Raw genomic sequence first — 57,671 nt, 5'->3', positions numbered from 1 at the left:
TGGTTGACGATCGGGCCGCTGACGTGCGGGTGCCATGCCTTCGATGTGAGCCAGTCCTCTGCCCGCGGCGCGGCTGCCGTGAAGAAGAGCAGGTCGCCCTCGTAGCAGCGGTGCTGGTGCTCACGCACCATGCGCGCGTGGTTGGGCACGATTTCGATGATCTTCGACAGTGTCCGGTCGGCGAGCCCGGCGAGCGGGCTGCCCGCCCGGCGCAGCGTGGCCATCACGTCGACGCGGGTGCGCTCGTCGGTGCGGTCGAAGCCGCCCATGCGCAGCACCGCGGTGAGCGCGTCGCCCTCCTCGGGTGCGGGCCGCTCCCTCCACTGCTCGGCCGGGAACGCGTCGAACAGTGCGAGGAGTTCGACCTCCTCCCCGGTCTCCTGGAGCATGCAGGCCGCGGTGTGGGCGAGGATGCCGCCCAGGGACCAGCCGAGCAGCCGGTACGGACCATGTGCCCGCACCGTGCGGATGCGCTCGACGTAGTCGGCTGCCTGCTCCCGCAGAGTGCGCGGCAGCGGCTCGTCGCGGACCAGGCCGCGCGCCTGGATGCCGTACAGGGGCTGGTCCGGACCGAGGCGGGCGGACAGGCCCGCATAGCACCAGGAGATGCCACCGCCGGGGTGGAAGGCGAACAGTGGGGGCCGCTCGCCGTCGGTGCGCAGCGGAAGGAGGATGTCGAGGGCGTCCTCGGCCGCGCTCCCTCCGCGGCCGGCACCGCGTGGCGGCCCCGCGGCGTCGACACGGGTGGCGAGAGCGGCGGGGGTCGGTGCCTCGAACAGCGAGCCGATGGTCAGCTCGGTGCCGAACTCCTCCCGCACCCGCGCCACCAGCCGTACCGCGGTCAGCGACGTGCCGCCCAGGTCGAAGAACGCGTCGTCGGGACCGGTCCGTCCGACCTCGAGCACCTCCGCGAACAGTCGTGTCAGCGCCTCCTCGAGCGGGCCGGACGGACGTCGGGCGCCCTCACCGCCGGTGAAAACAGGGTCGGGCAGTGCGCGGCGGTCCAGCTTGCCGTGGGGACTCAACGGGAACGCGTCGAGGCCGACGACCGCCGCGGGGACCATGTGTTCCGGCAGCATCAGCGCCAGCCCGGCCCGTACGGCCGCGGGATCGGCGCCACCGGTCACGTACCCGACGAGCCGGTCCTCCCGCACCACGGCGCACGCGCCGTCCACGCCGGGCTGCCCCAGCAGCGCGGCCTCGATCTCGCCCGGCTCGATGCGCTGCCCGCGCAGCTTCACCTGGTGGTCGGTGCGGCCGAGGTACTCGACCTCGCCCTTGTCCGTCCAGCGCGCCAGGTCGCCCGTGCGATACATCCGGCCGCCCGGCGGTCCGAAGGGATCGGCGACGAACCGGGATGCCGTCAGCACGGGTCGGTTCAGATAGCTGTCGGCCAACTGCCGGCCCACCAGGTACAGCTCACCCGGGATGCCCGGCGGGCACGGCTGGAGCGCTGAGTCCAGCACGTACAGGCGGGTGTTCCACACCGGGCCGCCGATCGGCACCGGGCCGCTGCCGTCCGGGGCGCAGACGTGGTAGGTGACATCGATGGCGGCCTCCGCCGGCCCGTACAGGTTGTGCAGTTCGACGTCGGGCAGCGCCCGTGCGAAGGCGTGCACCGTCTCGGGGGACAAAGCCTCACCGCCGCAGAAGACCCGGCGCAGCCCCGTGCAGGCGGCCGTGTCGGCCTCGGCCAGGAAGACCTGGAGCATCGACGGCACGAAGTGGCAGATGGTGACGGACCGTTCGCGGATCAGGCGGGCGAGTTCGACCGGGTCCTTGTGGACGCCCGGCTCGGCGACGACGAGTGCCGCGCCCTCGCGCAGCGGCCAGAAGAACTCCCATACGGACACGTCGAACGACGACGGAGTCTTCTGGAGCACCCGGTCGTCGGCGGTCAGTGGATAGGTGTGCTGCATCCAGCGCAGCCGGTTGTCGATCGCCCCGTGCGAGACGACGACGCCCTTGGGGCGGCCCGTGGAGCCGGAGGTGTAGATGACGTAAGCGGGGTGGGCGGGCGTGAGCGGACGTGCCGGGTCGGCCGGTGGGTAGGGGGATATGTCGATTTCGTCAAGGACGACGAGTGGGGCGCCGGCGTCCTCGGGAAGGCGTCCCGCACGGTCGACCACGACGCACACCGGCGCCGCGTCCTGGATCATGGACACCAGTCGCTGTGCCGGGTAGTCCGGGTCGAGCGGCAGATACGCGGCACCCGACTTCAGCGCGGCGAGCACGGTGGCGACCAGCTCCACCGAGCGGGGCAGCGAGACCGCGACCACCGCTCCCGGCCGGGCGCCGAGGGTCTGCAGGTGCCGGGCCAGCCGGTTGGCGTGGGCGTTCAGTTCCGCGTACGTCAAGGAGCTGTCCCCGTACACCAGCGCGGTGGCCTCCGGGGTGCGCATGGCGCGCGCCTCGATGGGGCCGATGAGCGTGGTCGCGGGCAGCGCGCGTTCGGTCTGGTTGAACTCACGCAGGACCAGGGTGCGTTCGGCGGGCGTCGCTATGGCGTGAACGGCGAGCGGCTGCTGCGGGTCGGTGCCGGTGAGGCGGTCCAGCAGGTGCAGGAAGCGCTCCTGGTGGGCGGAGAGATCGGCGTCCTCGTACAGGGAGGGGTTGCCGTCGTGGTCGATGCGCAGGCCGCGGCCGTCGGCGCGGTCGTAGACGTTGACCCGCAGGTCGTCGACAGGGCCTGCGGCGAGGTTGCGCGCCCGCGCGGGCGCCCCCGCGAAGTCGACGCCGTAGTCGAAGGGCATCACGTTGACGGCCGGGCCGAACAGGGCGCGGTTCTCGCCGAGCAGTCCCAGGTCGCGGCGGATGTCCTCGTAGCGGTAACGCTGGTGGCGTCGCACGTCGCGGATGCCGAGCACGATCTGGTGCACCAGGTCGGCGAAGGTGGCGTCGGGGGAGACGGCCAGCCTGAGCGGGAGCACGTTCATCACCATGCCCGGAACGCGCAGCGCGGCCGACCCCATGCGGCCCATCATGGGCAGGCCGAGCACGATGTCCGACCTCGCGGTCGCGCGGGAGATGTAGAGGGCCTGCGCGGCGATCAGGACGTCCGGCCATGTCGCGCGGAGCGTGGCGCCCAGTTCGCGCAGACGCTCGGTGGTCTCGGGAGGCAGATGAGTCGTGCGACGACGGAACGTGCGCGAGGGCAGCGCGCCGCGGCCCGCGAGCCGGGGTGCCTCGGGCCGGTCGGCGAACGTCGTCGTCCAATGGGCGCGGTCAGCCGCGAAGGCATCGGACGAGCGGTACGCGGCATCCTCGGCAACGAGGTCGGCGAGCGTTCCGAAGGTGCGCGGGGCGGGTTCCTCGCCGCGCGCGAGCGCCGTGTAGACCTCGGCCGTGCGCCGTACGAGGAGCGAGTAGCCGAAGCCGTCGATGACGAGGTGGTGGATGCGTTGGTACCACAGCCATCGCTGCGCGCCGACCCGGAACAAGGCATGCCGGAAGAGCGGTCCGGTCGCCAGATCGCAGGGCTTGGCGAGGTCGGCGCGCATCCACGCCTCGGCCTTCCGCTCGGCGCCGTCGTCGCCGTGCAGATCGAGCACCGTCAGCGGGAGCTCGACGGTGGCGCGTATGTGCTGGCGCGGACCGTCCGGGCCGTTCTCGACGCGTACCCGCAGGACGTCGGCCTCGGCGGTGACGCGACGCAGGGCCGCGGCGAAGAGGTCCGGGTCGAGCGGCCCGTCGATGTCCAGGCATTCCGCGGTGTTCTGCACGGGACTGAGCGGATCGAGGGCCTGCGCGTACCACATGCCCGACTGGGCCGCCGTCAGCGGAAGCACGGTGGCCGGAGTGCCCGTGTCGATGGTCGTGGGGGCGGTCATGATGCCCCCAGCAACGGTGCCCAGGCCTTGATGGCCGGCTGCTCGGCGAGGTCCGCGAAGCCCGCTTCGACGCCGTGTTCGCGGCGCCATCGTTCGAGCAGTGCCATGATGCGGACCGAGTCGAGTCCGTAGTCCACGAGGTTCTCGTCGAAGGGGATGTCCACGGGGTCCTCGCCGAGACAGTCGGCGACATCGTTGCGGAGCTGCTCCAGAGTGAGAGCCACGGTGCTCAGAGCTCCTTGAAGAGCGCGTCGGTGGTGGTCACGAACGCGCAGCGGCCGGCGGCCCAGCGCAGGGCCATGTCGTGGTCGTCGCGGGAGAAGTCGGCGACGGCATCGGCGACGACGAACGCCTGGATGTCCCGCATCCACGCATCGCAGGCCGTCACCAGCACGCCGATGTGCGCGTACACACCGATGACGACCAGCTGGTCGCGGCCCGTCTCACGGAACAGCTGCGCCAGCCGGGTGCGCACGAACGCGCTGTACTTCCACTTGGTCAGGACCCTGTCGCCGCGCTGTGGCGCGACCTCGTCCGGCACGGCGAGCGCATCGGCGTCGTCGGCCACGCCGGGGCCCCAGAAGTCGAGCTGGAGCCCGCGCTCCCGGGGCGTCTGGCCGCCGCGCTGCGTCGAGTACACGACCGGTACGCCGAGGCCGCGGGCGCGCTCCAGCAGCCGGCCGGTGTTGCCCAGCATCCCCGTCAGCGGCTGCTCGCCGGACGGGAACGCACCGAGGAAGTGGTTCTGCAGGTCGTGGACGAGCAGCACGGCGCGCGCGGGGTCCGCGGTCCAGGCGACGCGGTTCTCCGGCAGTTCGTCCGCTGCCGGCAGGCGATAGGGTGCGATGGCGGGAAGTGCCATGGTAAAGAGCCTTTCAGCGCTGCTCGGTGGCGGCCGCAGCGGACCGCAGCCCCTTCTTGCTGACCTTGCCGACCCCCGTCTGCGGGAAGGCGTCGACGAACTCGACGAGATCGGGGACCTTGTAGTCGGCGATGCCGCGGTCACGGACGAACCGCTTGATGGCGGCCGGCTTCAGCTGCTCCGCACCCTCGCGGAGGATGACGTAGGCGAGGGAGCGCTCCCCGAGGTACGCGTCGGGCACCGCTACCACGGCGACGTCGTGCACGGACGGATGGGCCAGGATGATGTTCTCGACCTCCTCCGGTGCGACCTTCTCACCGCCCCGGTTGATCTGGTCCTTGGCCCTGCCCTCGACGACGAGGTGGCCCGTCGGGGTGCGGCGCACGATGTCGCCGGTGCGATAGAAGCCGTCCGGTGTGAAGGCGCGCGCGTTGTGGCCGGGGGCACGCCAGTAGCCGCGGATCGTGTAGGGGCCGCGGGTCAGCAGGTGCCCGAACGCGCCCTCGGGAACGCCGTGTCCGGCGTCGTCGACGATGCGGATCTCGTCGTCCGGGGAGATCGGGCGGCCCTGCGTGGTGACCACGGTCTCGAAGTCGTCGTCCAGCCGTGTGTAGTTGACGAGCCCCTCGGCCATGCCGAAGACCTGCATCAGCCGGCAGCCCAGGGCGGGTTCCAGACGGCGCGCCGCCTCCGCGCTGTACTTGGCGCCGCCGACGAGCACCAGGCCCAGACTCGCCAAGTCGTGATCCGTCGTCGGACCGGCCTCGGTCCACAGAAGGGCGAGCGGCGGCACCAGCCCCGTCATCGTGATCCGCTCCTGCTCGATGAGCGGCAGGGCCGTCGCCGGGTCGCGGCCGGGGGACAGTACGACAGTGCCCCCGGCATACAGCGTGCCCAGCCAACCGGGTGAACTCATCGGGAAGTTGTGGGCGGCCGGCAGGACGACGAGGAAGCGGGTGTCCGCGTCGACGCCGCAGATCTCATTGGAGCCCCGCAGCGAGTAGATGTAGTCGTCGTGGGTGCGCGGGATGAGTTTCGGCACTCCCGTCGTACCGCCCGACAGCTGGAGGAACGCCAACTCGTGCGGCTGCGGTCCGGCGGGCATGGCGACCGGGTCACAGGGCACGTCGGACAGTGCGGTGTGCTCGCCCGGGTCGCCGACGACGAAGACGTGCCGCAGGCTCGGCGTGCGCTCCCTTACCCGTGTCGCGAGCTCGCGGTGGTCGAAGCCCGCGTGACGGTCGGGGACCACGTAGGCGACGGCCTCGGCGAAGGAGCAGAAGTGGCCGATCTCCGTCTCCCGGTGCGCGGGCAGCGCGTACACGGGCAGCGCACCGATGCGGAACAGCGCGAAGACGACCTCGATGAACTCGCCGATGTTCGGCAGGTGGAGGACGACCCGGTCGCCCTTGGACATCCCGCGCGCCGCGAATCCGGCGGCCAGCCGGTCGGCGCGCTCGTCCAGTTCCCGGTAGGTCCAGGTGCGGCGCTCGGGCTCCGGGTCGACGAGGGCGATCCGGTCGGGGTGGGCGGCGGCGCGCTCGCGCAGTACGCCCCCGAAGGTCTCGCCGCGCCAGTAGCCCGCCGCGCGGTAGCGCTCGGCGAACTCCGCGGGCCAGGTGGGTGCGTCGATCCCCGGGGTGGTGGCAGTCGGAGGGTGCAGCGCGGTGGGGGTCCCCCCGGCCGGAGGCTCGGGGAGCTCCCTCGAAAGGGCGGTGGCGGTGGGGTCCCCCGTGCCGGAGGCCAGGGGAGGCCGGGCGGTCACAGCGAAGCCCCCACCGCGTCGAGGAATGTACGGAACTTGGCGCCGGTCTCCGCGGTCTCGGCCTCCGGCGACGAGGCGGCGACCACGCCGGCGCCCGCGAACAGCCGGAGCGAGCGCCCTTCGGCTTCGGCGCAGCGGATCGTCACGACCCACTCACCGTCCCCGTCCGCGTCCTGCCAGCCGACCATGCCGGTGTACGGGCCGCGGTCGAAGGGCTCCGACTCGGCGATGACGGCACGGGCCACCTCGGTCGGGGTGCCGCACACCGCCGGTGTGGGGTGCAGGGCGGATGCCAGCTCCAGGGAGGTGACGTCAGGGTCGGCGAGCTCGCCCGTGACGGTCGTCGACAGGTGCCACATCGCCGCCGTACGCATCAGAGTGGGCCGCTCGGGCACCTCCAGACAGGTGCAGAAAGGCGCGAGCGCCTCGCGTACGGCGTCGACGACGACGGCGTGCTCGTGCAGGTCCTTGGGCGACTCCAGGAGCGCCGCCGCGCGTCGGACGTCCTCGGCCAGGTCGGTGCTGCGCGGCGCCGATCCGCCCAGTGGGTTCCCGGTCAGGCGGCCACCCTTGCGGGCGACGAGCAGTTCGGGGCTGGCTCCGATGAGCGTGCGACCGGGGCCGCTGGGGACGGCGAAGGTGTATCCGACAGGGTCGCGGCGGGCCAGGCGGCTCAGCATGGCCGGCAGATCCGGCTCGTCGGGTGAGGTCAGCTCCAGCGTGCGGGCCAGGACGACCTTGGTGAACTCCCCGGACCGCATCCGCGTCACCGCATCGGCGACCGCCCGGCCGTACCGCTCCGGCGCCGGAACCTCCCGCATCCGCCAGTCGGTGCCCTCCTCCGGGGGTGGCGCGGGCAGTGCGATGAACGGGTCCTCATGCAGCGGCGGCGCCCACTGGACGGACTGGGGGGAGACCAGCGCGTGCGGGGCGTCCGGGGCGAAGGGCACGGAGCCCACGACGACCGGTGCCGGGGCGCCCGCCCGTCTCAGTTCGTTCAGTACGGCGCGCACCCGCCATGTCAACGGCCGCGCGTCATGGGCTATGTCGGCGACGGCTCCTCTGCCCAGCAGGGTGTGGTGGGGCGAGGCGAGGAACCGGTCGGTGCCCGGGCGGTAGGCGTCGAGCAGGGCGGTTGCCGCGCCGGGCGAGACCAGAGGCGTGGCTGTGGGTTCGCGCAGAGAGGCAGACATGGATGTCTCCAGCGGGGGAGGGCACGATCCGTGGTCGGCGGAGCCGCTGTGGGGCGGGCGGGTTCAGGCCCGCAGCGAGGCGCCGCCGTCGACGTACAGGTCGTGCATGGTGACGTGACGGGCGCGGTCGGACACGAGGAAGGCGACCGCCTCCGCGACGTCGGAGGGGTCGGCGATCCGGCCGAGCGGGATGCCGGTGCGGTGCGTCGAGAGGTCTCCCTCGACGACGCGGCGCGCGGCGGCTGCCGGGTCCTCGTCGTCGGCGGCGGTCCACATGGCGCGCTGCATGTCGGTCAGAGTCGAGCCGGGGGAGACCGTGTTGCAGCGGACGCCCCGTGAGGCCACTTCCAGGCCCAGGCATTTGGTGAACATCACAGCGGCGGCCTTGGAGGCGGCGTAGGCGGACAGGCCCGCGCGGGGAATACCGGCAGCGTTCGAGGCGACGGTGACGATGCTGCCGTGGCCGCGCTCGGCCATGCGGCGGGCGGCTGACCGCGAGACGTGGAAAACGCCGTTGGTGTTGACGGCGAACGTAGCCGCCCAGTCCTCGTCCGTCAGGTCCACGACGTGGGAACCCCGCAGGATTCCGGCGACATTGACTGCGATGTGGATCGCACCGAGCGCTGGCTCGGCCTCGGCTTCGGCCACGAGGGCCTCGACGGCCGCGGCGTCCGTGACATCGAGCGCGCGGGCGGTAACCTGGTCGCCGTACTTTCCGGCGAGCGCCTCCACGCCGTCGGGGTCCAGGTCGGTGGCGAGGACGCGGGCGCCGCGTTCGACGAGCGCCGTCACCACCGCCTTGCCGATGCCCCGGCCCGCGCCCGTCACGAGGGCGAGCCGTCCGGAGAGTTCAGCGTCGGCACTCACTTGACCATCGCCTTCCGGATGTCGTCGAGCACCGAGACCGCCGCCTCCACACCGCCCAGGCTCGTCCACTTGGAGCCGTCCGTCACGGTCGGCGTGCTTGTCGCGTACGGCGTTCAGCTGCTGGTAGGCAGGCTTCTCGGCCAGCTCGTCGAGGAGTTCGGCGTCCGAGCCGGTCGAAGACGGGATGCCGATGAACAGCCGGTCGTCGTCGATCTCCTCGATGTTCTTCTAGCTGATCGGCGTCGAGTGGCCTTCGCCCTTCTCGGTCTGGACGCCGGGCCGCTTGAAGCCGATGTCCTTCAGGATATCGCTGATGAACACGCCCTGCCGCATGACGGCCGTGCCGTTAGCCGGGTAGCGGGCCACGGACACGCTCGCACGGGCAGGGGAGCCGAGGTCGTTCTGCAGGGCCGCGACCTTGGTGTCGTAGGAGGTGAGGAGCTTCTGGCCTCGGTGGTACTGCCGAGGACGTCGAGATCAAGCGGGTTGGTGTCCCCACGCTGAGTGGCCAGGTTGTTGTGGAGGATGGCGTGATCACCGAGCAGAGCACCTGGGACGAACTCGTCCCCCTTGCCGGTGAGTTCGAGCGACTTCTTCCCACGCTTGCTGCTGTCGATCGTGACGAAGGTGGGAGCGGTCCGCCGCAGCTGTTGGAGCACCTGCTCGTCGGCGAGCTGCCCGACGAGGATGACGTCCGGCTCGTACTGCACGACCTTCTCGATGTCGGGGCCGGTCACCGCGCCCACCACCGCTATGTTCATTGCCTGGTCCGCGAGGTACGCGGGTGCGCCCTTCCGGCTGCGGCCCGCAGTCAGGCCCACCGGCTCGACACCGAGGGTGAGCGCCGAGTCCAGGTTCATCTCGCTGAGCGCCACCACGCGCTTCGGCGTGGCGGGGACCTCGACCGCGGCTCCGGTCGTGTCGATGACCGGGGTGGTGCTCGTGCCGCCCGCCCGCCCGCCTCGCCGGAGCCGTCGCTCGAACTCGGCGAACAGGTGACCGGCGGGGACGAGTTCGTCCCGGGTGCTCTGCTCGGTGATCACGCCATCCTCCACAACAACCTGGCCACTCAGCGTGGGGACACCAACCCGCTTGATCTCGACGTCGAGGACTGGCATGCGCTGATCGACGCGAACCTGACCGGCATGTGGCTCACATCGAGGAACGTCGTCCCTGTGATGCGGGAGCGACGAGCCGGGGCTATCGTGAACGTGTCGTCGACGATGAGCGTGTTCGCGGTACCGTGCGTCCTCGGGTACTCCTGGTAGAAGGCCGGCGTGAACTCTTTGACACTCGCGCTCGCCACCCACTGCGCGCCGTGACGTGTTCCGGGTCAACCCCTTGATCGTCGGTACGATCGATACGCCGTACGTCCTGGGGGCGATCACGGGTACGCGGGATGGCGTGACACCGCAAGAGATCCCTAGCCCAACGCGCCGCGGCGGCGGCTCGTACGGTGCCGCTCGGACGGTTCGGCACCCCCTGGGACGAGGCCAGTGCGGCAACCATCCTGGCATCCGACGACGCCTCGTTCATCACCGGCGCCCTGCTGCCCGTCGACGGGCAGCAGGCGATCCACACCATGGACGGCGCGCCGCGAACGGCGAGAGACGAAGGATCGCCCATGACGACGACTGTCCGAGCAGACCTCACGGACCTCGACCACTTCGCCAACGGGTTCCCGCATGACCTGTTCGCCCGGCTCCGCCGCGAAGCACCGGTCAGGTGGCACGAACCCACCGAGCACACTCCGAGGAGAACCGGGTTCTGGTCGGTGCACACCTACGCCGAATCGCGGACGATCCTGCTCGACCCCGCTGTGTTCTCGAGCGCCCAGGGGACAGTCCTCTTCGAACACCCGTGGGCCGGCTACATGATGAACATGATGGACAACCCACGCCACGCCCGGCTGCGCCGCCTTGTCTCCGGCGGCTTCACGCCGAGGATGGTGGATCGGCTCGAGGACGAACTCCGCCGGCGGACCGAGACGTTGATCGACGCCGCCGTCGAGATGGGGCAATGCGACCTTGTCGAGTCGATCACCCGCGAGCTCCCCTTGCAGGCGATCTGCATGCTCATGGGGATCCCGCAGCAGGATCGCCACCTCCTCTCCGAGTGGGTTCACCACGTGTTCGACGTCAAGGCCGACTCGACTGTCGACGGATCGGCTGCGGCGGCGGCGGAGAGCCTTCTGCAGTACGGCCGAAAGATCGTCGCCGAGCGGCGGCGCAACCCGCGGGACGACCTGCTGTCGGTCATCACCCATGCCCACCTCCCCGACGAAGATCCATCGCACCTCATCGAGCCGGAGATCGACGCGTTCTTCGAGCTCCTGTTCGGCGCGGGGGCGGATGCGACGCGCAGCGCGGCATCGTGGGCGTTCGTCGCGATGTCCGCCGACCCGACGATCCTGGATGCGGTTGCCGAAGACAGGAGTGTGCTCACCACACTGCCCGACGAAGCGGTCCGCACGATGAGCCCCGTCGCACACAACGTCCGCACCGCCACGCAGGACTACGAGCTGGCAGGGCACCGGATCTCCGCCGGGGACCGGGTCGTGTACTGGCTCGCCTCGGCAAACCGTGACGAGGCGATGTTCTGCGACCCCCAGCGTTTCGATGTTCGTCGCGAGCCCAATCCGCATCTCGGGTTCGCGCAGGGGCCGCACTTCTGCCTCGGCGCCAGCCTCGCCCGTCTCGAGCTTCGGGTGATCCTCGGCGAGTTCGCCGCCCGCGTCGAGCGAGTCGAGCTCACCGGTGACGTCGAGTGGACGCGCAGCAACAAGTACAACGGCATCAACAGGATCCCGGCAACGCTTGCGCCGCGGCGAACGCGGCCTGCTCCGCGACGTGGCCGCTCTGCGAGTGTCCGGGGTGTGGGTGGTGCCGGAGGTTGTCCCGCACGTGGCCGCGCGCAGTAGCGCCGCGATCGACGAATCCTGCCGATCGCGAGCCTCGGATCGCCTGGCTGCCTGTATCCACTGCCACAGCGCCCCCATGGACGGTGGCCTCGTCGAGACCGGCCCGACCATCAGCATGCGAACGTCCGGAACGACATCACGAGTTCAACCTCAGTAACCTCACACCGCAGCATCGCCCAGAGTGGGCGGAGCTGCGCCCGCATCAGGTGGAAGGGCGACGCGGCGGCGCGGCATCTGCGCAGGCCCGGGACCCGTGGCCCGTACGTGGCGGCGACGGGGACCGGCAGGGCGCTGGTCGCGATCCGCCTGGTCGACCTGGTGGGTCTGCGGCTGATGCTGGTAGTGGTTCCGACGCTGGATCTGGCTGCGCAAAGTGCTTTGGCATGGCGGGCGGACGGCCCGCGAGCACCTGGTGATCGTGTCGTCCATGGATACCGCGACCACGGCTGCGGAATTTGGGGCGGTCCACCGGTTCCTCTCGAACCAACTGTGCCTCGTGCGCAAACGGAACGTGAGCAAGAGCCGTGGCTCATCGACCAAGCGACTCGACCTCCGGTCGGAAGGCGGACTTCAGGCACCAGGCGATCAGTGGAGTTCGCTCGGGTGAAAGGGCTGCTCGGTCCAGATGGTCTTCCCGGTGGGGGTGTAGCGGACTCCCCAGCGGGTGACGAGCCGTGCGGCGATGTACAGTCCCCGGCCGCCCTCGTCGGTGTCTCGGGCGCGCTTGATGTGTGGGGCGGTGCTGGAGGGGTCGGACACCTCGCAGGTCAGTCTGTCGCTTTCGCGGATCAGGCGCAGGGTCGCACGGCCGCCGCCGTAGCGGATGGCGTTGGTGACAAGTTCGCTGACTACCAGCTCGGTGGTGAGGGCGAGTCCGGCAAGGCCCCATTTGCTGACCTGGTCGACTGCGCGCTGGCGGCTGTCGGCAACTGTCGCCGGGTCGGCCGGTATCTCCCATGACACGGTGTCTTCGTCGGGGACTCCGTGTACCCGTGCGAGCAGGAGGGTGACGTCATCGCGCAGGGCGTCCGGGGAGAAACCGGCAACCAGGCGGGACGCTGCCACGTGCACATCACCGTCAGTGGGGTGGGCTGCGGCCAATCGCTCGAGAAAGGTCGCCATTCCGCGGTCGATGTCGTTCGACGGGTGTTGAATCAGGCCGTCGGAGTAGAGCGCGAGCACGTCGCCGTCTCGTAGATCGACCTCGGCGACCTCGAATGCCAGGCCCCCGACACCCAGCAACGGGCCGGGGACGAGGGGAATGTATTCCGCCGCGCCGTCGGGCCGGACGAGTGCCGGTGGCGGATGCCCCGCACTGGCCACGGCGCAGCGCAGTGTGGTCGGGTCGACGACGGCGTAGATGCAGGAGCTGCCTGGGGCCTCGTGACCCTCTGCAAACTGGATGATGATGTCATCGAGGTGCGTGAGCAGCTCATCGGGCGCGAGATCGAGATCGGCGAGTGTGCGCACGGCCGTGCGCATCCGGCCCATGGCGGCGGCGGCACGCACACCATGGCCGACGACTTCGCCCACTACCAGCGCCACGCGGGCGGAAGACAGGGGGATGACGTCAAACCAGTCCCCGCCCAGGCCGCCTGCCGCCCCGGCCGGCCGGTAGATCCCGGCCGCCTCGCCTGCTGTCATGACGACCCGCGCCTGCGGCAGCATACTTTGCTGGAGCGCCAGCGCCATGCGATGTTCGCGCGTGTAGCGACGGGCGTTGTCTATGCTCACTGCGGCATAGGCGGCGAGCCATTGCAACAGCTGCAGATCAGCATCGGTGAAGGGGGTCTTTCGCCATACTTCGATGCTGCCCAAGAGCAGCCCGGGCTGTTCAAGAGCTTCGCGTCTTCTTTCTGTGACCAGGGGGGTACACAGCAACGACACTTCTTCGTCGTCCCCGTCCATCGGGATGAGGGCCCTCTCCATGTCGGGGTTGTGGTCGTAGAGGGCGGTGATGTGCGAGCGACCGGAGATCATGAATCCCTTTCCAGCCTGGAAATTGCTTACCACCGCTCGGTCAGGGAATCTCGGAAGATCATTGCCCACCAGAACGTAGCCGTCCGGCCACTGCCTGTCTGCCGGCGCGAGCGCCGTACGGCGCAGCGCCAAGTCCCCGCCCCCTGTCCGTTCCGGTGGTTCCTCCCCGTCGTCGACTTCCCTGGCCAGATTCACGTTCGCGAAGTCGCCCAGCCCCGGGATGACGAGGTCGGCCAGACGCTGAGCCGTCGTTTGCACGTTCAAGGACGCGCCGATCGACGCCGCGTTCGAAAGCAGCTCCAGCTGCCTCCGTGCTTGGTCCACATCGCAGTCCAGCACCGGGCTGCCCTCTGAGCCGTCCGGGTCGGGAACCGTCAGCCTCATAACTTTATACTATGACTTGTCCGGATATAGACGAACTCTGTTCGTCATTACACTGCGCAGCGGTCACCGGATTTCGAGGTACCCGGGTGGATCGCGTTGACATGGATGCCGCGCGCACCCGAATTCCAGGCAGACCTTGGCCGGACCGGGCGGCACCACGTGCCGGCCGACCGGGCCGCTGGGAAGTGCCTGGCCGGCGCAGCGGCCGAGTCGGCCGGCGCGATCAAGCCGCCGGCGGGGAAGCCGGGCAGTTCCCGCACGACGCCTCCCTCCGCCTGGGCCTTTGGGGGGTTGTTTGAAGCAGCACAGGGCGGCGGCGAGTCAGGGAAAGGGGAGGGAAGACGTCAGGGACTCTGTTCCGGGACCTGGGCCGTCAGCGAACTGGCGACCATGCCGGCCCTGCGGACGACCGTAGCCGCAGAGATCACCTCACCGAGAGTGGCTACCTCAGGGGTAGCCGCTGCCACGGTACGTCTCAGGCGTCGCTCTGTCCCCAGGCGCGGACCTTGCGGTGGGCGGCGTTGGTTCTTCTCGTCCTTCTGCAGCCGTCGTCCCAGGAGCTGGCGGTGCCGGACGATGAGGCTGGGGCTGATGTAGGCCCCGACGCCACTGAGTCCCCGAACGCACGTCGAGCGCATCACGGGAACCGTTGGCCGTGTGGACGGGGTGCTGCTCGCCGATGGCGGCCACGCGGCAGGCCGTCGCTCCCGCCCTGCGCTGCCTGCCAGGGCCGCACGAGTGCGGCTCGGCAGGAAGGCGATGATGCGTTCCTCGATACCGCGCGCCGGCTCCTCCGACGGACCCGGCGCGCAGTTCGATTTCTTTGCTACGCGAGGCGAACGTCATGTCCAACGCCATTCTCAGACCCCATTCGCTGTCGATGGATACGGCTTTTGGGAGCCAATTTGGAACAGTCGGACCCGACGAAGAGACCGCGAAGGGCTCCGGCGCCGTACTCGGCGGCTGACCAGCGGCTACCGACAGAAATGCTCCGCCGCAAGACTCTCTGACGCCATTGCTAACGGGTGTCTCGTCGCGATTAACACCCGCCTAACATCCCCTGACTAAACTCAGAGGAATCACCGGGCGAGCGAGTGTCCACTTCGAAGGAAGATGTACTTTCGTCGATTCGAATCGAGAGGTTCGAATGGCCAGCCGGCCGTGGCGCTGATTTCCCAGCTTCTAACGCGTCGAGGGTAGGTTCACAAACGGGTTCGCGGCGGTTTCCCAGCGACGTTCTGTCGAGGGAATCTACTGACGAATCCGACAAGAGAAGTCCTGCAAGACGGTGCTTGGGTGAACGGAGAAGGTGGCACTTGATGCGAACTGGCGACCAGTACTTGGAGTCTCTCAGGGACGGACGCGTTGTCTGGGTCGGAGGTGAGCGGGTCGACGACGTCACGACACACCCGCTGACCAGGGCGCAGGCCAAGCGCATGGCGAAGTTCTACGACCTGCATCACGAGCCCGGGATGCAGGACATCATGACCTTCGTCGATGACGACGGAGTGCGTCGTTCGATGATGTGGTTCACGCACACGGACGCCGAGGGGTTGCGCCGCAAGCGTGTGTATCTGGAGACCGTGGTCCGGGAGCTCGATGCCGGATCGACGGGGCGGACCCCGTGCGCGAACAACTACGGCCTGATCACCTACGAAGAGGACCCGCAGCCGTGGAGTGACCAGTCCGTGGGCACTGGCGGGCGTGACCTGACCGTGGGCATCCGAGACTTCCTGGAGCTCGTGAAGGAGGGCGACTTCAACTGCGCTTTCGCCTTCATCGATCCTCAGGTCGACCGGTCCAAGCAGACCGCGGCCAAGACCGCGCTCCGTATCGTGGAGACTCGAGACGACGGCATCGTGGTCGCCGGCGTCAAAGCCGTGAGCACCGGTACGCCGTTCGCCGACTACATTCACATCGGCGTCTTCTACCGCCCGGGAATTGAGAGCGAACAGGTCATCTACGGCGCTTGCCCGGCCAACGCGCCCGGCGTCACGATGGTTTCCCGTGAGGCGACGGTGCGTGACGACCCCGAGAACCACCCAATATCTTCGGCCGGTGACGAGCTTGAATGCACCGTCATCTTCGACGATGTGTTCATTCCGTGGGACCGCGTTTTCCACATCGGCAGTCCCGAGCACGCCTCGCTCTACCCGCAGCGCATCTTCGACTGGGTGCACTACGAGGCGCTCATCCGGACGATGGTCCGGGCCGAGCTCATGGCCGGACTCGCGATGCTGATGACCGAGCACCTCGGCACCTACCAGCTTCCGCCGGTCCAGGCGCGCCTGGCGCGTCTCGTCGAGTTCTACCAGACGATACGAGCCCACGTGATCGCGTCCGAGACGGAGGGATGGATCTCGCCGGCAGGGCTCTACAAGCCCAACGTCCTGCTCTTCGACTTCGGTCGGTCGTACTACCTGGAGAGGTACACGGAAATGAGGAACGAGGTGATCGACCTTGCCGGTCGTGCCTCGCTCCTGTTCCCCACCGAGGAGCAGTGGAACAACCCCGAGCTTCGCGACTGGCTCGAGCCGCTGCAGGCAGGTGCGGTCGGCGAACCCTACGACCGCATGCGCATCTCGCGCGTCATCCGCGACCTCTTCCTCTCCGACTTCGGCGACCGGGTGAGCACCTTCGAGCAGTTCAACGGGACCCCGCTGCTTGCCACTCGGATGCTCACGATGAAGCGCTCGGAGCTGTCACCCTCCGGGCCGCTCACAACGCTCGCTCGGAAGATCTGCGGCGTTGAGGCACCCGGCGCCCCCGAGGTGACGGCCTACACCGAGCAGGCCGAATACGCCCGGCGCCTCGACGGCGCACGGGCCGAGGGCTCACTGGTCCGCTGAGCAGACGACCGAGCAGGGGCGGTTCGCGGCCGGTGTCGGCCGCGAACCGCCGTCCTCAGCGATTCCTAGGGCAGAGGCCCGACGAGTATCACCCAGCAGCTAGGCGAGGGATGCCCGCCTGGGCATCTTCGCGTGTGGACGGAGAGGTTGACATGGCTTACTACATCGCACGTGCGTCGGAGCGGAAGTTCTCCGATGTCGAGGGAGTGCCGGGTCTTCGGCAGGCGCTCTTGGTCGGGCATGAGCAGGGTGCTGCTCACCTGGAGGTGAGCCTGTACGAGCTGGCTCCTGGGGCGACAACGGGCTGGGTTCGCTGCCCGTTCGAGGAGTCGTGGTTCATCACGGGCGGATCCGGCGAAGCCGCCTTTGCCGGTCTGCGCTACGAACTCGGTTCCGGCGACTACGGTGTGGCGCCCGTCGGCGTCGCCCATTCACTGACCGCCGGTGATGAGGGACTCACGTATCTCGGAGTACGCGCGCCGAAGCCGCCGACGTTCGACGGAGCCCGTAGCAGCATCGCCGCCAAGCCCGCTCCGGGTGAGAACCTCGGTCGCCCGTCCGAGACGGACCCACGGCATCGCTTCGTCGGGCACTTCGAGGACTCGGACATGGCCCCGTACGCGCAGCTGTCGATGCCTGGCTACCACGGTCCCAACGTCAAGAACATCAGCCTCAGGATGATGGTCGACCAGCTCCTGGGAGCACAGCATCACACCGTCTTCGTGTGCGAGATCGCGCCGCGGTCCGGCCCGGGCCAGGCGGCAAAGGTCCACTACCACCCGTTCGAGGAGATCTACTACTTCACCTCCGGCGGGATGCGAGGGACCCTCGACGGCAAGGAGGAGGTCGTCCAGACAGGCGATCTGGTGTGGGCGGGCACCAACGGCACACACGGTTTCGTCAACGAACGGGACGAGCCGGCCCGCTGGATCGAAGTGCAGTCGCCGATTCCTCCGACTTCCGACGGGTTCTTCTTCCCGGACGACTGGCGTAAGCTCCCGGAAAACCACTGAGGCGCACGGAGGGCGCGACGATCGATGGGTGACTCCGTTCCCGATCGACCAAGCGGCTCAAGGGCGCCGGGTCGACAGCATCGCGCGATCATCAGGCGGAAACTGGCCATGCCGGAGCCTGCGAAGGACATCGTCGTTCGCGAGAGGCTCAGCCAACGGTTGAGAGGTTTGCTCGACCGCCACACCGTGGTGAACGTCTTCGCGACAGCTGGGGCCGGCAAGACCACGGCGGTGGCCCTGGCTGTCCGTGACCTCGACAGGCCCGTCGCCTGGCTGTCGCTCGACGGTACGGAGCAGGCGGCGGGCCGCCTGCTCGTCTACCTCGAGGCGGCTGTCGAGGGCGCTGTCCCCAGCGCAGCCGATGTGGCGTCCGATGCCCTGAGCAGCAGTCTCCACATCGGTGAGGCAGCTGGACTGCTGGCCGAAAGCCTCCAGGGGAGTCAGCTCATTCTGGTGTGCGACAACGTGGAACGAGTCGCCCCCGACGAGACCTGTATCGCGGTGCTGTCGTCCTTCGCCCGCTACCTGCCGTCCGACGTGAACCTCGTACTGATCTCGCGTGTCGATGTCCGCCTCGACTCGGGCTCGACGAGCGAGCGCGACCGGGTGGGTGAGCTGGTCGAGAGCGATCTCTCCTTCGACGCCCAGGAGGCCGCCGCAGCACTACGAACCGTCGGTCGCGTCGACGTGAATCCGGCTCAGGCGGTGGCGGCGACGGGAGGCTGGGTCACGGGCGTCCTGTTCGAGGGCTGGTGTCATACACCCTCTCGCGAGCTGGATCCCGACATGCTGCGGTCCTATGTCGCAGCGAACGTCTTCAACTCACTCTCCCTGACTGAGAGAACGTTCCTCCTTCATACCAGTCCTCTGGAGGAGGTATCGGTTGAGGGTGCCCGGGCCCTGGGCCAGGAGAACGCAGCGCAGGTCATGGCGGGACTCCGCGGCCGGCATCTTCCGGTGACCTGGTCCCCGGACGGTTCGCGCATGACGCCGCACCCGGTGTTTCGCGACTTCCTGCTCGTGGCTCTGGGACGGGAGGATGCCAGGACGCTCGGCGCGGTTCGTCGCAGGCACGCCGAGGTCCTGATCGCCCGCGGCGAGCACGAGGAAGCCGTCGATGAGTTGCTCCGGCTCGGGGACCTGGAGGCGGCTGGGCGGCTGGCTGCCATAGCCCTCCCCAGCCTCGTTGCGCGGATGGACTTCGCGCCGGCGGCGCGGTGGCTCGATGCACTGGGAGCGTCGGCCCGGAGTATGACCCCGGAGATCGGATCGGTCATCCTGCGCGTTGCGTTCGCACTCGAGCAGTGTGATCGCGGAGTGGAACTTGTCGATCGCCACGGATATGACTGGCTTCCGGAACCGGGGACTCCCGACTTCGAAGAGGCCCACGTCCTGGCCTGTTGGTGCCTCTGGCACTCCGGGCGGATCGAGGAGGCGCGGTCCATTGCCGATCAGCTGCCACCGGGCCGGAACCGGCTCATCGCGCACACGTTGATCGCGCTGGCCACTGGCGAGGAGCCGCCACCATTTCCCCAGTACTCGACCACGCCGTCCGGCCCACTCGACGGTTTGCTGATGCGGCTTGCCTTCTTGCGCGGTCGCCTCGAAGGACTCGACGACCCGGGGTCGTTCGATCCGTGGCGCACGATACTCGGCGGCCCTTGGGTCGTCGCCGCGCTGCGCGCCACCGGTCGACTCGATGCCGCGATGTCGATGTTCGAGCCTCGCCGTGGTTCGTCGCGGCCCGTCTGGTTGCATGCCGTCGACGCCGTCGATCTCATGCTTGACCTCGGCCGCGGAGAGGAGGCCTCTGAGTCCATCAAGCGTGGGAGAGAGCTCATCGCGGCAACCGGCTCGAGGGTGTACAAGAACTTGAGCCTGCTTCTCGAAGCCAAGCTGTGGCTGCGCCTCGAGGGTGACACACAACGTGCCGACCGTGTGCTGGCGGAGGCGACTGCCAACGGAGCCTCGGAGTACGCCCTCACACGGGAGACATGGCAGATCTGGTCGGGTCTGTCGATGCTCCTGCAGAACAGAGATGCCGAGGGGCACGAGCACCTCGCGGAATGCCTTCGGAGCATGCAGAAGGGAGACCGCCATCTAGATCTCCCTACGGTTGCCGTGTACCTGGCCGAGGCGCAATGGCGTCTCGGCCTCGAGGATGAGTCCGACGCCACGGCCGACCTTGCGATGGTCTCCGCCTCGACGCACGGAACACAGCACCTGCTGCTGACGGCCCTGGCGGACGTGCCGTCGGTTGCGGCCAGAGCTGCGGACACCATGTCCAGCCGCATGTCGCCATGGCACGAGATCCTCGCCGTCCTCTCGGGCCAACATCCCGTACGCGTGAACGTGCGCACGCCCCGTCTCGTGCTCGAGGAGTTCGGCGAGCCGACCCTCACCATCGACGGAAACGTGGCTCAGCCTGGGCTGACGAAGAGTGTCGAGCTGCTCAGCTACCTGCTCGGGACACCCGACCGCAGGGCTACACGCGAAGAGCTTCTCGGGGCGCTCTTCGGCGGCCGCAATGATGCTGCCGGCCGCAGCTATCTGCGGCAGGCGCTCTACCGGCTGCGCGAGGTACTGCCCGACGGCTTGGGCCCGGCGCAGGACGGCGATGTCTTTCAACTGGTCGGCCCCGCGTTGGCCATGGGTTCGGCACAACGGGCGGTCGACCTCGTCGCCCAGGCCGGGAGACAGGACGGAGTGATTCGTCTCCAGACGCTGTCGCACGCCCTCAGCAGTGCGGAGAGAGGGCCCTACCTTGCGACGGTTTCAGGTGAGTGGGTCGCCGAGCGTCGCGTAGCCCTGACGGAGACCTTCTTGTCGGCCCGAGTCGACGCAGCCAGTCTCGCCTATCGAATGAACCGTTATCGCGAGGCAAAGGGACTGGTCGACTACGTGCTGCGCGAGGATCCGTACCGCGAGCAGGCCTGGCGGCTCGCCATCATGGTGGCGCATGCCAGCGGTAGCGATGACGCCGTGCTGGCGCTCTACCAACGCTACGCCGCGCGGATGCGGGAGCTCGGTGTACCGCCGTCCGACGAGGTTCGCCGACTCGTCATGCAGCTGCGCCGATAGGTCTGGGCCGATTTCGCCTCAGTAAACATGCTGTCAGTCACACTCAAGCCATCTCGTTACGGGCAACGCTCAAGCCATCTCGTTACAGGCAACGGAGGGCATCATGGGTACATCGACCGCGCAGGACATGTGCGTCACCTATCGCGGAGCCATGTCTCGGTTCACGACCGGCGTCACGATCGTGACCACCAGGACTCCGGATGGACCAGCAGGGATGACAGCCAGCGCTGTCGCGTCTGTTTCGCTGGATCCGGTCATGCTGCTGGTCTGCGTCGGAAACACCCTTGCGACGAGGGACGCGATCTCCGGGTCCGGAGTCTTCGCTGTCAGCGTCCTTTCACAGGGCCAGGGGCGGCACGCACTTCAGTTCGCGAGCCGGTGTGACGACAAGTTCGCCGGTATCGGGTTCCGAACCGACAGCGAGCTCCCTGTTGTCGAAGGCGCCGTCGCTCACTTTGCTTGCAACGTGAAGGAAGAGATCGCCGGGGGAGACCACACCATCTTCATCGGCGAGGTGGTCAGCTGCGGCTACTCCGTCGACGCGGACCCACTTGTGTATTTCGGTGGGAAATTCGGCAGCCTCTGCGATCTCGATTCGCATGCGCAGCTTGCGTTCGACTGGCAGCTCGCTGCATCGATGTAGCGAGACCCCCAGGATGCCCAGGCCGGCACTGCGCAACACCGCGAGTTGTCCGGCCTGGGTGAGATCAACAACCCTTTGCGCATGTCGCGCATTTTGTCCCCCAGGAGATGAACGTGGACGTATCCGTGCTGGGCCTCGGTCAGATGGGATCCGCCATCGCAGAACGACTCATCGGCGCAGGCCACAAGGTCAGCGTCTGGAATCGGTCGAAGGGCAGGGCAGACGGCCTGGTGGCCAAGGGCGCGTTCGAGCTGGACGCGTCCCATGAGGCGTGGGCCCGGTCGGACGTCTGCATCACGATGGTCGCAGACTCCTCTGCCCTGGCCGATGTCGCGCTCGCGCCCGACGGCGGGCTCGCCCATGCCGCGCCCGGCAGGGGGAGGACTCTCATCGACATGAGCACTGTCTCAGCGGAGGTCTCCCGTCACGTGGCGGCTGCGGCTACGGCCAGCGGCGTTCGGTATCTACGCGCTCCAGTGAGCGGAAACCCGGGCGTCGTGCGTGCCGGGAACCTCACGATCATCGCCTCGGGTGAGGACGCCGTCTTCACGTCGGTCGAGAGTCTGCTCCGCGACATCGGCCCCCACGTGTTCTACGCCGGCGAGGGGGATGCAGCCCGAATCATCAAGCTGGCTCTCAACCTCATGGTCGCCGGGACGGCCGAACTTCTTGCCGAGTGCGTCGCATTGGCCGAGGCCCACGGCGTACGACGAGACAAGCTTCTGGAGGTCGTCGGCGCCTCTGCGGTCGCGTCACCGTTGGTGAAGTACAAGATCGGGCCCATCCTGGCGGACGACTACACGTCGACGTTCAGCTCGCGGCTCATGCGCAAGGACCTGGACCTGGCCCTCGAGTCGGCGGCAGCCGGTGGAGTTCCGCTGCCGGTCACCGGCGTAGTTCAGCAGCTGCTTCAGGCGTGCATATCGACTGGCTTGGGTGAGCTGGACTTCATGGCTCTCCTCATCAGGCTGCAGCGTGAGGCCGGCCAGACCTCTGCCTGACCGGCCTCACAGTCGGTGGACTTCGACATGTGGACCAGTCTCCGACCTCGGGTTCTCACACTTGTCGCAACACTCCTCGATCACCAGGGGTGTGTTGGGGCGAGGCGGGGACGTGGGCGCAGGCGTGAGGCCGAGGCCGAGCATCGGTCGGCGTCTGCCGGCGGCGGGGCGGGCACCGCGGTCATCGCGGCAAGTCGTGCAACTCGGTGCCTGCCTGGGCACCCGGGCCCTGCGGCTGACGTGACAGCCGGGGACGGTCTCCTATGAAGTCGAGCAGACCGAGGTGTTCGCCTTCGAGTGCAGTCTTCTCCGGCCTGACCGCTGCGGCACCCGTCGCCGATCGCTTCGTGACCGCGGATCTCGAGGGCGACTGGGACGACGCGCTCACCGCGCACGGCTTCGACAAGGACCGGCCCACCGCGTGGGCGATCGACGGGGCATCCTCAATCTGTCTGCGGAGACGGAACGGTGTCTGATCGCCGCGGTGTCCGATGTGTCGGCGATCGGCAGCGTCATCGCCTACGAAATCCTCGAGGACCAGGCGACCGAGACGGTGCGCAACAGTTCGATCTACGACGGAACCGAAGGGAAGATGGGCTTCCTCGTGGCCGGGTTGTTCAGCCCGGACGCGCGGCCCGATTCCGCGCGGGACCTGGGTACGGCGGGCCGGGAGGTCGCCGGCGATTCGGTCCGCCCCGAGCAGTACGGTCGCCGCGACCCGAAGCCGGGAGTGGGCGACGCCATTTCTCACGTCCGGTGGGTGAGGGGACGCCGGACGTTCCGCACGCACGCGGGCTGAGCTGCCGAGCCGCGTGATCGCCCGGGCCGACGAGTGCATCCGTCCCGGATGATCACGCGGCTCGCGTCACTTCACCGGAAACCGAGCCTCGGGCAGGAACAGTGCGCCGAGGAGGCTGCCGCGCAGCGTGCGCCCGGCGACCCCGTCGCCAGAAGGAGTACGTACAAGGCTGCCGACGCGTCGAACGCGTCGGCGCGAAGGCGTGCCGCCAGTGGAACCGGTGCCCGTCACGCACGCGCCCACCGGAAGGTGAAGCTCCACCAGGCCAAGGTGATGGGAAGATGTGCCCTGGCGGCCCGGCCCCCACGGTGAGGCGGGGCGAGGGCGAGCCACATCATTGCGAGCCCCCGGTGGGGACAACGATGACGAAACCGGAGACACGGCGGCGCCGGACGTGTGCGGGTGCGGCAGTGCCAGGTGGGCGACCGACCCCAGTGCGTTCCCTGCTGCCATCGACTGACCGAGCAGAGAGCGGACCGCGCACGATGCACAGCGTGGGAACCATCACCGCCGGCCCGGCCTTGCGGTGCACAAGTCGGCTCGACAGGGAGTGCTGATCACGATGCTCGTGAAGTGGCTGATCCCGAACGTGGAGCAACAGTCAGCAGCAGGGTGAGACGCGCCTGTCCGGGAGCGGTGTGCGGAACGAGTGCCGCACCGCCGGCGGGGAGAGCATCGGCGGGATCACGTGCATGAGCCATCCCGCGAAGGCCGGGTCCTTGCCCGCTTCGTGGTCCGCGATGGCCAGGAACGGAATCCAGACACTGGTGACCAGGCTCAGCGGCGTGCCGGCGACCCACAGCACCAAGTCGACGCGTAGGGCCGTCGAAAGGCCGATCCAGTCCTTCGCCGGCGAGTGGGTGCCGAACCCCACAGTCATCAGTGCCACGGCCCACTTCCGGGGTGCGCCGGCCGTGGCACCGATGTCTGTGGTCATGGTGCTGCGCGGTGTTCCGGTGAGGTGTGCAGTGCACCACCCAGGCCGACGACTGGGCGAGCAGTGGGGCGGTCGCGAGGGTCCGGGAGGACCAGGCGATGATGCGGAGCCCGGTCACGCGGAGTGGAGGACGGAGGCGGCGTCGGCCCCCGTCCCCGTCCCGTCAGTTGGACGCCGGGGCGAGGTCTTCGGCGACGACAGGGTCGCCGCCATGATCGGCCGCCTCGTCCACCAGTCCGAAGTGATCTCCCTCAAGGGCGACTGCTACCGCATGCGCGGTCGTGACCTCGGCCGGATTCCCGCGATCAACACCGGGGAATGACCAACTCAACTGACGGACCGGGGACGATCGTGACGGTCGAGGGCCGGGATGGCTCTCGAAGCGGCCGAGACCTCACTGCCCTGTGTGGTTTCAGAGGTGGATCTCCACGAGTGTGGGTGGCTCCGGCATGTCCAGATCGAGGGCCATGACACGATGGAAGCGTGACAATGCATTCCAGATGCTGATGCTCATGACGAGTTCCACCACCTGTGCTGGGTCGAACACCCGCTGCACATCGTCGCGGACACTTGCCGAGACGCCGGTGAGGCCACCTTCCATGGGGACCGTCGGAACGGAGACCGTGATCTCCTCGGCCAACTGAAGAGCCAGCCGTTCCCGCTCGGTGAAGCCTTCGAGCTCGCCTCCCGCAACGGCCGTGAGCTCGTCGACCTCCACCCCTTTGGCCAGTGCGGACGTGCAGCGGTGACTTGCTGTATAGCGGCAGTGGTTGAGTACGGCCACGCGTACCGCGACCAGCTCCTTCACGCGCTCCTCCAACGCGCCTGGGCCGTTGACCTGCCTGAGGAACGGCAGGTATGTGGCGAGCAAACCGGGACTGTTCCCGATGGCCGCCCAGGTGTTGAGGACTTGTCCGTAGGCATTCACCCCCTGTGCGAGGGTGGGTTGGTCGACCGGGGAGAACTGGTCGGATGCGAGTAGAGGAACAAGCGACATGTGAACTACCTTTCGACGGGCCTTGCGTGGGAGTGGCCGGCTCGGGGTGAGGGTGGGACAGACTCCTGGGGAGTGGCCATTACTGCATGCCCGGTCCGGCGACGCGGTGAAGCGCCGGGTTTCCGCAGGCCGATCGCGATCCCCATCGTCGCGTTGAGCCACGGCACGAGGAAGGTCAGGGCGACGCGAGCCGTGAGCGCCCACGTGAACGGGCCTTCCCGGACCTGTGAGTAGAGGTTGACCATGAACAGGATTGACCCGACTGTCAGGGCGGCCACGGTCGTCTGCGCCAATGACCTGCCTCGTACGGCACTGCGCAGCGCCTCGCTCCAGGAGACAGCGGGAGTCTTGGCTTGAGGGTCTTGCTCGGGCAAGCTCATCGTGTGCTTCAACGCTCCCGTCAGGTCACGATCTCCAGCGGTCGCTTTGGCCGACAACACCGTCGAGGGAGTGTGGATGGAGGGCCGCCGCGTCAGCGAACTCGTCGCCGAGTCCCAGCTGATCGTGAATGGGGACTCGGCGGACGACGTTGCAAGCCTGATCCACACCCACCCGAGTCAGTCGGACGCGCCGGGAGAGGCCCACGTGCTCCTTGGAGGGAAATCTCTTCACGTGCACCGACTCACGGGAGCAGTCGGCGGCTCGCGTCCACGTGGACCGACGGGCTTGGGTCAGCGCTCCGGTCAGAGGTGAGCAGAGTCGCCTTGGTGGCTGGACCGGGTCCCGGCAACCGTGTTCAGATGCGACTGCGAGTCGCGCTCGGTCGACAACGGTCCTGAGACGGTGAAGTAGCGCTGGCCGGCGACGAGAAGCTCCTCTGCGGGGAACTTCGTGATCACCTCGCAGCCATCCGCGGTCACCACGAGTTCCTCCTCGATCCGGGCCGCGCCCCAGCCGTCCTTCGACGGCCAGTAGGTCTCCAGCGCGAACACCATGCCCTCTTCGAGCACCTCGGGGTGCTCAAGGGAAACCAGTCTGGAGAACACCGGCTTCTCCCAGATCGACAGCCCGACACCATGGCCGTACTGCAGGGCGAAGGCCGCTTCCTCGTCGGGGAACCCGAACTCCTGCGCCGTTGGCCACACCGACACGATGTCGGCCGTTGTGGCTCCGGGGCGGACGAGGCTGATCGCTTCGTCCATGTACTCGCGGCACCGCGTATAGGCGTCGCGTTGAGCGGAAGAGGCGCTGCCGACGGCGAACGTGCGGTAGTAGCAGGTGCGATAGCCGTTGTAGCTGTGCAGAATGTCGAAGAACGCCGGATCCCCGGGCCGCACGATGCGGTCCGAGAAGACGTGGGGGTGTGGTGCACACCGCTCCCCGGAGATTGCGTTGACGCCTTCGACGAACTCCGAGCCGAGGTCGTAGAGAGTCTTGGCCACCACACCCACGCACTCGTTCTCGCGTACACCCGGCCGGAGGAACTCGTAGAGGTTCTCGTAGGCAGCGTCGACCATCGAGCAGGCATGGGTGAGCAGATGGATCTCGTCACGTGTCTTGATGCGTCGGGCCTCGAGGAACACCTGCTGGCCGTCGACCACGGTGATGCCCGCGTTCTGGAGGGCCATCAGGACCGGGAGCTCGATGACGTCGACGCCGAGCGGCTCGCCCAGGAGCCCATAGAGCTCGAGCTCGCGCTTGATCTTCTGGGCGACGGAGTCGGCCATCCCGACCAATGGGTTGATCGCGCCGCGCAACGTCGAGATGCCGGCGCGAGCGCCGCTCGGGTTGCGGGCATCGGCTCCGTGGTGGGCTCCGTGCGGATCACTGTCCGAGTGGGCTTTCGAGTAGTCCAGCCACGGGTTGTACAGCTGGTGGTGCTTGGCGGCTGAACCAAAGTCCCAGACGATCGGCTCACCTCCCCTGACCAGCAGGGAGAACCGGATCATCTTGTCGACTGCCCATGTGCCGATGTGGGTCGAGGTCATGTAGCGGATGTTGGCGAAGTCGAATGCCAGGACGGCGCCGACGTCGGACTGCTCCAACGACTTGCGGAGACGGGCCAGCCGCTCGTCGCGGAGCCTGCTCATGTCGACGCGGGTTTCCCAGTCGACCGCGTTCGGACCAAACGTTGGAATCGCCATCACAAGTCCTTTGCTCAAGCGGACAGTCGCGGGTGTCGGAGACGCACGCCCATCACCTGCACTCGGTATGGTGTGCGTATGTTAAGCATGACTTAACACCTGGAGAGCGAGCGACGTCAACCACCGGTGGGCAGCGAGGTCGTCAAGAGCGGCCCTCTTGCTGCGCGTCAGTGGGGCGCCAGGTGGGGATCGGGCCTTCGGTTCCCGACGCTCCGCCGCCGACGAACACATGCCACAGGCCGCTCGCCGGCTCGTCGCTCTCGTTCACGTACAGGTGGGGGACTGCAGAGTCGAAGCTGATGGACGAGCCGGGTTCGAGAGTGTAGGTCTCGAACCCGAGGCGGACGGTCAGGCGCCCCGACATCAGAAAGCCGTACTCGCGTCCATGGTGACTCATCAACCCTCGGTTCGTGGAGGAGCTGCTGCCGGGTGGGTAGGTGACGAGCAGTGCATCGACAAGCGGGTCAGGGCTGGGCGTAAGCCGCTCCCAGGTGACGCCGCTGTCCATCACGAGCACAGCTCGTTCGTCGGGCGTCACAAGAGGCGACGTAGGGGTCGTCAGTGGGCCGGGACTGTGCTCCACCCCCGGTCCGGCGAGGAGCTGGTCGAGCGAGATCGAGAGTTCGGACACCAGGGAGTAGAGGGTGGCGACCGAGGGTTCGGAGTGCCCATTCTCGATCTGGGACAACATGCTTGGTGAGATGCCGACGCGGCGGCTCAGCTCACGAACGCTGAGCTTGGCCTCGGTGCGAGCGGTGCGCAAGCGAGCGCGTGCTTCGGGTTCCACGGGTCTGTTCCCTCCTCGACTACGGCATGCGGTCCCCGGGCAGTCGTTGACCTGCGTCGGACGTCGCTCCCACCGGTGTACAGCAATACTAAACAAGACGCGAGGGTGCGAGACGGATGCGGGTGGACTGCCGGGTCTGCGTGGTGGTGACCATCCAGAGATCACCGTGCCTGATTTTGACCCCGCGACCCGGTTCTTCGTCGACATTCCGGGAGCCAAGGAGTTCGACGTCCTCGGCCCCTTCGAGGCCGAGGACGACTGGATGGAGACTCAATTGGGAGTGGCCCGCGATGCCAACGTCGACCGCCTTCGGTTTCCACGTTCGGGTGCAGTCCTCAACCTCGAGCTCTTCCGGTGCACCGCTCCGAATCAGGTGATGGTCCAGCCCGCCGCAACAGCGCTGTCGGCGGGATCCACCGTGCTCTTCACGCGGACGACTTCGAGGCCGCCCTCACTCGCCTCATCGCGCAGGGCGTCCGGATCACGGGTGAACCGACGGTGCGCACGACAGGGCCGAGTGCAGGTCAGACCTGGGTCTACTTCTTGGCCCCTGGGGGGCTCCAGCTGGAGCTCGACGGTTGTCCCGATGGGAAGGGGGAAGGGCCATCAACGGCATACGTCCGGGCGCCTGTGGGATCCGCGGACCCGAACGCCTGAGGGGAAGTGGGCCGTCTGCCAGGCCTACGAGGCTCGCTTCACGAACGTCACCTCGACATGGGTGCCTGTCCGCGCTGGGCTCATGACTTCGACCGTGCGGTCCTGACGCACTCGAAGGGCGCAAGGGTGACTGTCGACGTACCCGAGATAGAACCCGGGTGCGGGGCGCGCGAACTCGGACGAGATCAGCAACTGGCCCTCATCGGCGGCGACTGCCGGAAGGGTGAGGGACGCTCCCAGCAGGTCAGCGGCCCCTTCGATGTCGCCGTCGAAGATCAGCCGGCGGATGCGCGTCGATGAGATCGGCTCACCGGCCGGGCCCCGCGTGACGAGCGGGACGACTCGGGTGCTCAGCTGGGGATACTGATCGAAAGTGGTTGTCGTCCCGGCGCCCCGGGCGCCGAATCGAAAACCCTGGCCGACACTGACGAACTCCGCACCGAGCCGGTCGACAACGACACCTTCGACGAAGTCTTCGGCAGAAACTCGCGACCAGGCTCGGTCGAACGGGACGATCGCCACGCGCCGGATCCCCAAGGTGCCGAGCTTCTGGAGCTTCCGTCGGCGATCGCTCAGCAGGCTCGGTACATGGCGCGGCTCGAGCACCTGCATCGGGTGAGGGTCGAATGTGAGCACTGTGTCGCACTCGTAGAGGACCTGACGGTGACCGAGGTGAACGCCGTCGAAGGTCCCGATCGCGACCTTGGCGCGCGCCCGCGCTCCACCGGTGCGGCGACTACCGGCGCCCCGTTTCCCGTCGGGCACCTCGAGGCTGAGGACCTCCATCGCCCCTCCCTCCTTCACCCTCGGAGCGGGCCGAGCGCGGGCCATTGTGCGCCTCGCACCGTTAGCCGTCAGGAAGGTGCGAGGGGGCCCGACCGTCCGCGTGTGAACCCTGTGTTAACCGCGCTTGCAGTGGCCGCAGCGCTTCAGATCTTCTCTTCGCAGAAGGAATAAACCGCTAGCTGTGAGGAGCCGAACAATGGCTGCAGGTTTGAACTTGGAGGGCCGGACGGCTTTCGTGACCGGTGGTAGTCGAGGCCTGGGCTTCGCCATCGCACAGGCGCTGCTCGAGCGTGGCGCCAAGGTGGCGATCGCAGCCAGGGACGAAGCGGCCGTCAAGGCTGCGGCCGGTCGTCTCACCGCTGGAGCCGGCGCGGCGGACGTGCTCCCCGTCGTCGCGGACGTCACCGACGCGGAGTCCGTCAACAGCGCACTGGCAGAGGTGCACGCGTGGCACGGCAGCCTTGACATCCTCGTGAACAACGCAGGGCCGCAGCTCGCGCCGTCCCCCCTGGACAAGGCCGACGAGAAGATCGTCGCGTCGGCCTTCGACACGAAGCTGATCGGCTTCATTCGCGTCTCGCAGGCGGCTCTCCCGTTCTTGAGCCGGACCGGCAGCGGCAACATCGTCAATGTTGTCGGCGCGACTGCACACGCGGTGATTCCGAATACCGCTGCTACGGCCATCGTGAATGCGGGCGTGGTCGCGCTCACGAGCTACCTGGCGACCGAGGCGGCGCCCAGCAACATCCGAGTCAACGCGATCTCCCCCGGAATGACGAAGACCGAGGGCTGGCTCACCAGGACCGAGGCCATGGGCCAGCAGCAGGGCAAGAGCGCCGAGGAGGTTCGGGCCGGCATGGCCAAGGGGCTTGGCATTCGCCTCGACCGCTGGGCCGAGCCTGCCGAAATCGGCGCTGCGGCGGCGTTCCTGGCGTCCGACGACGCCTCCTACGTGACCGGTCAGGTACTGCGTGTCGACGGCGGGCTGTCGAAGCCCGTCGCCTGATCGCAGGCCCCAGGCAGGCGCCGTCCAAGGTCCGCACTCGCCTTGGACGGCGCTCCTGGTTTGCGTACGTGAGGAATCCGCCGAGTGCTCTGCAACATCGACACCCTGGAGTGTTGGGAATGCTGATCGGAATCGTGAGCGAAGCCCGCCGTGGCGAGACGCGCGTTGCCGCGACTCCTGCCACGGTCGTCCAGTTGGTGAAGCTCGGGTACGACGTCGTGGTGGAGCCGGGTGCGGGTGTGTTGTCGAGCTTCCCGGACGAGGCGTATCTCGGGGCCGGTGCGAGTCTCGGTGACCCGCTCGCGGCGGACGTGGTGCTCGGGGTGAACGCCCTGTCGCCGGAGCAGTTGGACGGGTTGAAGCCGGGTGCGACGGTCGTGGGCATCATGAGCCCGGCGTTGGACCCTGCGCTGGTGGAGGATCTGGCCAAGCGGCCGATCACGGCGTTGGCGATGGATGCGGTGCCGCGTATCTCGCGGGCACAGTCATTGGACGTGTTGTCGTCGATGGCGAACATCGCGGGCTACCGGGCGGTGGTGGAGGCTGCTCATGTCTACGGCCGGTTCTTCACCGGTCAGGTGACGGCTGCGGGCAAGGTGCCGCCGGCCAGGGTGCTGGTCGTCGGTGCGGGGGTGGCGGGTCTGGCCGCGATCGGTGCGGCGGGGAGCCTGGGGGCCATCGTGTACGCCACCGACCCGCGGCCGGAGGTCGCCGACCAGGTCAAGTCGCTGGGCGGCGAGTACCTCTCGGTCGAGATCGCGGACGCCGGCGAGGTGGAGGTGTCGGCGACGGGTTACGCCAAGGAGATGTCGGACGACTACAACACCCGCGCTGCCCAGCTGTACGCGGACCGGATCCCGGAGATGGACATCGTGATCACGACGGCCCTGATCCCGGGCCGGCCGGCGCCGACGCTGATCACCGCGGAGATGGTGGCGTCGATGAGGTCGGGCAGCGTGATCGTGGACCTGGCCGCCGCGAACGGCGGCAACGTCGAAGGCACCGTCAAGGACGAGGCGGTGGTCACCGCCAACGGTGTGACGACCATCGGCTACACCGACCTGCCCGGCCGGTTGCCCGCGCAGGCGTCCCAGCTGTACGGGACGAACCTGGTGAACCTGATGAAGCTGATGACGCCGGGCAAGGACGGCCACTTGGTGCTGGACTTCGACGACGTGGTGCAGCGGTCGATGACCGTGGTCCGCGACGGCGAGTCGACGTGGCCGCCGCCGGTCCAGGTGTCCGCCGCTCCGACAGCCGCTGCCGCCTCCGCGTCCCCCGCGGTGAAGCCGGCCGGCTCCCAGGACAATCAGCCGATGTCGATCCGGCGGCGGTTCGCCCTGGTCGGGGTCGGCGCCGCGGTGCTGTTCCTGCTCGCGGCCATGTCACCGCCGGCGCTGCTGGGACACCTGACGGTGTTCGCCCTGGCGATCGTGATCGGCTACTACGTGATCGGGCACGTGCACCACGCCCTGCACACGCCTTTGATGAGCGTGACCAACGCGATCTCGGGAATCATCGTCGTCGGCGCCCTCATGCAGATCGGGCACGGTGAGACCCCGAACAGCGTGGTGGTCACGGTGCTGTCGACGACCGCGATCCTGCTTGCCTCGGTCAACATCTTCGGTGGCTTCGCGGTGACCCGCCGGATGCTCTCCATGTTCTCGAGAAGCTGAAGGGGCCCCAGCCATGTCTGATCTGATGACTGTCGAGACCGCCACGGCGGCGGCGTACATCGTCGCGGCCCTGCTCTTCATCCTGGCGCTGGCCGGACTGTCCCATCACGAGTCCGCCAAGGCCGGCAAGACCTTCGGCGTCGCCGGTATGGCGGTGGCCCTGGCCGCGACGATCGCGCTGGCGATCGACCGGGACATGTCCGGAGTCGGTCTGGCGCTGATGATCGGCGCCGTGGCCGTCGGTGCCGCGATCGGCCTGTGGCGGGCACGGGTCGTGGAGATGACCGGGATGCCCGAGCTCATCGCCTTGCTGCACTCCTTCGTGGGGCTGGCCGCGGTGCTGGTGGGCTGGAACGGCTACCTGCACGTCGAGGCCACCCTGGACGGCACCAGCAGTGCCGAGGCCAAGGTGCTGGAGGCTCAGGAGCTGCTCGGGATCCATTCCGCCGAGGTGTTCATCGGCGTCTTCATCGGCGCGGTCACCTTCACCGGCTCGATCGTGGCCTTCCTCAAGCTCTCGGCACGGATCAAGTCGTCCCCGCTGATGCTGCCCGGCAAGAACTACCTCAACCTCGGTGCCCTGGCCGCGTTCGCGGTGCTGACCACGTGGTTCGTGATCGCTCCGGCGCTGTGGCTGCTGGTCGCGGTCACGCTCGTCGCGCTTGCCCTGGGTTGGCACCTGGTCGCCTCGATCGGCGGCGGTGACATGCCGGTCGTGGTCTCGATGCTGAACTCCTACTCCGGCTGGGCGGCCGCGGCGTCGGGGTTCCTGCTGGAGAACGACCTGCTGATCATCACCGGCGCCCTGGTCGGCTCCTCTGGTGCCTACCTGTCCTCCGTCATGTGCAAGGCGATGAACCGGTCCTTCATCTCCGTGATAGCCGGCGGGTTCGGCATCGAGGCCGGCCCGGCCGAGGACAAGGACTACGGCGAGCACCGCGAGATCACCGCCGAGGGCGTCGCCGAACTCCTCGGGTCGGCCGACTCGGTGATCATCACCCCCGGTTACGGCATGGCCGTGGCCCAGGCCCAGTACGGCGTCGCCGAGCTGACCCGCAAACTCAGAGACCGCGGCGTGAAGGTGTGCTTCGGCATCCATCCGGTCGCGGGCCGGCTGCCGGGCCACATGAACGTCCTGCTCGCCGAGGCCAAGGTCCCGTACGACATCGTGCTGGAGATGGACGAGATCAACGACGACTTCAACCACACCGCCGTCGTTCTCGTCATCGGCGCCAACGACACCGTCAACCCCGCCGCCACCGAGGACCCAGGCTCACCCATCGCCGGCATGCCCGTCCTCCAGGTCTGGAACGCCGCGAGGGTCATCGTCTTCAAACGCTCCATGGCCTCCGGGTACGCCGGCGTCCAGAACCCGCTCTTCTATCGCGAGAACTCCGCCATGCTCTTCGGCGACGCCAAGGACCGTGTCGAAGACATCCTCCGAGTCCTCTGACACGAGTCTTGCCGAAGGCACGGGCAACTGTCCCCGAATTTCCCGTTCGCCTAGTGCGTCCCTGACACAGAAGGTCCCCCATGAGCGCGTCGACAGAACCCCGCACCCACCCCGACTTCCCCACCGACTTCCGCGGCGCGGTGCTGCGGCCCGGCGACGAACAGTACGACGCGGCGCGTGCGCTGTATCAGGGCCGTGCCGCCGACGAGGGCCCCGCGCTGATTGCGCAATGCGCCGACGAGGAGGACGTCGCGACCGTGCTGCGCCATGCCTCGGCTCACGCCATCCCGGTGGCCGTGCGCGGTGGTGGACATGGCTCGGACGGCTATGCGATGCCCGGTGGGGCACTGGTCATCGATCTCTCGGGGATGCGGGCGGTCACGGTCGACCCGGAGACCCGGGTGGTGCGGGCCCAACCGGGCGTCAAGCTCGGCGAGATGGACGCCGCCGCACAGCAGCACGGCCTGGCCGTACCCGCCGGGACGGTCAGCAGCACCGGCGTTGCCGGGCTGACCCTGGGCGGCGGCATCGGCTTCCTCATGCGACGCTACGGCGCCACCGTCGACAATCTGCTGGCCTGCGACATGGTCACCGTCGACGGCCGCAAGGTCCGCGCCGACGAGACCGAGAACCCCGAGCTGTTCTGGGCGCTGCGCGGCGGGGGCGGCAACTTCGGGGTCGTCACTTCCCTCGAGTACCGCGCGCACCCGGTCGGCCCCGACGTCGTTGCAGGACAGCTGATCTTCCCGCTCGACCAGGCCGCCGATGTCCTCGGCAAGCTTTCGGCGCACCTGGCGACAGCCCCGCGGGAGCTGGGCCTGCTGGTCGCGATCGCGCCTGCTCCCCCTCTGCCGATGCTGCCCGAGGAGGTGCAGGGGAAGCCGGCGCTGATTCTTGTCGTGGTCTACACCGGGGAGCCCGCCACGGCCGATGAGGTCGTCCAGCCGCTCGCCGCGCTCGGCCAACCGCTGGCCAACCTGGTAACGAAGACCATGTGGGTCCGGGCGAACAGCATGCTCGACGCCGTCGCCCCGTACGGCATGCGCATGAACCTGCGTGGTGGGTACCTGCCGACACTGTCCGGCGACGCCATCGACGTGCTGCTGGAGCACGTTGCCACCGTGCCGGCGAACCCCGGCGACATCTACTCGATCAACATCTCGTTCATGGGCGGCGCGATCTCCGAGGACGTCGCCGAGGACGCCATGGCCTTCTCCCGTGCCGGAGCCGCCTGGCTGTGGGAAGCCATCTGCAAGTGGGACGCACCCGAGTCCGACGCGCAGTACGACGAGTGGGCGACGACCCTCACCGAGGCGATGCGGCCGCACGCACTGACGAACGGCTACGCCAACCTCACCGACGACCTGGGCGAAGAGTGGCGGCGCGGAGTGCACGGCAGCGAGGCCAAGCACCAGCGGCTGCGTTCGATCAAGGCCGCCTGGGACCCTCACAACTTGCTCCGCTTCAACAAGAACATCGCCCCTGAGACCACCGGCTGACCGCGCACCGGCGGAGCGTCACACGAGCGGCCCGGTGTGACGCTCCGCCCCTCGCCCCGTATCGGCGGGGCGATTCCGGGTCTCCGCAACAACCCGACCGCAGACCTCAACGCAGACTTTGGTGACCGTCTCTGACGTTCGGGACGATCCAAGGTCGGCGTCGGTCTCAGCAGTCGTTCTCGGGCCTGTCCGGCTCAGGTGATCTGTGAGGCTGCTGCTGTGCTCCGCCACGTCTGAGCGTGTCCTCTTCGGGCGCGGGGGAACGGTTCCGGGCCACGACGTCGTGACCGTGCGCGAGGAGCCGTCGGGCGATGACAGAGCCCCGTCGCGCCCAGTCCGAGGAAGCCGACGGTTCCCAGCAGATCAGCTCTTCCAGATCGTCTTGAGGTTGCAGAACTCCCGGATGCCTTCCGCGGCGAGCTCGCGGCCGATACCGGAGTCCTTCACACCGCCGAAAGGCAGCTCGGGGTAGGAGACGCTCATGCCGTTGACGAAGACGGCACCAGCCTCGAGGCGGGTGATCAGGAACCGCTCCTCGTCCGGGTCGATGCTCCACACCGACGAGCTGAGGCCGAAGGTCGTGTCGTTGGCGAGCGCCGCGGCCTGCTCGATGCCGTCGACCCGGTGAACCACGGCCAGCGGACCGAAAGCCTCCTCCTGGTACACCCGCATGTCGGTGGTGACCTCCTCCAGCACCGCAGGCTCGAAGAACCACCCCTCGGTACCGACCGCCGACCCACCGCACCGCAGGACGGCACCCTTCGCGACGGCGTCGTCGACCAGTTCGGTGAGCTCGCGCCGACCGGACTCCGTGGCGATCGGCCCGATCTCGGTTTCCTCGTCGAGCGGGTCGCCGATGGTCAGCGCCTTTGTGCCCGCGACAAAAGCCTCGACGAACTCCTCGTACACCTCCGTGTGGACAATGAACCGCTTGGCCGCGATGCAGGACTGGCCGTTGTTCATCGTACGAGCGGTCACGGCGGCTCGTGCGGCCGCGCGAACATCGGCGGAAGGCAGCACAATGAACGGGTCAGACCCACCTAGCTCCAACACGGCCTTCTTCACCTCTGAGCCCGCGACAGCTGCGATCGACCGCCCGGCCGGCTCGGAACCGGTCAGTGTCACGGCGGCGACGCGCCGGTCGCGGACGACTGCTTCGACATCGGCTGCTCCGATGAGGAGCGACTGGAACGACCCGACGGGGAAGCCCGCTCGTTCGAAGAGCTTGTCGAGGTACATCGCGGACTGCGGCACGTTCGAGGCATGCTTGAGCAGGCCGACGTTGCCGGCCATCAGCGCAGGCGCAGCGAAGCGGATCACCTGCCACATGGGATAGTTCCACGGCATCACGGCAAGAACGACGCCGAGAGGCTGGTAGGAGGTGTAGGCAGCCGAAGCTCCGACCGTGCTCGGGTCGGCCAGTGGCTGGTCGGCCAGCAGACTTTCGGCGTTGTCGGCGTAGAACCGCATCGCTTGCGCGCACTTGAGGACCTCTCCGCGGGCCTGCGCGATCGGCTTGCCCATCTCGATCGTGAGCCTTCGCGCCGTCTGGGCTGCCTCGGCCTCGACCAGGTCCGCGGCCGCCCGCATCCACCGGGCGCGAGTGTCGAAGTCGGTTCCCTGGAGCACCGCGGCCGCGGCCTCTGCGCGCGTCAGTCGCTGGTCGACCTGTTCCTTCGTGAATGAAGCGAACTCTTCGACGAGCTCACCGGTAGCGGGGTTGACGGTAGCGATGGGCACGGCGCTCTCCTCGTGGCCTGGGCATCCAATGAATGCTGATTGGATCCAGTGTAGGCTTCGCAGTGATGGTGCACCAGTAGAAATATGGTGTGGACGCCTCTCGATCACATTGAGTTGGATACATTTCGAGCGTGCGTGTCCATCTGAGAACAGTTCGCGATGCGGTCGCAGAGCCGACTGCGCGCGTCGAGTGCTCGTGACTCCTCCCACGCGTACGCGCGCGGTCTTCCCGCGTCGGTGGCTGGGCCGCCGCGCAGAGGGCCGGCCAGGCCCTGTTGAGGACGTTGAGTGCGCCGACGTGGTTCGCGTTCGCGAGGAAGCCGCACGCGGTGCACTCGAACTTCGCTCGGGTGACGCGGTGCTCCTCGCCCACGTGCCCTCATTCGGGGCAGGTGCGGGAGGTGTTGCGGGAATCCACCTAGGTCACGCGGCGGCCGGCGCTTTCAGCCTTGTTCGCCAGGATGCCCAGGAAGATGCCTCAACTCGCCTCTACGCCACTGCGGTTCAAGCCCACTTCGGCGGCAGCGCGGTTGGTGAGCTGCGTGCCGGGAGACCAGCCGGCTCTCGCCGGGGGAAGGGAATTGGGGCAGGCGGCTGGCCGCCGGTGATCGTGACGCCCGGTCGACACGACCGGTGTGCACGATGAGCACCCGTCCACCGCGTAGCACCCCGTATCGGGGCGGTTGCTCGCACATTGCCGTCCGCGAGACGGTGCGCCTCACCTCCGGATCGGTGCTTCACACGTACCGGTTCGTCGCTGGGCAGCCGTGCCCCGATGGGGCCCATCGCTGAAAATCACTTGCGGCGGGGGCCCGTTTGCCCAAGAGGTTTCAGGGTTCCCGCTCGCGTCATCGATTCTCGACGAAGAGTTCGGGGTGAGCCGTGAGTTCGACTCGGGTGCGCCGGATGTGCCCCGTGAGGTACCGCTCACCGTCTTCGGGATCACGGCGCCGCACGGCGTCGAGGATCAGTCGGTGCTCGGCGTTGACGATCGTGGCCCGGTCAGGGTCCGCGAGCACCATGTACGCACGGCGATAGTGTTGGGTCGAGTTCCAGAGCCGCTCAGTGATGGCCAGCAGGTGGTCGCTGCTGCAACCCGCGTAGGTCGTCATGTGGAAGTCGCGGTCCAGAAGAAGGAACCGATTGACGTCGTTCTGGTTCTCGATCTCGTCCTGGATGTGCTCCAGATGGGCGAGATGGCGATCGGTGAGATGGGGGAGACTCTCGGTCAGCGTCAGCGGCTCGAGTCGCTCGCGCATCCGGTAGTACGTGTTCACGTCCTCGAGGCTGAGCACGGGAACCCGCGACCCTCGGTTGGGGAACGACTCGGTGAGGCCGTCGGACTCCAGGATCCGCAGCGCTTCGCGGACCGGGATCCGGCTGGTGCCGAGGCGCGCCGCGAGTTCGTCCTGGCGCAACCACGTGCCGGGCGTCAGATCGCCGGCGAGGATCTCGTCGCGGAGGATGCCGGCGATGTGCTGACTCCTGACACTGTCCGACCCGCGCGGCTCGCGAGCGTGCGAAGGAGTCAAGAGCGGTCACCTCTGAACTTTGACGGGTCGCGGTCGAAGGCCTTGCCGTCAGGATAGGACACCAGCTCGAACTGCATTCCCCATGGTGAGAGGAAGTAGACCCACCGCTGTCCCTCCGACGGTCCGGCGCTGGTGGTCGGGTCGCCCAGCACGGGAACGTCCCTCGCCCTCAGGAACGACACGGCGGCGTCCAGGTCCTCGACGTACAGCGCGACATGGTGGCCGCCGACGTCACTGTTGCGCGGGACAGCCGTCTGCTGCCGATCCGCTTGGTACTCGAAGACCTCGAACACGGCCTGCTCGCCGCACCGGTAGAAGCGCAGCTGGCGCATGACTGTGCGCGCGTCCACGTTCAGATGCTCCGACATCCAGTCGCCTGCCGAGCTGAGCGGGCCGAGCGAGTAGAGGTACTCGCAACCCAGGACGTCCACGAGCCACGCGTGCGCCTGGTCCAGGTCCGGCACCGTGAATCCGATGTGATCCAGGCGCATGAGGCCAGGTAGAGCCATGGTATTCCTCCTTTGGATCCAAAGTGTCTACCATGCTGCCGAAGATGATGCCAAGAGTCGAGCGTGGTCTTGAAATTGGATCCAACTGTGTGGCAGTGTCGGGGCACTCCGGTCGATTGAAGGGGGCTCCCGATGCCTGCGGAACACACACTCGAAGCGAAGGCCGCGTGGTCGGAGTTCGTCGTCACCCAGGACGACTGGGACGCCGCGGCTCCGGACCTCCTGACGGGCATGTTCAGCCAGCTGGTGCTGATCCGGACCTTCGAGGAGTACGTCCTGGAGCTTGCCGCGGACGGTCTCATCCACGGCCCCGCGCACTCCAGCATCGGTCAGGAAGGCGGCGCGGTCGGTGCGTGCTTCGCCCTGACGTCCGAGGACACCGTGAACGGGTCACATCGTGGCCATCACCAGTTCCTCGCCAAGGTGCTCGCCCATCTGTATCCGAAAGGCATCGACCCGACGAAGCCGTTCCCTGAGGATGTACGGGCCGTGCTCCTGCGCAGCCTGCGTGAAATATGCGGACTTGACCGGGGCTTCAGCCACGGTCGAGGCGGCAGCATGCACCTCCAGTGGCACGAGGCCGGCGCCATCGGGACCAACGCGATCGTCGGTGGCGGGGTACCGCTCGCGGCCGGATCCGCGTGGGCCCACAAAAAGGCCGGCACTGACGCGGTGACCTTCACGTTCTTCGGCGACGGTGCGATCAACATCGGATCCACGCTGGAGAGCCTCAATCTCGCGGCGGCGTGGTCGCTGCCCTTGTGCTTCTTCGTCGAGAACAACCTGTACGCCGTCTCCACCCACGTGTCCGAAGTCACCGCCGAGCTACGGCTGTCCGGCCGGGGCCCGGGCTTCGGCATCCGGAGCTGGAAGGTCGACGGTATGGATCCGCTGGCCGTGTACCTCGCGACGCAGCAGGCCCTCGCGCACATGCGCAGCGGCGACGGTCCGACGATGATCGAAGCCGATGTGTACCGCTACTTCCACCAGAACGGTCCCTTTCCCGGATCGGCGTTCCGGTATCGCACCAAGGAAGAGGAAGCCCAGTGGCGCGCTCGCGACCCGATCGACACCATGGTGGGACACCTGGTGCGACGCAGGATCCTCAGCAAGAAGGCGGTTGCGGAGGCGATCAAGCGTGCCAAGGATCTGATGTCCGAACTCGGCGACGTCCTCCTGGAACCGCGGCCGGGCGGCAAGCCGGGTGAGCGACGCATCGTGCCCTCGGAGTGGCCGGATCCGGCGTTCGTCGACGAAGGAGTCCGGGGCGACCTGTCGGAGCTGGCCGAGATCGAGTTCACCGACGCCGAGGACTTCGCTGACGGCTTGACCGATGTCAAGTTCATCGGCGCCGTCGCCGGAGTGATGGGACGCCGCCTGGAGACCGACCCTCGCGTCGTGGTGATGGGGGAGGACGTGCACCGGCTCAACGGCGGCACCAATGGCGCGACTCGCGGCCTGAGTGAGGCGTTCCCCGACCGTGTGATCGGGACTCCGATTTCGGAGAACGCGTTCGCCGGCCTGGGCGGCGGACTGGCTCTGGACGGCCGGTTCCGCCCGATCGTCGAGTTCATGTACGCCGACTTCATGTGGGTGGCGGCAGACCAGCTGTTCAACCAGATCGGAAAGGCCCGCCACATGTTCGGAGGCGAGGGCAATGTGCCTTTCGTCCTGCGCAGCAAGGTCGCCACCGGGACCGGATACGGATCACAGCACTCGATGGACCCGGCCGGCATCTTCGCGACGGCACCGGGCTGGCGAATCGTCGCTCCGTCGACGCCGTTCGACTACGTCGGCCTGATGAACACGGCCTTGGCCTGTGATGACCCGGTCGTGGTTCTCGAGCACGTGGATTTGTACAACTCGACAGGTCCCGGCCTGCCGGAGAACTACGACCACTACCTTCCGGTGGGCAAGGCCGCCGTACGCCGTGAGGGCGCGGCCCTGACCATCCTCACCTATCTGGCGATGACGCCGGCCGTTCTGGACGCCGTCGAACAGACGGGAGTGGACGCCGAGGTCATCGACCTCCGCTGGCTGGACCGGGCCAGCCTGGACTGGGACACGATCACCCAGTCCGTGATGAAGACCAACAACGTGCTCATCGCCGAACAGGGCGCCATCGGCACCTCCTACGGCGGCTGGCTGGCGGACGAGATCCAGCGCCGGTTGTTCGACTGGCTCGACGCCCCGATCGAGCGCGTCACCGGTGGCGAGGCGTCGCCGAGCATCAGCAAGGTACTGGAGCGTGCCGCGTTCGCTTCCACGGAGGAAGTCGTCGCCAAGCTCCGCGAGATCTCGCAGGGGCAGAACAATGGCTGAGATTCTGCGCATGCCCGAGGTCGCCGCCAACACCGCAGAGGCGATCCTGGAATCCTGGAACGTCCGCGTGAACACCCCTTATGCGGCCGGCGATCCGATCGTCACGGTGGAGACCGAGAAGGCCGCGGTCGACGTGGAAGCCGAGAGCGACGGCGTACTACTGCGCCTCCTGGTGGAAGCGGGCACGACAGTGGCGGTGGGCACACCGATCGCAGTCTGGGGGGCGCCGGACGAGTCGGCGTCCGAGGTGGACGCCCTGGTGGCCTCGCTGGGTACCGGAGATGTGCCGGTGAAGGCTTCCACCGCCTCGGCGTCGGCGCCGGAAGAGCCGGCGACGCCGGCAGGCACGGTCGCTCCTGCGCCCACCGAGGCGTCGCGAGACAACAGCGAGCGCATCTTCGCCAGCCCGCTGGCGCGACGTCTCGCGCGCGAGCTCGGAGTCGATCTGAATGCTGTGGTGGGGAGCGGCCCGCACGGACGAATCCGGCGGTCCGACATCGAAGCAGCTGTCGTCAGGTCGGCGGAGCCGGAGGAAACGTCGCCGGTGAACGCCGGGGCAGAGATCCATGGAATCGGGACTTCCGCGCTCGATCCGCGATCTGTGGACGTGCCCAACACACGGATGCGGGCGGCCATCGCCCGCCGGCTGACGGAGAGCAAGCAGAACACGCCGCACTTCTATCTACGCGCCGGCGCACGCGTCGACGCATTGCTCGAGCTGCGGCAACAGATCAACGCCGGCCAGGGGGTGAAGGTGTCGATCAACGACCTGCTCGTCAAGGCGATCGCGTCCGCGCACGTGGACGTTCCGGCGATGAACGTGCAGTGGAACGACACCTCGATCCGGCACTTCTCGGACGTCGACATCGCCGTAGCCGTCGCCACCGACGGCGGTTTGGTCACCCCAGTGATCCGCGGCGTGGACTCCCTGTCGATGAGCGGCGTTGCCACGGCTACGAAGGACCTGATTGCCCGCGCGAAGGAGCGCCGGCTCCGGCAGGACGAACTGGAAGGCGGCACGATCTCGATCACAAACCTCGGCATGTACGGCACCGAGGACTTCGCAGCGATCATCAATCCGCCACAGGCCGCGATTCTGGCCGTCGGTGCGGTGCGGCAGGAGGCGGTCGTCGAGGACGGCGCGGTCAACGTCGCGTCCGTTCTGCGTGTGACCCTCGCCGTCGACCACCGGTCGGTGGACGGCGCCACTGCGGCCGAGTGGATGAAGGCGTTCGTGGACGTGCTCGAACACCCGCTCCGGATCCTGCTGTGAGCGGGCGAACGCGAAGGCGAGGAGAACGCACCAGGACCGAGACCACGCTCGACCTTGTGATCCCTGGCGGTGGATCAGGCGGCTTCGCGACCGCGCTGCGCGGTGCGGAGCCGGGTTTGAGCGTGATCCAGTGAGGAACCCCGGTTCTTGAGCACTTTGTTGGCGGATTCGGTGTTCAGGCGGCCCACTTCCGGTCCGAGCCCGGCTGATGTGGGTGATGCCGATGGGAGTTTCGGGACATCGGGCATCGGGGCGGTGGAGGTTGAGTCCGGCGGCGGTCAGGACGTGACCGAGGTGGGTCTTGCGCAGCCCGCGGTGGGGCGTGGTGCGTGTCCGTGTCACCCCGACGACTTGGGAGACGGTGCCTTCGATGCCGGCGTGGGTGCCGTAGGCAGCCACTGTGGGACGACAAGAGGCTGACCTTTGCCGACAAGGTGTGCAAAACCACGGTGATCGAGATCAATGAAAGCTGAGCCCCTCCGGCTGAAAAGGGGCCCGGCCCCTCCGCGAGTGAAAGGGTCGGCGCGTATTGTCCCGGCACGGGTTGGCGACGGGCACCGACGATGCCGGCCCCTGAAGATGATCACCGAGTCGATCGAGGTTCACTGACGTGGAGATTCCCGGAGGGGGCTACCTCTTCTTCGGCTGTATGGCCGCGCTGTTCGGTGCGTTCACGGTGATGTACCTGCGTCGTCTGCTGACAGTGATGCGGACCCTCCGCCGGGGAGTCCGGACGTCGGGCGCGTGCAGCCGGGTGGAGTATCCGGACCGGGACTCCGACGCCAAGGACCACTTCTTCGTGTTCCGTACGACCGAGGGCCGTGAGGTGGAGTTCAAGGATCTCGCCGGCTGGACCATGACCACCGGAACGCAGGTCACCGTCACGTACGACCCGGTGGACCCGCAACGGACAGCCACCATCGCGGGCCGGGGCAACTGGGCTCCAGTGCGCCTGGGGCTCGTGGTGGTGACGGGATGCGGCCTGGCGTGTGCCGTCTTCACCACCCTGCTGCTCTACGAGATCTTCGGCTGACCGCGGACCTCACTCCGCGCATCCCCCAGGAGCAGCCCGACAAGGCGGCCAAGGGCCTGGTGTAACGGGTGTGGGGAGCGCCGCGTGCTCCTCCTGCGGAGAGCCCGTCCCCGTTGCTGAGTGGCAGTGGGCGTCCGGCTTCGCCCTCGGTGCGTTCGCCTTCGACTTCTGGGGGTGGCCACCGCTCACGGATGCGTTCGTCGAGGAGTTCACCATGCATCTGGGGCACCCCACCGAGCAGCAGACGGGCAAGTTCTGACGCTCGCGGGGGATGGTGATGGGGACCCGTTCACCATCCCTGCGGCGTTCCTCTCCCGGCTCTTGGCCGCCTGCGAGGTAGGTCAGCCTGTGCGCAGCCTCGATCACGACCCGCACGAAGTCACTTGGCACCCTGCGGCCCGGGCTGGGCTGCTGCCAGGCTTGTGCCGACGTTCCGGCATGGCCACAAGGTAGTTGGCGGCTCGTCAAAGTCTGCCGTGCCTCCACATCGACGGTTTCGCCTCCCGCCCTGCATGCTTCCTGCCCGCACCTCCACTGGGCCGGGCAGGGTCCCGGGCTCCGCCTCCCGTATCGGACTCGCGGGTCAGCCTGCGGAGGGACGCGGGGCGCGCAGATGCGCCCGCTTCTCCAGCTCCTCCTCGTCGACGAACGTGAGCATCGGCTGACCCGGCTCACACAGCATGAACACGATGAACTTGGTCGGCGCGTCCGACAGGGCGTTGCCGTCCTGGTAGTGGATCACGTCACCGCCCGGCTCCCAGAACGTCCCGCCGGCCTTGACCACGCGCTCCGGCTCACCCTCGAGCTCGAACCGGACCGCGCCCTCCATCACGTAGCCGAAAGCCGGCCCCGAGTGGCGGTGCGGAGCAGCGCCGGGGTGACCGGGAGGCCACTCGACGAGGACGGTCGTCCCCGAGGCACCCTCGGGAATGAAGGGCGGCTTGACGTCCGCCAGCATCTTGGGCCCGAACGCCGCCGGGCTTTCCTGCTTGGCGGTCCCGTCCGCCGAGTCCTTCTCCGACACTGAACTGCACCTCCGTAGGCCTGCCCGGAACGGACGACCGTTGCGTCGGCCACCGCCTCCTGGGCCGGTGTACCGACAGCTCGTTCAGCGGTGACCGTGTTCGTCAATTTCGGGCTCACACAACTTGCTACGCAGTGAAGACAGGGCACGGCCCGCATCTGTGACGGGCCGTGCCATTTCTGACTCGTACAGATGGCACCCGGACCACAGTGCCTCCCGCCGGCCGCCCTCACGATCCGGGGCGGAGGCGCGGTCCGGTTACTCCTCGAGTGCGGGCGGCGTGCCGGAGGCCCGTGCGTGTGAGGGTGCGGAGGCAAGCTCTGCTTCGGCCCAGACGACCTTGCCGCCTGCTATCGGGCGGGAGCCCCATCGGCGGGACACCTGGGCGACCAGGGAGAGGCCGCGGCCGTTTTCGTCGACGGTGCGTGCACTGCGCGGGCGCGGGGGGCAGGTGTCGGTGTCGGACACTTCGACGGTCAGGACTTTGTGCTGGATCAGGCGCAGACGGATCGGGCCGGTGCTGTGGGAGCGGACGGCGTTGGTGACCAGTTCGCTGACGATCAGCTTCGTGGCATCCTCGAGACCTTCCAGTCCCCATGCGGCCAGCTGACCGGCTGCCAGGTTCCGGGCGCGGCGGACAGCGGGCTGGTCACTGGGCAGCGTCCAGGAGGCAACCTGGGCCGGGCGGAGCGAGCGGGTGCGAACGAGGAGCAGGGTGACGTCGTCGCACGCCGCCTGCCCCTGGAAGGGCTCCATCGCGCGGGTGCAGAGGTCTTCCAGGGAGCGACCCGGTTGCGCGAGGACGGTGCCCAGGCGGTGCATTCCCTCCTCGATGTCGTGGTCGCGGGTCTCGATCAGGCCGTCGGTGTACAGGGCGAGGAGACTTCCCTCGGGCAGTTCCAGCTCCATGGCCTCGAAGGGGACCCCCAGGCCGAAGCCGAGTGGGGCTCCGGTGGGAACGTCGGGGAAGGTGACCTGGCCCTGCGGGTCGATGATCGCGGGCGGGGGGTGCCCGGCCCCTGCCATGGTGCACTTCCGGGTGACCGGGTCGTAGACGGCATACAGACAGGTGGCGCCCACCACCGCAGGGGTCTGGTCCGGGGCGTCGGCATCTTGTTCCGCCAGTCGCTGGACCGTGTCATCGAGGCGGGCCAGCAGCTCGTCGGGGGGCAGGTCCATGTCGGCGAGCGTGTGGACGGCGGTGCGGAGCCTGCCCATGGTCGCGGCGGCGTTGATGCCGTGTCCGACCACATCGCCGACGACGAGGGCCACTCGGGCGCCGGACAGCGGGATCACATCGAACCAGTCGCCCCCGACGCCGCGGTCGATGTCGGCGGGTAGGTAGCGGGAGGCCGCCTCGACCGCCGAGCCGCCCTTCAAACGGTGCGGGAGCAGATTGCGTTGGAGCGCGAGTGCCGCGGTGTGCTCGCGGCAGTACTGACGAGCGTTGTCCAACGACACCGCGGCGCGACTGACGAACTCTTCGGCCAGGAGCAGATCGACCTCCTGGAACGGCACCGGATCCTCGGTGCGGATGAACAACGCCACCCCCAGCAGAGCACGCCGCGCACGGATGGGGACGACCATCACGGAGTGCATGCCGTTCTCACGGATCTTCTGCGCCCGTACCGGGTCCTGGTCGATCCATGAGCCCGGGGCGGTGTCCAGGATCGGCTCCAGGCGGGACCTGCCGGTGCGCAGGACGTCGGCCATCGGTGAGGCGGGCGACACGAGAACCGGCTCACCCCGCACCCACGCGGATTCCGGGACCCCTTGGTGGATCGAGGCCAGACCGGCACGTCGGAACGCGGGGAGGCGCTCTGTCATCGAGCCGATACCGACCGGGGGCCCCTCGCAGAACGGGACCGACTGCTCCAGGTCCACGGCGACGAAGTCGGCGAACAGGGGCACGGCAAGATCGGCCAGTTCCTGACCGGTCTGCATCACATCCAGGGTCCTGCCAAGTCGCGTGCCGGTCTCCCTGAGGATGGAGAGGCGCTCGCGCGCCCGCCGGCTCTCGGTGACGTCGACGCTGATGGTGCACACCCCCAGGGCTTGGCCGTCGGCGCCTTGGAGACAGGAGAACGAAACCGCGAGCGGGTGCTCCTCGCCCAGACTCGTCGGCAGCCACGTCCGGTACTCGTGGATCTTGGTGCTACCGCTCTGGAGCACCTGCCGCATCACCGCCTCGGTCGCTTCGGCATTGACACCGGGCCATGTATCGGTGCATCGACGTCCGAGCCGCTGGTCACGGGAAATGCTGTCGTGGCTCTCCATCACGTCGTTCACCCAGGTGCAACGCAACTCCAGGTCACGAACGACGACGCCGATCGGCGCGCGGGCAAGAAGCGACCCGCGCACCGATCCGTCCACCGCGTCCCCGGACAGCGCGCCGATGTCGGTCACGGACGCAAGCCACCGCGATGCTCCGTCCTGCCCCCACAGAGTCGAGATCCGCAGGCTGACGTCGAGCACGCGGCCGTCCCGGTGGCGCACCGCCGCCGCGCCCGACCAGCCATTTTGGGCATGACACTGCTCGACGAACGCCGACATCGTCGGCACTTCTTCGAAGGATGGCAGTACGAGCGCGGCGGACCGGCCCACCACGTCCCCGGCGGAATATCCGACAAGCCGCTCGGCGGTCTGCGTCCATGCGACCACCGTTCCCTGCTCGTCGAGCAGCGCGAACGCCGTGTCGGATACCTCAGACGGGTTCATCCGCTTACCGAATGTCACCCTGTCGGTGCTGGTTATGGTCATCGACCTGTTGTCCTTCGGATGGCCGGGGCGGGCGGTGTAGGCGTGTAGAAGTCGATTGGCGCCTCATTTGGGAGATTGACCGGATGAGGCTCTGCTCTGTGACAACGCCGCAGCCATGGCAGATACCAGTTCGGTCGTGAGGGCCCGCTGACGGGGTGCGAGGCGGGCGGCGCAAGTGGACGGCATATGTGCGGCCGCCCGCGACCGGGCCCCAGGAAGCTGACCGCAACTGCGCGCACCCTGCGCCCGCACTACTTCTGGCCGCCGCCCGCTCGGCCGGGCGTCGTGCGGAACGCCGGCCTGCAGCGTTGCCGGCTGTGGTGGCGGCTGCTCGCGCCCGTCGTCGGCATCGCCATCCTGGTCCTCACGGGACGGTCGACGACAGGACGCGGTCCGTCAGCGCGTTTCCCCTCGCGCTCGGCGCGGGCGGCGTACGGTGCACACCGCTGTCCGACGAAGCGCTCACCCCGGGAGCCACGGAGTTCATCGCTGCCACGGGATCACCGGGCGCTCCCTCGTACCGCAACGGCGTCGCCCCGAGCCTCCCGCGCGGGGTCGGCCGGTGCGGACGTACGGTGTTGGTATGTGCGCGACAGCGGACGGCGGCGCTGCACAGCCATACGGGTCCCGCCCCCCTACGCCCGCCGGCGGGTCGGTACGCCGGGCTGAGCTGGACCGGCTGCTGGAGCTCGCCGTGCGTGACACGGGCGTGCATGCGGGAGCGGTCTTCCTGCTCGCGTCCGACGGGCAGACGCTGCGGCTGGAGGTGACCGCCGGCATGCCGGCGGAGTATCTCGCGCCCTGGTTCGGGGTGGCGCTGTCGAGTCCCGTTCCGGTGGCCGAGGCGGTGCGCGAGCGGCGGCTGGTCTGGCTCGGCCGCCCCCAGGAGCTTGCCCGTCGCTACCCGCGCACGGCGATCGCCCTGCCGTACCACTTCGCGGTGGCCGCGGCGCCGATCCTCACCGGCACCACAGCCTGGGGCACGCTGCTGCTGTTCTGGCCCGGCTCCGACGGCGCCGGGCCCGCCAGTCCGAGCCGCGAGCGGGTCGGTGCCGCCTGCCGGCGCCTGGGGCGTTTCCTGCGCGACGCCGCCGACACCGGCCACGCCGTCGGTCCCGCACCGCTACCGCGCACGCTGCCGCAGCCGCCCGCCCGGAAGCGGGAGCCGGCCGAGGCGCTGGCCGCGGCGGACTTCGCCGAACGGCTGCCGGAGGGCAGCTGCTCCCTCGACCTCGAGGGCAGGTTCACCTACGTCAGCGCCACCGCGGCCGACCTGCTCGGCGGCAGCATCTCCGATCTGCTCGGCACGCGCCCCTGGCAGTCTTTGTCCTGGTGCACCGACCCGGCCTTCGAGGACCGCTACCGCGCTGCCGTGGTCAGTCGGAAGCCCGGCTACTTCACCGCCATGCTCACGCCGGACCGATGGCTCGCCTTCGAGCTCTACCCCGACGGATCCGGGGTGAGCGTCCGTATCTCGCCGACCGGTCCGGGCGTGGCCTTGCAGGGAGCGCCCGCCAGGACGGCGACATTCCAAGGCGAGCCGATCCCCCTCGGCGAGCTCTACCAGGTGCTGCACCTGGCCGCGGCCCTCTCCGAAGCCGTGGGCGTCGGCGATGTGGTCGATCTGGTCACCGACGAGATGCTGCCGGCCTTCGGGGCCCGGACCGTGGCCCTGCTCGCGGCCGAGGACGGCAGAATGCGTGTCATCGGCTGTCGCGGATACAGCCCCCGGCTCCTGGAGCACATCGACGGAGCGCCGCTGACTTTCCCGGCGCCCGCGGTCCAGGTCCTCGCCACCGGCGTGCCGAGCTTCTTCGCCACCTTCGAGGAGCTGGCCCGGGCCTACCCGCCCGCCCCCCGCCAGGACGGTCTGCAGGCCTGGGCCTTTCTGCCACTGATCGCCTCCGGGCGCCCGCTGGGCTCGTGTGTGCTCGCCTTCGACCGCCCCCACCCCTTCTCCGACAACCAGCGGGTCGTCTTCACCGCACTGGCGGGACTGATCGCGCAGGCGCTGGAACGGGCCCGCCTGTACGACACCGCCCAAGAGCTCGCGCAGACCCTGCAAGCGGCTCTGCTCCCCGACTCGCTGCCCGACCTTCCCGGACTGGATGTGGCCGCCCGCTATCTGCCCAGCGTCCGCGGCATGGACATCGGCGGCGACTTCTACGACCTGGTCCGGGTGGACGGCACCACCGCGGCCGCAGTCATCGGCGACGTCCAGGGCCACAACGTCACCGCCGCCGCACTCATGGGCCGGATCCGCCCCGCCATCCGCACCTATGCCGCCACCGGGGCCACGCCGGCGCAGGCCCTCGCGCAGGCCAACCGCCAGCTGGTCGACATGGACTCGGGCCGCTTCGTCAGCTGCCTGTACGCCCGTCTCGACCTCGCACGCCGCCGGGCCGTCCTGGCCACGGCCGGGCATCCCCCGCCGGTTCTGCGCCAGCCGGACGGGCACGCCGAGGTCCTTCCCCTGCCCCCTGGGCTGCTGCTCGGCATCGACCCCGACGCGGACTATCCATCCACCGAGATCCCGCTGACGCCCGGTACCGTCCTCGCCCTGTACACCGACGGACTCGTCGAGACTCCCGGGGTCGACCTGGACGCCGCCATGGCGGGGCTCGCCGCCCAGCTCGCCCAGGCCCGGCCCCAGTCCATGGACAGGCTCGCCACGGCCCTGATCGACCATGCACGGCAAACCGCACCCCGGACGGACGACATCGCCTTGCTGCTCATCATGCTCGACACCGCCCGGTAGGCGCGAAACCGCGGGACCTGCGGCGAGCGGTCGCGGCACGCCCGCGCCTGCACAGCTCGGCTGCCCTGGTCGGCCTCCGCCCGGCGGACGCAGTTTTGCAGGGCTTCCTTGTGGATGCCGGGTTCCCGCCTTCGACATCCGCCACCACCCGAAGGCCATCACCAACGGGTAGGTGGCACTGTGATCGGGATGCCAGCGACCCTGGCCCCTCATCACCACCACAGCCACGGCGAGCTCACCCCTCAGCCTCATTCGCGACCTGACCGCGAGTCACTCGCCTCGTCGTCGGGCTGCGTGCGCGCCGACCGCACCGACGGGCGCCGGGCAGGGCCGTGGTGTTGAAGGCCGCGAGCGGCCCTGCCGCGCTCATCGACGAGCTGCGCTCGTGCTGCAAAACAACGCCTGACACAAGCGCGGGAGGCGAGGTGAACGGTGCGGCAGGGAATGTAGAGCTGCCGCCGACCGTGGACCACAAGCAGAGCAAGAAGCAGCGCCACCCCGTCGCCCGGCGAAGGCGAGCAGGACATCCGATTCGCCAACGGCGAGGCCGCCCAAGGCCGGCAGCAACTGGGCACCCCAGGCCGCGACCGACACCCGCGCCGCCTGGATTCTCATGCGCGCCGATCCCACCCCGGCCACCCGGACCGACCGCCACCGCCGCCTCAAGGGCGAGCCCGGCCCACGGCACCCATCGCGGTGACGCGATGGAACGCCGGCAGATCGAGGTCACCGGCGGTCGCATCTGGTACGTCCTGGACGTCGAGCGCCGCGCCGTCTGGACCGACCGCGCATCCCCGGCCACCCCAAGACCACCGACCGTTGGACGGCGGGGAAGATGTGCTGATGAGCACCCCTCGCCGCCCCCTGGGCACCGGCCCTCGCCTCGACTCTGCCCTTGCGCCAAGTCCTCGGACCGACCGCGGCCGTACCGCCGCGGAGCGGGCAGCGGCCGACCCGGCCGCCGCTCCGGCCGAGAAGCTGCAGACGCGCCGGCAGAGCCGACGCCACCTGGGATCCGGACCGGCGGAAGCCGAAGAATCCTGAACTCGGCCGGCTCGCACGCATTCCCACGGTGGCGGGTGGTTTGATCGTCGCGGCGAGCGGGCGTCCGCGTCAAAGAGATGGGCTGGCGGCATGTCTGATGGCTGGGAGTGGGACGAGACGTTGTTCCTGGGGTCGGCCCCCTATTACCAGCGCGGGAGGCTCCCGTACGCACCCGGGCTCCCGGACGTGCTGGCCGAGATTCTCATGCTGGACGGCCGGGGGCGCCTCATCGACGTGGGGTGTGGACCGGGCATCCTTGCCCTGAGCTTGGTGCACTTGTTCGGTGAAGTCGTCGGCGTGGACCCCGACAGCGGGATGATCGCCGAAGCCGAGCGGCGGGCTGTCGAGGCAGCGATGCCTGGCAGAGCCCGGTGGCTTCGGGCCCGTGCCGAGGAACTGCCCGCAGATCTTGGGACTTTCACCGTCGCGACCTTCGGCCAGTCCTTCCACTGGATGGATCGCGACGCCGTGGCAGCGATCATCAAGGGGGTGCTCAGGCCTGGCGGTGCACTCGTGCACATCTCGGACCTGAAGGCGGAGGCCCGAACTGTCGAGGGCCTCCCTTGTCCGGCAGTCCCATATTCCGCCGTCGAGAGCCTGACCAGGCAATACCTTGGGCCGGTCCGACGGGCCGGCCGCGGCGTACTGGTCCACGGAACACCCGGAGACGAGGCCGCCGTGCTCACCCGCGCAGGGTTCGCCGGCCCTCAGCGGCATGTAGTGCCCGGCGGACAGGCGCTGGAACGCACTCGCGAGGATGTTGTCGCCTGGGTGTTCTCGCTGTCGTACTCCGCACCGCACCTGTTCGGCGAGCGTCGCGACGCCTTTGAAGCCGACCTCGATGGGTTGCTTCGGGAGGTCTCCCCGTCGGGCCGGTTCTCCGAACGCCAGCCGAGCACGGAGATCTTCGTCTGGCGCAAGCCCAGATAGCAGAGCTGTGCCTTCCAGTCGCCGCCCGACTGCCGCAGCGTCGTCCGGCGCCATGTGACGCCTTCGTCGTACGACACTTCCAGCGTCACCGTGCGGATCGCCCCCGCGCCCACCGCTCCCTTCAGGTGCGAGGGGGTGACCGTCAGCCCCGGTCCGCCATTGCGCCTTGCCGGACAGGCCGGTGGCCACCGCGTAGTCGAGCTGCACCAGGCCCTCGGCGGTGACGATCCGATCGTTGATGTCCTCGCCGAGAAGTTGGTCGCCCTGGTACAGAGAGATCTTCGAGGAGTCGCCGTCGATCCAGACGACGCCCGTGTGGCCGCCGGAGTCTCCCCAGGCCGGCGCCGCGGACGTGCTGATGATGTCCTCGACCCGGAAGGGGGCCGCCAGCTGATGCCGTCGTGCAGCATTCGCGGGCGCTGGATGGGTGAGAACCAGCTTTCGCTGGTGGTGCTGCGCGGCTTGTACGAGCGTGTCAGGCCCCTCTTGCCGAGGTCGCGCATGCCCGCGGAGGAGATCCAACGGGCGTCGGCGCCCGCCGAGACCCACGACGTCAGCGTGCCCTGGGCCGGGACCGGGGTCGGCTGGATGAGCATGGGGCCGTCGAAGATGGCGGACACGTCCTCCCGGTACTCCACGGCCTCGCCCTGCTTGGTGTCGCGGAACTCCTCGTCGATCCTGGCCAGTTCGCCGAGGCCGGGCCGGTGGGACGGATCCCGGGGGGATCGCCCCGTCGTGGTGGCGGACCAGGTCGTACAGGTAGCGCGGATGCGGGTGCGAGACCACCTTCAGCGTCGCCGGGCCGGTCTTGCGGATCCGGCCGAGCAGCCGTGCGCTGTCGTCGGTGCCGAGCGAGGCCACCGGCAGCGGGGCGGCGTCGGGCAGGTTTGCCCAGGGGTCGAACTTGCCGTAGCCGTCGTTCAGGATCAGCGGCTGTCTGGCGCCGGCCTTCGCCGCGGCCGGGGCCTGGTCCGGGGCGGGCACGGTGTCGCTGCGGCGGACGACCGCCACCGGGCCGCGCACCTTCACCTTGCGGAAGTCCGAGGCCGAGCCGTCACCGGCCCAGACGGCCCGGTAGCTGCCCGTGCCCTCCCGCAGTGCGGGGCGGGCTCTGGATGACGATGTCGTCGTAGGTCTGCGAGCCGGAGGAGAAGGCCAGCGGCGGCTGGATCTGCCGCCAGCGGGTCGCGAAGATGTACGTGCCCTTCGTCACCCTCGGCGTCGGGGTCACCCAGAGGCTGTCGTACCGCCGGGTCTCGGGCATGTAGCTGTCCATGGACGGGAACAGGTCGCGGTTGGTGCGGTACTGGTCCACCCGCATGAACTGGTGGCGGTCGGCTGCGGGGTGTAGGCGGCCGCCTTGCGCAGGTTCGCGGCGTCGAAGCGGACGGTGCGGTCGGCGTCGAGGTCGATCTGCGGCGCGGAGAACATGGCGAAGCCCAGCGTGTGCGTGCCGTCGATCCCGGGCACGGCGGTGTTCATCCACGCCGAGTAGGTGCCCGGGGGCAGGCGCAGGGCCATGCGGCCCGAGGCGTGTGCTGGAGGTGGCCCGCTCCAGCTGCTACAAGTGGCGGGCCGGCCGCGAGGCCCGCGCCGCGCGCGAGCGGGCCGATGCCGCGCTTGCCGGGCGGATCCGGGCCGTGCACGGCGAGTGGGACGGAACGTGGGGCCGTCTTCCGCTGGACCACCCGCGGTAAGCCGCCTGTGATCAGGGCTGGGTGGTGCCAGTGCTGTCGTGGATGAAAACGGCTCGGTTGTCCGAAGGGCTGTACCGCTCCTTGAACTCGAACTCTTCGGCAGCACCTGCCGTCGGGGCATCCGGTGGTTCGAAATAAAGGACGTAGGTTTTGGCCGTGTCGGTTTCACTCTCCAGTTGCAGCCATCCCGTGAAGCCCGCCGCGGGAAAGGTACCCGTCGCCTTGACCGTAACCGCACTGGCCGAGCGGGTGACGGTGAATTGCGCCGTACCGAACTCAAGACGCTTGAGGCCACTGTCCTTCCACCGCCTGAAGAGATCGATCCACTCCTGCGGCCACGGGCCGCCGAGCGCGGCCGGCGGCATATCCGCTCCCAGACGGTCGAGGATCTGGTCCGCATGAGCGACCACATCCTCGTACGTCCACAGGTCCAGGGCGACACCCATGTGATCGCGGTCCGTCGCTCGGAACATGGGGCGGATGTGAAGCTCGTACACCGGCGTGCGCATCTAGGAGTACACCTCCATGAGGACGTCTTTCAGTTCGACTTCGTCGAGAGGTGCCACTGGCTGTGGGGGCAGGCCGGTGTCGCTGGGCGCCGGGACGAATTGCAGCGTGAGCACGTGGTCGGCGACAGGCGTCGGCGAACCGCCCAACACAGGGTGCGGGGTGGGTCTGCCTCCTGCAGCAGCTTTTCGAAGTAGTGCAGGGTGAGCCCGATGCCAGAGCAGGAAGAGATCACTCCCGTGCTCGCACGGGCCCGCCGCACCGTTGTGCAGTTCCGCCTGGACGTCATATCCAGTCGGATCGCCCGGGTTCACCGAAGATTGCTGACGCAAGACGTTGATCGAGTGAATGTAGTCGTCCAACTCCGCGTCGGTGAGGGAGTTGATGTCCGAGCGCTGCTCGGCCATTTTACGCCTCCTATTGCGCAGCGGTAGCAGGCGGACCAGCTTCCCTCAATTCGATGAGCCGTGACTCGGTTGCGACGCGGCCGCGTCGCGCCCTGGCGCAACACTGCCTAGTGTGAAACGGGATGACGCAGGTCGCAACTGGCCGCCTGAGTTGCGTGTTCTGTGTCCTGGCCGGATTCAGCGTGCTGGTGCGCGCCGTCATGCTGTGCTGGGCGCTCGGCCTGCCGCGCCCAGAGAAGTACATCGACCTGGAAGCCAGGATCGGCCACCGCTTCAAGGAGCAATACAGCCTCGCCGACGTCGTCGCCGAAGCCGCCCGGATCGAGGCCGTGGCAGGCCCGCTGACCTGGCGCACCGGCGACGCGATCCGCCACGACCTCGGCGAGGCCCCGGCCACCGTCTACCTCCACCGTCTGGCCCTCGCGGCTTGACCGAACGCCCGGGCCCGCCGCCTGCCGCGGCGGGCCCGGCCTGCTTCCATGCGAAGGACACCGCCTTGAACACCACCCCCGTTTCCGACGGCGGCGGCCCCGTCGTCGTGGTGCCGTGCAGCGCCGCCAAGCTGGCCACGACCGCTCCCGTCCCGGCCGCGGACCTCTACATCGGAACCTTCCACCAGCTGTGCCGACGGGCCGCGCACGCCATCGCCGGCAGCACCGGCACCGTCCTGGGCCTCTCCGCAGCCCACGGCTTCGTGACGCTCGACGAGCCGCTGTCCCCGTACGACCTGCGCATGGGCGAGCCCGGCAGTGTCCACCCCGACCAGCTGCGCGCCCAAGTCGGCCGCCTCGGCCTCGACCACGTGCCGCAGCTGGTCGCCCTCGGCGGCCGCGCCTACGTCGTCGCCGTCGCCGTCGCCGTCGTCCGGCCGGACGTCCTGCGCCCCCTGGACGGGTGCCGCGGCATCGGACGGCAACGCGCCAGGCTGTCCCACATCACCGCAGCCGAGCATCCGCTGCCTGGCGGCCGCGCTGTCGCGGTTGATCCCTCGCGGGCGATGGCGGGAGACCTGAGCAGCACCGAGAAGAAGTACAGGTCGTCGTCCCTGCCCCGATAGCGGTCCTGATCACGTTCCACCACGGCCCCGCGCCTGCCGGCCACCGGCATCGACCGGAGCAAAAGTTGCCTCGAAGATGCCATGGCCCGTCCAACTCCGGTGCAAGAAGACGACGTCCTTCTCGGCGAAGACGTCCCACTTCTCGTCCATGTCCCGGGAGAAGTAGCCCAGCTGAATGCGCTTCCATTCCTCGTCTGACCGGATCCGGGTCGGCAGGAGCGACAGCGGCCAGGGACCGGAGATCGGCTGGAGACGGTCAGAAAAGGAGGACCGGGGTCACACGTTCGTGGGCAGGCATGGCGACCCTACGGCCGAGCCGGCATGACGCTATGGCTCGCTGTTGCTGCGATCTCTGGACCATCTCAAGCTGGGCAAACAGCAGGAGACAGCACTCAACCACCGATAACGGGTGGCCCCAGGAAATCGCGTTCTCTTTCCCGGTGATGAGGTCCAACTGCGGTGGCACCGCCGCGACTACCTCGCCCCGTGGATGAACGGTTGTACCGGCACCAAGGTGTCGGTGCGGAACCTGCCCCATCACCACGGGGATGGCCCACGCCGGCGGCCAGGATCTCCCACCGGGGTCAGCTCAGTTTGCCTCAAAGGCAATCTGTGGTGCCCTGATGTCACAGTTGATGGACCCTCTCGGTCTTTGAGTGCGAGATCGGAAAGCCGGGACAGAGAGGTGGCGGAGACTCGTGGCGAACGCGGCAACGAAATCAGGCTTGGCCCCAGGCTTGGCCCCCTTTCGCGCCGGCTACGGCCGAGTCGGACAGGTCTCGCCGGCACGGGAATCGACGACTACGCCGGCGAAGGCCAGCGACGTGTCCGTCATCGGCCTTCCCTCTTCTGGGCTTCTGCCGATGACCGCCGCCCAACGCCTCGGCAGAGGTGAGGGGGGTAACCGGCCTCAACGGCGGGGCAGTGCGTAAGAGTCGCTGCCTTGGTACGTCATTCCGACCGCGGACAATGACATCCCGGCCGTCGCACCCCGTCGCATCCGGCAATGAAGTTGCGCCTCACGTTCGACAGATCATGACCGGCCATCGGGCCCATCCACTCATGACGGCCATCGGCCCATCCTAAGGAGCATACTGATGCAACCCGACACCATCGTCCTCGTCCACGGCTTTTGGGTGACGCCGCGGGCCTGGGAAAACTGGATCGCCCACTACGAGAACAAGGGCTTCCGCGTCATCGCACCGCCGTACCCCGGATTCGAGGTGGAGGTCGAGGCCCTTAACGCCGACCCGACCCCGATCGAGACTGTGACCGCTCCGGCGATCATCTCCAGCCTTGAGAGTCTGATCATGGGGCTGGACCGGCTTCCCATAGTGATGGGTCACTCCGCCGGCGGCACTTTCACCCAGATCCTCCTGGACCGCGGCCTCGGCGCCGCCGGAGTGGCGATCAACTCCGCGCCCGCCGAGGGCGTGCCGGTCGTACCGCTGTCCCAAATCCGGTCCCTCTTCCCCGTCCTGAAGAACCCGGCCAACCGGCACCGCGCCGTCGGACTGGACTTCGACCAATGGCGCTACGCCTTTGCGAACGGGTTCCCCGAGGACCAGGCCCGCGCCACGTATGAGCGCTACCACATCCCCGCACCAGGCAGCATTGTATGGAGCAGCTCGCTGGCCAACCTTCGCCCCGGCCACTCCGACACGTACGTGGACTTCCACAACGCCGACCGGGCGCCCCTACTGTTCCTCTCCGGCGAGTACGACCATCTCATGCCGCCGAAGGTCCAGACGTCAAACGCCAAGCACTACAAGGCGGAGAACACCACCATCGAGGCCAAGGTGTTTCCCGGCCGCTCCCACCTGATGCCCGTCCAGGACGGCTGGCAAGAGGTCGCCGACTACGCCCTTGACTGGGCGCTCGCCCACTGCTGAGCCGTGCCCGCTACGCGTTCAGGTCTCGGCAACGGGTGAAACGAGGGCCACGGACGGCGGATGAAAAGTGAGCCACTCTGCGATCTCTTGATCATCCTGACTTCACTGGTTCTGAAG

The 57,671-nt window shown here is 68.4% G+C and carries 45 protein-coding genes and 3 pseudogenes (1 of these 48 running past the window's edge); 26 read left to right on the top strand and 22 right to left on the bottom strand.

Features of this window, described 5'->3' with window-relative positions:
* The 7 genes and pseudogenes from ACWCP0_RS32900 to ACWCP0_RS32870 all read right to left on the bottom strand — a co-directional run.
* A protein-coding gene (locus tag ACWCP0_RS32900) for an amino acid adenylation domain-containing protein (protein ID WP_451082412.1) crosses the window boundary here: on the bottom strand, positions 1-3,830 show its 5' portion. Its footprint begins 97 nt before the window's first position; the window shows 3,830 of its 3,927 coding nt (coding positions 1-3,830); the start codon lies at positions 3,828-3,830; its stop codon lies off the left edge, out of view.
* On the bottom strand, positions 3,827-4,054 hold the full coding sequence (locus ACWCP0_RS32895; RefSeq protein WP_451082411.1) for a phosphopantetheine-binding protein: 228 nt from the start codon (positions 4,052-4,054) through the stop codon (positions 3,827-3,829). The genes ACWCP0_RS32900 and ACWCP0_RS32895 overlap by 4 nt, the downstream gene beginning before the upstream one ends.
* A gap of 5 nt (positions 4,055-4,059) precedes the next feature.
* Positions 4,060-4,692, bottom strand: coding sequence for an isochorismatase family protein (locus ACWCP0_RS32890; protein ID WP_451082410.1), 633 nt, complete (start codon positions 4,690-4,692; stop codon positions 4,060-4,062).
* Between the two features lie 13 nt (positions 4,693-4,705).
* A complete protein-coding gene (locus ACWCP0_RS32885) occupies positions 4,706-6,355 on the bottom strand; it encodes a (2,3-dihydroxybenzoyl)adenylate synthase (RefSeq protein WP_451082442.1) in 1,650 nt (549 codons plus the stop codon).
* Between the two features lie 98 nt (positions 6,356-6,453).
* Positions 6,454-7,650: an isochorismate synthase gene (locus ACWCP0_RS32880; protein ID WP_451082409.1), complete on the bottom strand. Its 1,197-nt coding sequence runs from the start codon at positions 7,648-7,650 to the stop codon at positions 6,454-6,456.
* A gap of 63 nt (positions 7,651-7,713) precedes the next feature.
* Positions 7,714-8,517: a 2,3-dihydro-2,3-dihydroxybenzoate dehydrogenase gene (locus tag ACWCP0_RS32875; protein WP_451082408.1), complete on the bottom strand. Its 804-nt coding sequence runs from the start codon at positions 8,515-8,517 to the stop codon at positions 7,714-7,716.
* Positions 8,514-9,512: pseudogene (locus ACWCP0_RS32870) on the bottom strand (ABC transporter substrate-binding protein). The gene ACWCP0_RS32875 and the pseudogene ACWCP0_RS32870 overlap by 4 nt, the downstream one beginning before the upstream one ends.
* Here ACWCP0_RS32870 and ACWCP0_RS32865 point away from each other — a divergent pair.
* The 3 genes and pseudogenes from ACWCP0_RS32865 (at position 9,513) to ACWCP0_RS32855 (ending at position 11,437) form a co-directional block, all read left to right on the top strand.
* The gene (locus ACWCP0_RS32865) at positions 9,513-9,785 is read left to right on the top strand and encodes an SDR family NAD(P)-dependent oxidoreductase (RefSeq protein ID WP_451082407.1); all 273 of its coding nucleotides are present in this window, start codon (positions 9,513-9,515) and stop codon (positions 9,783-9,785) included.
* 179 nt (positions 9,786-9,964) lie between these two features.
* Positions 9,965-10,069, top strand: a pseudogene (locus ACWCP0_RS32860) (SDR family oxidoreductase); the annotation flags it as partial.
* Between the two features lie 222 nt (positions 10,070-10,291).
* Complete coding sequence (locus ACWCP0_RS32855) at positions 10,292-11,437, top strand: cytochrome P450 (RefSeq protein WP_451082406.1); 1,146 nt, start codon at positions 10,292-10,294, stop codon at positions 11,435-11,437.
* 585 nt (positions 11,438-12,022) lie between these two features.
* Here ACWCP0_RS32855 and ACWCP0_RS32850 read toward each other — a convergent pair.
* Positions 12,023-13,801, bottom strand: coding sequence for a SpoIIE family protein phosphatase (locus ACWCP0_RS32850; protein WP_451082405.1), 1,779 nt, complete (start codon positions 13,799-13,801; stop codon positions 12,023-12,025).
* A gap of 1,319 nt (positions 13,802-15,120) precedes the next feature.
* On the opposite strand from ACWCP0_RS32850, the gene ACWCP0_RS32845 reads away from it, so the two are divergent.
* From ACWCP0_RS32845 to ACWCP0_RS32815, 7 genes are all read left to right on the top strand, one after another.
* On the top strand, positions 15,121-16,650 hold the full coding sequence (locus ACWCP0_RS32845; protein ID WP_451082404.1) for a 4-hydroxyphenylacetate 3-hydroxylase N-terminal domain-containing protein: 1,530 nt from the start codon (positions 15,121-15,123) through the stop codon (positions 16,648-16,650).
* Positions 16,651-16,802: 152 nt separating this feature from the next.
* Positions 16,803-17,663, top strand: coding sequence for a cupin domain-containing protein (locus ACWCP0_RS32840; RefSeq protein WP_451082403.1), 861 nt, complete (start codon positions 16,803-16,805; stop codon positions 17,661-17,663).
* Positions 17,664-17,771: 108 nt separating this feature from the next.
* Complete coding sequence (locus ACWCP0_RS32835) at positions 17,772-20,744, top strand: BTAD domain-containing putative transcriptional regulator (protein WP_451082402.1); 2,973 nt, start codon at positions 17,772-17,774, stop codon at positions 20,742-20,744.
* Between the two features lie 103 nt (positions 20,745-20,847).
* Positions 20,848-21,387, top strand: coding sequence for a flavin reductase family protein (locus ACWCP0_RS32830; RefSeq protein WP_451082401.1), 540 nt, complete (start codon positions 20,848-20,850; stop codon positions 21,385-21,387).
* Between the two features lie 107 nt (positions 21,388-21,494).
* On the top strand, positions 21,495-22,388 hold the full coding sequence (locus ACWCP0_RS32825) for an NAD(P)-dependent oxidoreductase (RefSeq protein WP_451082400.1): 894 nt from the start codon (positions 21,495-21,497) through the stop codon (positions 22,386-22,388).
* Positions 22,389-22,651: 263 nt separating this feature from the next.
* Positions 22,652-22,864, top strand: a complete 213-nt coding sequence (locus ACWCP0_RS32820) for a class I SAM-dependent methyltransferase (protein ID WP_451082399.1) — start codon at positions 22,652-22,654, stop codon at positions 22,862-22,864.
* Positions 22,865-22,881: 17 nt separating this feature from the next.
* Complete coding sequence (locus ACWCP0_RS32815; protein ID WP_451082398.1) at positions 22,882-23,187, top strand: hypothetical protein; 306 nt, start codon at positions 22,882-22,884, stop codon at positions 23,185-23,187.
* 601 nt (positions 23,188-23,788) lie between these two features.
* Here the strand turns inward: ACWCP0_RS32815 and ACWCP0_RS32810 are convergent.
* A complete protein-coding gene (locus ACWCP0_RS32810) occupies positions 23,789-24,124 on the bottom strand; it encodes an SLAC1 family transporter (RefSeq protein ID WP_451082397.1) in 336 nt (111 codons plus the stop codon).
* On the opposite strand from ACWCP0_RS32810, the gene ACWCP0_RS32805 reads away from it, so the two are divergent.
* Positions 24,111-24,446, top strand: a complete 336-nt coding sequence (locus ACWCP0_RS32805) for an ATP-binding protein (RefSeq protein WP_451082396.1) — start codon at positions 24,111-24,113, stop codon at positions 24,444-24,446. The genes ACWCP0_RS32810 and ACWCP0_RS32805 overlap by 14 nt on opposite strands.
* A 90-nt stretch (positions 24,447-24,536) precedes the next feature.
* On the opposite strand, the gene ACWCP0_RS32800 is transcribed toward ACWCP0_RS32805, so the two are convergent.
* The 3 genes from ACWCP0_RS32800 to ACWCP0_RS32790 all read right to left on the bottom strand — a co-directional run bounded on the left by ACWCP0_RS32800 (position 24,537) and on the right by ACWCP0_RS32790 (position 27,992).
* Positions 24,537-25,121, bottom strand: coding sequence for a carboxymuconolactone decarboxylase family protein (locus ACWCP0_RS32800; protein WP_451082395.1), 585 nt, complete (start codon positions 25,119-25,121; stop codon positions 24,537-24,539).
* Positions 25,122-25,804: 683 nt separating this feature from the next.
* Positions 25,805-27,205 (bottom strand): M24 family metallopeptidase, encoded by a 1,401-nt coding sequence (locus ACWCP0_RS32795; RefSeq protein ID WP_351231486.1) that lies wholly within the window; start codon positions 27,203-27,205, stop codon positions 25,805-25,807.
* Between the two features lie 142 nt (positions 27,206-27,347).
* The gene (locus tag ACWCP0_RS32790; protein ID WP_451082394.1) at positions 27,348-27,992 is read right to left on the bottom strand and encodes a helix-turn-helix domain-containing protein; all 645 of its coding nucleotides are present in this window, start codon (positions 27,990-27,992) and stop codon (positions 27,348-27,350) included.
* 354 nt (positions 27,993-28,346) lie between these two features.
* Between ACWCP0_RS32790 and ACWCP0_RS32785 the strand changes: the two genes are divergently transcribed.
* Positions 28,347-28,649: a VOC family protein gene (locus ACWCP0_RS32785; protein WP_451082393.1), complete on the top strand. Its 303-nt coding sequence runs from the start codon at positions 28,347-28,349 to the stop codon at positions 28,647-28,649.
* A 24-nt stretch (positions 28,650-28,673) separates the two neighbouring features.
* Here ACWCP0_RS32785 and ACWCP0_RS32780 read toward each other — a convergent pair whose 3' ends face one another.
* Entirely contained in the window at positions 28,674-29,435 is a 762-nt protein-coding gene (locus ACWCP0_RS32780) for an FAD synthetase family protein (protein ID WP_451082392.1), read from the bottom strand.
* 214 nt (positions 29,436-29,649) lie between these two features.
* Here ACWCP0_RS32780 and ACWCP0_RS32775 point away from each other — a divergent pair, with 214 nt between their 5' ends.
* The 4 genes from ACWCP0_RS32775 (at position 29,650) to ACWCP0_RS32760 (ending at position 35,069) form a co-directional block, all read left to right on the top strand.
* The gene (locus ACWCP0_RS32775; protein WP_451082391.1) at positions 29,650-30,441 is read left to right on the top strand and encodes an SDR family NAD(P)-dependent oxidoreductase; all 792 of its coding nucleotides are present in this window, start codon (positions 29,650-29,652) and stop codon (positions 30,439-30,441) included.
* Between the two features lie 119 nt (positions 30,442-30,560).
* Positions 30,561-32,117, top strand: coding sequence for a Re/Si-specific NAD(P)(+) transhydrogenase subunit alpha (locus ACWCP0_RS32770; protein WP_451082390.1), 1,557 nt, complete (start codon positions 30,561-30,563; stop codon positions 32,115-32,117).
* 25 nt (positions 32,118-32,142) lie between these two features.
* On the top strand, positions 32,143-33,570 hold the full coding sequence (pntB, locus tag ACWCP0_RS32765; RefSeq protein WP_451082441.1) for a Re/Si-specific NAD(P)(+) transhydrogenase subunit beta: 1,428 nt from the start codon (positions 32,143-32,145) through the stop codon (positions 33,568-33,570).
* An 80-nt stretch (positions 33,571-33,650) separates the two neighbouring features.
* Positions 33,651-35,069, top strand: a complete 1,419-nt coding sequence (locus ACWCP0_RS32760) for an FAD-binding oxidoreductase (RefSeq protein ID WP_451082389.1) — start codon at positions 33,651-33,653, stop codon at positions 35,067-35,069.
* Positions 35,070-35,432: 363 nt separating this feature from the next.
* Here the strand turns inward: ACWCP0_RS32760 and ACWCP0_RS32755 are convergent, their stop codons facing one another.
* The 3 genes from ACWCP0_RS32755 to ACWCP0_RS32745 form a co-directional block, all read right to left on the bottom strand.
* Positions 35,433-36,809, bottom strand: a complete 1,377-nt coding sequence (locus ACWCP0_RS32755) for an NADP-dependent succinic semialdehyde dehydrogenase (RefSeq protein WP_451082388.1) — start codon at positions 36,807-36,809, stop codon at positions 35,433-35,435.
* 848 nt (positions 36,810-37,657) lie between these two features.
* Complete coding sequence (locus ACWCP0_RS32750; RefSeq protein WP_451082387.1) at positions 37,658-38,341, bottom strand: GntR family transcriptional regulator; 684 nt, start codon at positions 38,339-38,341, stop codon at positions 37,658-37,660.
* Positions 38,338-38,850: a VOC family protein gene (locus ACWCP0_RS32745; RefSeq protein ID WP_451082386.1), complete on the bottom strand. Its 513-nt coding sequence runs from the start codon at positions 38,848-38,850 to the stop codon at positions 38,338-38,340. The genes ACWCP0_RS32750 and ACWCP0_RS32745 overlap by 4 nt, the downstream gene beginning before the upstream one ends.
* Positions 38,851-38,982: 132 nt before the next feature.
* Between ACWCP0_RS32745 and ACWCP0_RS32740 the strand changes: the two genes are divergently transcribed.
* Together ACWCP0_RS32740 and ACWCP0_RS32735 are read left to right on the top strand one after the other, a co-directional pair.
* Positions 38,983-41,172, top strand: a complete 2,190-nt coding sequence (locus tag ACWCP0_RS32740; RefSeq protein WP_451082385.1) for an alpha-ketoacid dehydrogenase subunit alpha/beta — start codon at positions 38,983-38,985, stop codon at positions 41,170-41,172.
* A 10-nt stretch (positions 41,173-41,182) separates the two neighbouring features.
* Complete coding sequence (locus ACWCP0_RS32735; protein ID WP_451082384.1) at positions 41,183-42,445, top strand: dihydrolipoamide acetyltransferase family protein; 1,263 nt, start codon at positions 41,183-41,185, stop codon at positions 42,443-42,445.
* Positions 42,446-42,709: 264 nt separating this feature from the next.
* On the opposite strand, the pseudogene ACWCP0_RS32730 reads toward ACWCP0_RS32735, so the two are convergent.
* A pseudogene (locus ACWCP0_RS32730) lies at positions 42,710-42,844 on the bottom strand (hypothetical protein); the annotation flags it as partial.
* Between the two features lie 211 nt (positions 42,845-43,055).
* Here ACWCP0_RS32730 and ACWCP0_RS32725 point away from each other — a divergent pair.
* Together ACWCP0_RS32725 and ACWCP0_RS32720 are read left to right on the top strand one after the other, a co-directional pair.
* Positions 43,056-43,478 carry a DUF3592 domain-containing protein gene (locus tag ACWCP0_RS32725; protein WP_451082383.1) on the top strand — a complete coding sequence of 141 codons (423 nt, stop codon included), beginning with the start codon at positions 43,056-43,058 and terminating at the stop codon, positions 43,476-43,478.
* A gap of 70 nt (positions 43,479-43,548) precedes the next feature.
* Positions 43,549-43,737 (top strand): hypothetical protein, encoded by a 189-nt coding sequence (locus tag ACWCP0_RS32720; protein WP_451082382.1) that lies wholly within the window; start codon positions 43,549-43,551, stop codon positions 43,735-43,737.
* Positions 43,738-44,061: 324 nt separating this feature from the next.
* Here the strand turns inward: ACWCP0_RS32720 and ACWCP0_RS32715 are convergent, their stop codons facing one another.
* Entirely contained in the window at positions 44,062-44,436 is a 375-nt protein-coding gene (locus ACWCP0_RS32715) for a cupin domain-containing protein (RefSeq protein WP_451082440.1), read from the bottom strand.
* 324 nt (positions 44,437-44,760) lie between these two features.
* Complete coding sequence (locus tag ACWCP0_RS32710; RefSeq protein ID WP_451082381.1) at positions 44,761-47,262, bottom strand: SpoIIE family protein phosphatase; 2,502 nt, start codon at positions 47,260-47,262, stop codon at positions 44,761-44,763.
* Positions 47,263-47,845: 583 nt separating this feature from the next.
* Between ACWCP0_RS32710 and ACWCP0_RS32705 the strand changes: the two genes are divergently transcribed.
* Together ACWCP0_RS32705 and ACWCP0_RS32700 are read left to right on the top strand one after the other, a co-directional pair.
* Positions 47,846-50,020, top strand: a complete 2,175-nt coding sequence (locus ACWCP0_RS32705; RefSeq protein WP_451082380.1) for a SpoIIE family protein phosphatase — start codon at positions 47,846-47,848, stop codon at positions 50,018-50,020.
* Positions 50,021-51,154: 1,134 nt separating this feature from the next.
* Positions 51,155-51,994 (top strand): class I SAM-dependent methyltransferase, encoded by an 840-nt coding sequence (locus ACWCP0_RS32700; protein WP_451082379.1) that lies wholly within the window; start codon positions 51,155-51,157, stop codon positions 51,992-51,994.
* A 1,054-nt stretch (positions 51,995-53,048) separates the two neighbouring features.
* On the opposite strand, the gene ACWCP0_RS32695 is transcribed toward ACWCP0_RS32700, so the two are convergent.
* Positions 53,049-53,315 (bottom strand): hypothetical protein, encoded by a 267-nt coding sequence (locus ACWCP0_RS32695; RefSeq protein WP_451082378.1) that lies wholly within the window; start codon positions 53,313-53,315, stop codon positions 53,049-53,051.
* A gap of 223 nt (positions 53,316-53,538) precedes the next feature.
* Here ACWCP0_RS32695 and ACWCP0_RS32690 point away from each other — a divergent pair, with 223 nt between their 5' ends.
* Positions 53,539-53,691: a hypothetical protein gene (locus ACWCP0_RS32690; protein ID WP_451082377.1), complete on the top strand. Its 153-nt coding sequence runs from the start codon at positions 53,539-53,541 to the stop codon at positions 53,689-53,691.
* An 11-nt stretch (positions 53,692-53,702) separates the two neighbouring features.
* Here ACWCP0_RS32690 and ACWCP0_RS32685 read toward each other — a convergent pair whose 3' ends face one another.
* Both ACWCP0_RS32685 and ACWCP0_RS32680 read right to left on the bottom strand, forming a co-directional pair.
* A complete protein-coding gene (locus ACWCP0_RS32685) occupies positions 53,703-54,200 on the bottom strand; it encodes a hypothetical protein (protein ID WP_451082376.1) in 498 nt (165 codons plus the stop codon).
* Positions 54,201-54,605 (bottom strand): hypothetical protein, encoded by a 405-nt coding sequence (locus tag ACWCP0_RS32680; RefSeq protein WP_451082375.1) that lies wholly within the window; start codon positions 54,603-54,605, stop codon positions 54,201-54,203. It abuts the gene before it with no gap.
* 122 nt (positions 54,606-54,727) lie between these two features.
* Between ACWCP0_RS32680 and ACWCP0_RS32675 the strand changes: the two genes are divergently transcribed.
* From ACWCP0_RS32675 to ACWCP0_RS32665, 3 genes are all read left to right on the top strand, one after another.
* Positions 54,728-55,036: a hypothetical protein gene (locus ACWCP0_RS32675; protein WP_451082374.1), complete on the top strand. Its 309-nt coding sequence runs from the start codon at positions 54,728-54,730 to the stop codon at positions 55,034-55,036.
* 65 nt (positions 55,037-55,101) lie between these two features.
* Complete coding sequence (locus ACWCP0_RS32670) at positions 55,102-55,662, top strand: DUF6884 domain-containing protein (RefSeq protein WP_451082373.1); 561 nt, start codon at positions 55,102-55,104, stop codon at positions 55,660-55,662.
* Positions 55,663-56,759: 1,097 nt separating this feature from the next.
* Positions 56,760-57,554: an alpha/beta fold hydrolase gene (locus ACWCP0_RS32665; RefSeq protein WP_451082372.1), complete on the top strand. Its 795-nt coding sequence runs from the start codon at positions 56,760-56,762 to the stop codon at positions 57,552-57,554.
* Positions 57,555-57,671: the final 117 nt, after the last annotated feature.

This window comes from Streptomyces sp. NPDC001970 (assembly GCF_053594115.1).
This window is presented reverse-complemented; position numbering and strand designations above follow the sequence as displayed.

Coding starts and splice junctions, on each gene's coding strand:
- ACWCP0_RS32760 (WP_451082389.1), top strand. CDS start 33,651: ATGAGCGCGTCGACAGAACCCCGCACCCACCCCGACTTCCCCACCGAC.
- ACWCP0_RS32845 (WP_451082404.1), top strand. CDS start 15,121: ATGCGAACTGGCGACCAGTACTTGGAGTCTCTCAGGGACGGACGCGTT.
- ACWCP0_RS32770 (WP_451082390.1), top strand. CDS start 30,561: ATGCTGATCGGAATCGTGAGCGAAGCCCGCCGTGGCGAGACGCGCGTT.
- ACWCP0_RS32665 (WP_451082372.1), top strand. CDS start 56,760: ATGCAACCCGACACCATCGTCCTCGTCCACGGCTTTTGGGTGACGCCG.
- ACWCP0_RS32695 (WP_451082378.1), bottom strand. CDS start 53,315: ATGCGGGTGGACCAGTACCGCACCAACCGCGACCTGTTCCCGTCCATG.
- ACWCP0_RS32740 (WP_451082385.1), top strand. CDS start 38,983: ATGCCTGCGGAACACACACTCGAAGCGAAGGCCGCGTGGTCGGAGTTC.
- ACWCP0_RS32810 (WP_451082397.1), bottom strand. CDS start 24,124: ATGACCACAGACATCGGTGCCACGGCCGGCGCACCCCGGAAGTGGGCC.
- ACWCP0_RS32680 (WP_451082375.1), bottom strand. CDS start 54,605: ATGGCCGAGCAGCGCTCGGACATCAACTCCCTCACCGACGCGGAGTTG.
- ACWCP0_RS32835 (WP_451082402.1), top strand. CDS start 17,772: ATGCCGGAGCCTGCGAAGGACATCGTCGTTCGCGAGAGGCTCAGCCAA.
- ACWCP0_RS32890 (WP_451082410.1), bottom strand. CDS start 4,692: ATGGCACTTCCCGCCATCGCACCCTATCGCCTGCCGGCAGCGGACGAA.
- ACWCP0_RS32840 (WP_451082403.1), top strand. CDS start 16,803: ATGGCTTACTACATCGCACGTGCGTCGGAGCGGAAGTTCTCCGATGTC.
- pntB (WP_451082441.1), top strand. CDS start 32,143: ATGACTGTCGAGACCGCCACGGCGGCGGCGTACATCGTCGCGGCCCTG.
- ACWCP0_RS32830 (WP_451082401.1), top strand. CDS start 20,848: ATGGGTACATCGACCGCGCAGGACATGTGCGTCACCTATCGCGGAGCC.
- ACWCP0_RS32715 (WP_451082440.1), bottom strand. CDS start 44,436: ATGCTGGCGGACGTCAAGCCGCCCTTCATTCCCGAGGGTGCCTCGGGG.
- ACWCP0_RS32705 (WP_451082380.1), top strand. CDS start 47,846: ATGTGCGCGACAGCGGACGGCGGCGCTGCACAGCCATACGGGTCCCGC.
- ACWCP0_RS32850 (WP_451082405.1), bottom strand. CDS start 13,801: ATGAGGCTGACGGTTCCCGACCCGGACGGCTCAGAGGGCAGCCCGGTG.
- ACWCP0_RS32780 (WP_451082392.1), bottom strand. CDS start 29,435: ATGGAGGTCCTCAGCCTCGAGGTGCCCGACGGGAAACGGGGCGCCGGT.
- ACWCP0_RS32820 (WP_451082399.1), top strand. CDS start 22,652: ATGAAGTCGAGCAGACCGAGGTGTTCGCCTTCGAGTGCAGTCTTCTCC.
- ACWCP0_RS32700 (WP_451082379.1), top strand. CDS start 51,155: ATGTCTGATGGCTGGGAGTGGGACGAGACGTTGTTCCTGGGGTCGGCC.
- ACWCP0_RS32825 (WP_451082400.1), top strand. CDS start 21,495: ATGAACGTGGACGTATCCGTGCTGGGCCTCGGTCAGATGGGATCCGCC.
- ACWCP0_RS32735 (WP_451082384.1), top strand. CDS start 41,183: ATGCCCGAGGTCGCCGCCAACACCGCAGAGGCGATCCTGGAATCCTGG.
- ACWCP0_RS32795 (WP_351231486.1), bottom strand. CDS start 27,205: ATGGCGATTCCAACGTTTGGTCCGAACGCGGTCGACTGGGAAACCCGC.
- ACWCP0_RS32745 (WP_451082386.1), bottom strand. CDS start 38,850: ATGGCTCTACCTGGCCTCATGCGCCTGGATCACATCGGATTCACGGTG.
- ACWCP0_RS32880 (WP_451082409.1), bottom strand. CDS start 7,650: ATGTCTGCCTCTCTGCGCGAACCCACAGCCACGCCTCTGGTCTCGCCC.
- ACWCP0_RS32710 (WP_451082381.1), bottom strand. CDS start 47,262: ATGACCATAACCAGCACCGACAGGGTGACATTCGGTAAGCGGATGAAC.
- ACWCP0_RS32685 (WP_451082376.1), bottom strand. CDS start 54,200: ATGCGCACGCCGGTGTACGAGCTTCACATCCGCCCCATGTTCCGAGCG.
- ACWCP0_RS32800 (WP_451082395.1), bottom strand. CDS start 25,121: ATGTCGCTTGTTCCTCTACTCGCATCCGACCAGTTCTCCCCGGTCGAC.
- ACWCP0_RS32675 (WP_451082374.1), top strand. CDS start 54,728: ATGACGCAGGTCGCAACTGGCCGCCTGAGTTGCGTGTTCTGTGTCCTG.
- ACWCP0_RS32805 (WP_451082396.1), top strand. CDS start 24,111: ATGTCTGTGGTCATGGTGCTGCGCGGTGTTCCGGTGAGGTGTGCAGTG.